Annotated in this window: 55 protein-coding genes and 4 pseudogenes (2 of these 59 cut by a window edge); 31 read left to right on the top strand and 28 right to left on the bottom strand. The window is 67.8% G+C overall.

Features of this window, described 5'->3' with window-relative positions; translation table 11 throughout:
• The 4 genes in view from OG225_RS27435 to OG225_RS27420 are tightly spaced (at most 25 nt apart) and all read left to right on the top strand, a layout consistent with a single transcriptional unit that may run on beyond the window.
• Positions 1-279 carry the 3' portion of a hypothetical protein gene (locus OG225_RS27435; RefSeq protein ID WP_405177900.1) on the top strand. 84 nt of this gene lie to the left of the window's left edge, so only the last 279 of its 363 coding nucleotides appear in the window; its start codon lies beyond the left edge, outside the window; the stop codon is at positions 277-279.
• Entirely contained in the window at positions 276-722 is a 447-nt protein-coding gene (locus OG225_RS27430) for a MerR family transcriptional regulator (protein ID WP_405177899.1), read from the top strand. Before OG225_RS27435 ends, OG225_RS27430 begins: the two co-directional genes overlap by 4 nt.
• Positions 712-1,023: a hypothetical protein gene (locus tag OG225_RS27425; protein ID WP_405177898.1), complete on the top strand. Its 312-nt coding sequence runs from the start codon at positions 712-714 to the stop codon at positions 1,021-1,023. The genes OG225_RS27430 and OG225_RS27425 overlap by 11 nt, the downstream gene beginning before the upstream one ends.
• A gap of 25 nt (positions 1,024-1,048) precedes the next feature.
• Positions 1,049-1,390 carry a YnfA family protein gene (locus OG225_RS27420; RefSeq protein WP_405177897.1) on the top strand — a complete coding sequence of 114 codons (342 nt, stop codon included), beginning with the start codon at positions 1,049-1,051 and terminating at the stop codon, positions 1,388-1,390.
• 147 nt (positions 1,391-1,537) lie between these two features.
• Here the strand turns inward: OG225_RS27420 and OG225_RS27415 are convergent, their stop codons facing one another.
• The gene (locus OG225_RS27415) at positions 1,538-2,404 is read right to left on the bottom strand and encodes a helix-turn-helix domain-containing GNAT family N-acetyltransferase (RefSeq protein WP_405177896.1); all 867 of its coding nucleotides are present in this window, start codon (positions 2,402-2,404) and stop codon (positions 1,538-1,540) included.
• Between the two features lie 103 nt (positions 2,405-2,507).
• Between OG225_RS27415 and OG225_RS27410 the strand changes: the two genes are divergently transcribed.
• The 6 genes from OG225_RS27410 (at position 2,508) to OG225_RS27385 (ending at position 9,236) form a co-directional block, all read left to right on the top strand.
• Complete coding sequence (locus tag OG225_RS27410; RefSeq protein ID WP_405177895.1) at positions 2,508-3,866, top strand: FAD-dependent oxidoreductase; 1,359 nt, start codon at positions 2,508-2,510, stop codon at positions 3,864-3,866.
• Positions 3,867-3,870: 4 nt separating this feature from the next.
• Positions 3,871-5,088, top strand: coding sequence for an MFS transporter (locus OG225_RS27405; protein ID WP_405177894.1), 1,218 nt, complete (start codon positions 3,871-3,873; stop codon positions 5,086-5,088).
• Positions 5,089-5,106: 18 nt separating this feature from the next.
• Entirely contained in the window at positions 5,107-6,153 is a 1,047-nt protein-coding gene (locus tag OG225_RS27400; protein WP_405177893.1) for a flavin-containing monooxygenase, read from the top strand.
• 237 nt (positions 6,154-6,390) lie between these two features.
• On the top strand, positions 6,391-7,320 hold the full coding sequence (locus tag OG225_RS27395) for an ATP-binding cassette domain-containing protein (RefSeq protein WP_405177892.1): 930 nt from the start codon (positions 6,391-6,393) through the stop codon (positions 7,318-7,320).
• On the top strand, positions 7,317-8,126 hold the full coding sequence (locus OG225_RS27390) for an ABC transporter permease (protein WP_405177891.1): 810 nt from the start codon (positions 7,317-7,319) through the stop codon (positions 8,124-8,126). Before OG225_RS27395 ends, OG225_RS27390 begins: the two co-directional genes overlap by 4 nt.
• A 471-nt stretch (positions 8,127-8,597) precedes the next feature.
• Positions 8,598-9,236 (top strand): sigma-70 family RNA polymerase sigma factor, encoded by a 639-nt coding sequence (locus OG225_RS27385; protein WP_405177890.1) that lies wholly within the window; start codon positions 8,598-8,600, stop codon positions 9,234-9,236.
• Between the two features lie 399 nt (positions 9,237-9,635).
• Here the strand turns inward: OG225_RS27385 and OG225_RS27380 are convergent, their stop codons facing one another.
• Positions 9,636-9,824, bottom strand: a complete 189-nt coding sequence (locus OG225_RS27380) for a hypothetical protein (RefSeq protein ID WP_405177889.1) — start codon at positions 9,822-9,824, stop codon at positions 9,636-9,638.
• A gap of 161 nt (positions 9,825-9,985) precedes the next feature.
• Between OG225_RS27380 and OG225_RS27375 the strand changes: the two genes are divergently transcribed.
• Entirely contained in the window at positions 9,986-10,843 is an 858-nt protein-coding gene (locus OG225_RS27375; protein WP_405177888.1) for a hypothetical protein, read from the top strand.
• Positions 10,844-11,122: 279 nt separating this feature from the next.
• On the opposite strand, the gene OG225_RS27370 is transcribed toward OG225_RS27375, so the two are convergent.
• Together OG225_RS27370 and OG225_RS27365 are read right to left on the bottom strand one after the other, a co-directional pair.
• On the bottom strand, positions 11,123-11,782 hold the full coding sequence (locus OG225_RS27370; protein WP_405177887.1) for a response regulator: 660 nt from the start codon (positions 11,780-11,782) through the stop codon (positions 11,123-11,125).
• A complete protein-coding gene (locus OG225_RS27365; protein ID WP_405177886.1) occupies positions 11,779-12,939 on the bottom strand; it encodes a sensor histidine kinase in 1,161 nt (386 codons plus the stop codon). Before OG225_RS27365 ends, OG225_RS27370 begins: the two co-directional genes overlap by 4 nt.
• Before the next feature lie 198 nt (positions 12,940-13,137).
• Between OG225_RS27365 and OG225_RS27360 the strand changes: the two are divergent.
• Positions 13,138-14,022, top strand: a pseudogene (locus OG225_RS27360) (sterol desaturase family protein); the annotation flags it as partial.
• Between the two features lie 315 nt (positions 14,023-14,337).
• Here the strand turns inward: OG225_RS27360 and OG225_RS27355 are convergent.
• Complete coding sequence (locus OG225_RS27355) at positions 14,338-15,312, bottom strand: SDR family NAD(P)-dependent oxidoreductase (protein WP_405177885.1); 975 nt, start codon at positions 15,310-15,312, stop codon at positions 14,338-14,340.
• Between the two features lie 87 nt (positions 15,313-15,399).
• Between OG225_RS27355 and OG225_RS27350 the strand changes: the two genes are divergently transcribed.
• On the top strand, positions 15,400-16,749 hold the full coding sequence (locus tag OG225_RS27350; protein ID WP_405177884.1) for a TIGR01777 family oxidoreductase: 1,350 nt from the start codon (positions 15,400-15,402) through the stop codon (positions 16,747-16,749).
• Here the strand turns inward: OG225_RS27350 and OG225_RS27345 are convergent.
• The 5 genes from OG225_RS27345 to OG225_RS27325 all read right to left on the bottom strand — a co-directional run bounded on the left by OG225_RS27345 (position 16,725) and on the right by OG225_RS27325 (position 21,779).
• Positions 16,725-18,023: a class I SAM-dependent methyltransferase gene (locus OG225_RS27345; RefSeq protein ID WP_405177883.1), complete on the bottom strand. Its 1,299-nt coding sequence runs from the start codon at positions 18,021-18,023 to the stop codon at positions 16,725-16,727. The genes OG225_RS27350 and OG225_RS27345 overlap by 25 nt on opposite strands.
• Positions 18,020-18,742, bottom strand: coding sequence for a DUF1365 domain-containing protein (locus tag OG225_RS27340; RefSeq protein ID WP_405177882.1), 723 nt, complete (start codon positions 18,740-18,742; stop codon positions 18,020-18,022). The genes OG225_RS27345 and OG225_RS27340 overlap by 4 nt, the downstream gene beginning before the upstream one ends.
• On the bottom strand, positions 18,739-20,055 hold the full coding sequence (locus tag OG225_RS27335) for an NAD(P)/FAD-dependent oxidoreductase (RefSeq protein WP_405177881.1): 1,317 nt from the start codon (positions 20,053-20,055) through the stop codon (positions 18,739-18,741). The genes OG225_RS27340 and OG225_RS27335 overlap by 4 nt, the downstream gene beginning before the upstream one ends.
• A 388-nt stretch (positions 20,056-20,443) precedes the next feature.
• The gene (locus OG225_RS27330; protein ID WP_405177880.1) at positions 20,444-21,319 is read right to left on the bottom strand and encodes a MerR family transcriptional regulator; all 876 of its coding nucleotides are present in this window, start codon (positions 21,317-21,319) and stop codon (positions 20,444-20,446) included.
• Between the two features lie 97 nt (positions 21,320-21,416).
• Entirely contained in the window at positions 21,417-21,779 is a 363-nt protein-coding gene (locus tag OG225_RS27325) for a hypothetical protein (protein ID WP_405177879.1), read from the bottom strand.
• A 117-nt stretch (positions 21,780-21,896) separates the two neighbouring features.
• Here OG225_RS27325 and OG225_RS27320 point away from each other — a divergent pair, with 117 nt between their 5' ends.
• Positions 21,897-22,496 carry a lipocalin family protein gene (locus tag OG225_RS27320; RefSeq protein WP_405183382.1) on the top strand — a complete coding sequence of 200 codons (600 nt, stop codon included), beginning with the start codon at positions 21,897-21,899 and terminating at the stop codon, positions 22,494-22,496.
• Positions 22,497-22,554: 58 nt separating this feature from the next.
• Complete coding sequence (locus OG225_RS27315) at positions 22,555-22,866, top strand: pyrimidine/purine nucleoside phosphorylase (RefSeq protein WP_405177878.1); 312 nt, start codon at positions 22,555-22,557, stop codon at positions 22,864-22,866.
• 144 nt (positions 22,867-23,010) lie between these two features.
• On the opposite strand, the pseudogene OG225_RS27310 reads toward OG225_RS27315, so the two are convergent.
• Positions 23,011-23,211 (bottom strand): annotated as a pseudogene (locus OG225_RS27310) (lipase); the annotation flags it as partial.
• A gap of 140 nt (positions 23,212-23,351) precedes the next feature.
• A pseudogene (locus OG225_RS27305) lies at positions 23,352-23,642 on the bottom strand (hypothetical protein); the annotation flags it as partial.
• 622 nt (positions 23,643-24,264) lie between these two features.
• Here OG225_RS27305 and OG225_RS27300 point away from each other — a divergent pair.
• Positions 24,265-25,782 carry a long-chain-fatty-acid--CoA ligase gene (locus OG225_RS27300; RefSeq protein ID WP_405177877.1) on the top strand — a complete coding sequence of 506 codons (1,518 nt, stop codon included), beginning with the start codon at positions 24,265-24,267 and terminating at the stop codon, positions 25,780-25,782.
• Between the two features lie 152 nt (positions 25,783-25,934).
• Complete coding sequence (locus OG225_RS27295; protein ID WP_405183381.1) at positions 25,935-26,393, top strand: DUF2231 domain-containing protein; 459 nt, start codon at positions 25,935-25,937, stop codon at positions 26,391-26,393.
• A 17-nt stretch (positions 26,394-26,410) separates the two neighbouring features.
• On the opposite strand, the gene OG225_RS27290 is transcribed toward OG225_RS27295, so the two are convergent.
• Positions 26,411-27,211, bottom strand: a complete 801-nt coding sequence (locus OG225_RS27290) for a 3-oxo-5-alpha-steroid 4-dehydrogenase (RefSeq protein WP_405177876.1) — start codon at positions 27,209-27,211, stop codon at positions 26,411-26,413.
• A 108-nt stretch (positions 27,212-27,319) separates the two neighbouring features.
• On the opposite strand from OG225_RS27290, the gene OG225_RS27285 reads away from it, so the two are divergent.
• Positions 27,320-28,129, top strand: a complete 810-nt coding sequence (locus tag OG225_RS27285) for a nuclear transport factor 2 family protein (RefSeq protein ID WP_405177875.1) — start codon at positions 27,320-27,322, stop codon at positions 28,127-28,129.
• A gap of 101 nt (positions 28,130-28,230) precedes the next feature.
• Positions 28,231-29,400: an alpha-hydroxy-acid oxidizing protein gene (locus OG225_RS27280; RefSeq protein WP_405177874.1), complete on the top strand. Its 1,170-nt coding sequence runs from the start codon at positions 28,231-28,233 to the stop codon at positions 29,398-29,400.
• Here the strand turns inward: OG225_RS27280 and OG225_RS27275 are convergent.
• From OG225_RS27275 to OG225_RS27260, 4 genes and pseudogenes are all read right to left on the bottom strand, one after another.
• Positions 29,397-29,597: a hypothetical protein gene (locus OG225_RS27275; protein ID WP_157978785.1), complete on the bottom strand. Its 201-nt coding sequence runs from the start codon at positions 29,595-29,597 to the stop codon at positions 29,397-29,399. The two genes, OG225_RS27280 and OG225_RS27275, sit on opposite strands and share 4 nt — an antisense overlap.
• Positions 29,598-29,993: 396 nt before the next feature.
• The gene (locus OG225_RS27270) at positions 29,994-31,172 is read right to left on the bottom strand and encodes a DoxX family membrane protein (RefSeq protein ID WP_405177873.1); all 1,179 of its coding nucleotides are present in this window, start codon (positions 31,170-31,172) and stop codon (positions 29,994-29,996) included.
• Positions 31,173-31,316: 144 nt separating this feature from the next.
• Positions 31,317-32,999, bottom strand: a complete 1,683-nt coding sequence (locus OG225_RS27265) for a class I adenylate-forming enzyme family protein (RefSeq protein ID WP_405177872.1) — start codon at positions 32,997-32,999, stop codon at positions 31,317-31,319.
• Positions 33,000-33,046: 47 nt separating this feature from the next.
• A pseudogene (locus OG225_RS27260) lies at positions 33,047-33,586 on the bottom strand (alcohol dehydrogenase catalytic domain-containing protein).
• 161 nt (positions 33,587-33,747) lie between these two features.
• Between OG225_RS27260 and OG225_RS27255 the strand changes: the two are divergent.
• The 3 genes from OG225_RS27255 to OG225_RS27245 all read left to right on the top strand — a co-directional run bounded on the left by OG225_RS27255 (position 33,748) and on the right by OG225_RS27245 (position 36,011).
• Positions 33,748-34,392 carry a TetR/AcrR family transcriptional regulator gene (locus OG225_RS27255; protein ID WP_405177871.1) on the top strand — a complete coding sequence of 215 codons (645 nt, stop codon included), beginning with the start codon at positions 33,748-33,750 and terminating at the stop codon, positions 34,390-34,392.
• Between the two features lie 145 nt (positions 34,393-34,537).
• Positions 34,538-35,314, top strand: coding sequence for a DUF6319 family protein (locus OG225_RS27250; RefSeq protein WP_405177870.1), 777 nt, complete (start codon positions 34,538-34,540; stop codon positions 35,312-35,314).
• A 16-nt stretch (positions 35,315-35,330) separates the two neighbouring features.
• Positions 35,331-36,011 (top strand): TetR/AcrR family transcriptional regulator, encoded by a 681-nt coding sequence (locus tag OG225_RS27245; protein ID WP_405177869.1) that lies wholly within the window; start codon positions 35,331-35,333, stop codon positions 36,009-36,011.
• A gap of 21 nt (positions 36,012-36,032) precedes the next feature.
• Here OG225_RS27245 and OG225_RS27240 read toward each other — a convergent pair whose 3' ends face one another.
• The 3 genes from OG225_RS27240 to OG225_RS27230 are packed head-to-tail and all read right to left on the bottom strand — an operon-like array spanning position 36,033 to position 38,793.
• A complete protein-coding gene (locus OG225_RS27240; RefSeq protein ID WP_405177868.1) occupies positions 36,033-37,586 on the bottom strand; it encodes a diguanylate cyclase domain-containing protein in 1,554 nt (517 codons plus the stop codon).
• Positions 37,586-38,164, bottom strand: a complete 579-nt coding sequence (locus OG225_RS27235) for a hypothetical protein (protein WP_216909675.1) — start codon at positions 38,162-38,164, stop codon at positions 37,586-37,588. Before OG225_RS27235 ends, OG225_RS27240 begins: the two co-directional genes overlap by 1 nt.
• 32 nt (positions 38,165-38,196) lie before the next feature.
• Entirely contained in the window at positions 38,197-38,793 is a 597-nt protein-coding gene (locus OG225_RS27230) for a pyruvoyl-dependent arginine decarboxylase (protein ID WP_405177867.1), read from the bottom strand.
• Between the two features lie 951 nt (positions 38,794-39,744).
• Between OG225_RS27230 and OG225_RS27225 the strand changes: the two genes are divergently transcribed.
• Together OG225_RS27225 and OG225_RS27220 are read left to right on the top strand one after the other, a co-directional pair.
• Positions 39,745-41,457, top strand: a complete 1,713-nt coding sequence (locus OG225_RS27225; protein ID WP_405183380.1) for a sodium:solute symporter family protein — start codon at positions 39,745-39,747, stop codon at positions 41,455-41,457.
• 12 nt (positions 41,458-41,469) lie between these two features.
• Positions 41,470-41,718, top strand: coding sequence for a hypothetical protein (locus OG225_RS27220; RefSeq protein WP_405177866.1), 249 nt, complete (start codon positions 41,470-41,472; stop codon positions 41,716-41,718).
• A 112-nt stretch (positions 41,719-41,830) separates the two neighbouring features.
• Here OG225_RS27220 and OG225_RS27215 read toward each other — a convergent pair whose 3' ends face one another.
• The 6 genes from OG225_RS27215 to OG225_RS27190 form a co-directional block, all read right to left on the bottom strand.
• A complete protein-coding gene (locus tag OG225_RS27215) occupies positions 41,831-42,535 on the bottom strand; it encodes a hypothetical protein (RefSeq protein WP_405177865.1) in 705 nt (234 codons plus the stop codon).
• A gap of 631 nt (positions 42,536-43,166) precedes the next feature.
• Positions 43,167-44,642 (bottom strand): PepSY-associated TM helix domain-containing protein, encoded by a 1,476-nt coding sequence (locus OG225_RS27210; RefSeq protein ID WP_405177864.1) that lies wholly within the window; start codon positions 44,640-44,642, stop codon positions 43,167-43,169.
• 219 nt (positions 44,643-44,861) lie between these two features.
• Complete coding sequence (locus OG225_RS27205; RefSeq protein ID WP_405177863.1) at positions 44,862-45,425, bottom strand: hypothetical protein; 564 nt, start codon at positions 45,423-45,425, stop codon at positions 44,862-44,864.
• Positions 45,426-45,570: 145 nt separating this feature from the next.
• A complete protein-coding gene (locus OG225_RS27200) occupies positions 45,571-47,229 on the bottom strand; it encodes an acyl-CoA synthetase (protein ID WP_405177862.1) in 1,659 nt (552 codons plus the stop codon).
• Between the two features lie 136 nt (positions 47,230-47,365).
• A complete protein-coding gene (locus OG225_RS27195) occupies positions 47,366-48,991 on the bottom strand; it encodes an acyl-CoA synthetase (protein WP_405177861.1) in 1,626 nt (541 codons plus the stop codon).
• Between the two features lie 258 nt (positions 48,992-49,249).
• Complete coding sequence (locus OG225_RS27190; RefSeq protein WP_405177860.1) at positions 49,250-49,762, bottom strand: ArsR/SmtB family transcription factor; 513 nt, start codon at positions 49,760-49,762, stop codon at positions 49,250-49,252.
• A 188-nt stretch (positions 49,763-49,950) separates the two neighbouring features.
• On the opposite strand from OG225_RS27190, the gene OG225_RS27185 reads away from it, so the two are divergent.
• Positions 49,951-50,628: a hypothetical protein gene (locus OG225_RS27185; RefSeq protein WP_405177859.1), complete on the top strand. Its 678-nt coding sequence runs from the start codon at positions 49,951-49,953 to the stop codon at positions 50,626-50,628.
• Here OG225_RS27185 and OG225_RS27180 read toward each other — a convergent pair.
• A complete protein-coding gene (locus tag OG225_RS27180) occupies positions 50,618-51,142 on the bottom strand; it encodes a hypothetical protein (protein ID WP_405177858.1) in 525 nt (174 codons plus the stop codon). The genes OG225_RS27185 and OG225_RS27180 overlap by 11 nt on opposite strands.
• A gap of 387 nt (positions 51,143-51,529) precedes the next feature.
• Here OG225_RS27180 and OG225_RS27175 point away from each other — a divergent pair, with 387 nt between their 5' ends.
• From OG225_RS27175 to OG225_RS27150, 6 genes are all read left to right on the top strand, one after another.
• Positions 51,530-51,985 carry a T6SS immunity protein Tdi1 domain-containing protein gene (locus OG225_RS27175; protein WP_405177857.1) on the top strand — a complete coding sequence of 152 codons (456 nt, stop codon included), beginning with the start codon at positions 51,530-51,532 and terminating at the stop codon, positions 51,983-51,985.
• Between the two features lie 57 nt (positions 51,986-52,042).
• The gene (locus tag OG225_RS27170) at positions 52,043-52,798 is read left to right on the top strand and encodes an ATP-grasp domain-containing protein (protein ID WP_405177856.1); all 756 of its coding nucleotides are present in this window, start codon (positions 52,043-52,045) and stop codon (positions 52,796-52,798) included.
• 48 nt (positions 52,799-52,846) lie between these two features.
• Entirely contained in the window at positions 52,847-53,176 is a 330-nt protein-coding gene (locus tag OG225_RS27165; RefSeq protein ID WP_405177855.1) for a nucleotide pyrophosphohydrolase, read from the top strand.
• A 273-nt stretch (positions 53,177-53,449) separates the two neighbouring features.
• Entirely contained in the window at positions 53,450-53,989 is a 540-nt protein-coding gene (locus tag OG225_RS27160) for a hypothetical protein (protein WP_405177854.1), read from the top strand.
• Positions 53,990-54,038: 49 nt separating this feature from the next.
• Complete coding sequence (locus OG225_RS27155; RefSeq protein ID WP_405177853.1) at positions 54,039-54,503, top strand: helix-turn-helix domain-containing protein; 465 nt, start codon at positions 54,039-54,041, stop codon at positions 54,501-54,503.
• Entirely contained in the window at positions 54,500-54,940 is a 441-nt protein-coding gene (locus OG225_RS27150) for a hypothetical protein (protein ID WP_405177852.1), read from the top strand. Before OG225_RS27155 ends, OG225_RS27150 begins: the two co-directional genes overlap by 4 nt.
• An 82-nt stretch (positions 54,941-55,022) precedes the next feature.
• Here the strand turns inward: OG225_RS27150 and OG225_RS27145 are convergent, their stop codons facing one another.
• Positions 55,023-55,857, bottom strand: partial view of an acyl-CoA dehydrogenase family protein gene (locus OG225_RS27145; RefSeq protein WP_405177851.1) — the 3' portion only. 395 nt of this gene lie beyond the right edge of the window; 835 of the gene's 1,230 nt are visible here — the last part of the coding sequence; its start codon lies off the right edge, out of view — the gene reads right to left on this strand; its stop codon occupies positions 55,023-55,025.

Raw genomic sequence — 55,857 nt, 5'->3', positions numbered from 1 at the left:
GAATTCGACGCGTTCTTCGCCGACTCCGTGCGCACCGCCCGCCGCGCTGATTCCACACGCCTGGAGTTGACACTCACCGACGCCTTCGACGCCGAGTCGGTCGGGCGCGATCTCGCCGCGCGGGAGTCGACCTGCTGCTCGTTCTTCACCTTCACCTTCACCTTCGAGGACACCCCGGCCGGGACGGTGATGCGGATCGAGGCACCCGTCGCCTACGTCGAGGTTCTCGACGCACTCACCGAACGCGCCCGTGCCGCGGTCGCCGGGGCCGGTCGATGACCGGGATGCGCAGCGGTGAACTGGCCGCGGCGGCCGGGGTGAACGCCCAGACATTGCGCTACTACGAACGGCGTGGGCTGCTCGCCGAACCGGACCGATCCCTGGGCGGGCATCGGATGTATCCGGAGCAGGCACTGTCGGTCTTGCGGGTGATCAAAGCCGCCCAGCGACTCGGGTTCACCCTCGAGGAGGTCGCGGAGTTGCTCGAAGCGACCAGGTTCGGGCATCGCCGGGCCGATGCCGGGTTGCAGGCCCGCGCCACCGCCAAACTCGCCGAGGTCGATGCCAAACTCGTCGAACTGACCGCAGTACGCGATACCTTGCGCGCCGCGCTGGCCGCTGGATGCGACGACCTGCTCGCATGCAGCGAAAGCCCTTGCTGCCCAGTGCCCTTCGACACACACCCCGCCGCGATCACCGAAGGAGGCCGTTGTGGCTGCTGAACAGAGCAAGACCGCGCGCCGCTGGTGGGCGCCGATCGGGCTCGGCGCGACCCTGTGTGTGGCGTGCTGCCTGGTACCGATCCTGATCGCCGCCGGGTTGCTCGGCAGCGGGACACTGCTGGTGAGCCTGTCGTGGCTCGAACCCCTCGGATTCGGCCTGCTCGCGATCGGTGTGGCCGGACTGATCTGGTCACGGACCCGCGGCCGTCGCACCGGCTGTGCCACCGAGTCCGGCACCACCGATCCCGGCGGGCGCGCCAACGCTGGATGTGGCTGCGCCACCACCGCCGCGACGCGGTGAGCCCGCTTTCGTAGGCTCACCGGTCATGACCGGTGCGCGTTCGATCCTGTTGTTCGTCCTGGCCGCCGTCGCCGAGATCGGCGGTGCCTGGCTGGTCTGGCAAGGCGTGCGCGAACACCGTGGCTGGGCATGGATCGGCGCCGGTGTCATCGCGCTAGGACTGTACGGATTCGTCGCCACCCTGCAACCCGATGCCCACTTCGGGCGCATCCTCGCCGCCTACGGCGGCGTCTTCGTCGCCGGATCACTGCTGTGGGGACTGGCCTTGGACGGATTCCGTCCCGACCGCTACGACCTCGCCGGTGCCGCCCTGTGCCTGATCGGCGTCGCCGTCATCATGTACGCACCCCGGCCTGACCTGACCTGACCGAGCGAACAGTCCCCTCGGTGCCGAGCCGACCCGACGGACCATCACGGCACCTCCATGTCGGCCTGATCCGAAGAAGAGTCGATCTCGGCGTCGAGCGAACGACCGGCACCGCGAACGGCGAACCGCGTCGAGGTGCACCGGGTGTCAGTTGACCGGGCTCCGGCGTTCGAGAACGACCGTGTCGCGCCACACGCCCTCGCGCTGGCCGATGCGTTCGCGCACACCGATGGTGCGGTATCCGGCAGAGTGGTGCAGGGCGATGCCGGCGCGGTTCTCCGGGAAGATCGAGGTCTGCAAGGTCCACAGCCCTGCTTCGTCGGCGGCGATGACCTGCTTGTGCAGCAACGCCTTTCCGACTCCACGCCCGCGCTTGTCCTCGGCGACATAGACCGAGTTCTCGGCCACCCCCTTGAACGTGTCGGGACCGGACACCGAACTCAATGCCGCCCAGCCGACGACGTCGCCGTCGATCTCGGCGATCCACCGGTGTCCGGGTAGCCATCGGGCGTCCAAGGTTTCTCGGGCGGGGGCCTCGGTGGCGAAGGTGGCGTTGCCGGTGGCGATGCCTTCACCGTAGATGCGCAGCACCGCGTCCCAATCGGCGTCGGTCATCGCACGCACTGACACGTCGTCGGGGAGATCGGTCGGGCAGCACGGACGCTGGGCCAGCACTCCCATGACCGCGTCGGCGGCATGGGGCAGGCCGGTGCAGCAGGCGGGGTTGACCTTCACGACCGTGGAGGTGCGGTCCTTGTGGACGTTGACGAATCCGACGTCGGCGAGTTTGCGCACGTGATGGGAGATGGTGGGCTGCCCGATACCGAGGGCTTCGGCGAGTTCGCCGACGGTGATCCCGGACGGGCGGGTGGCGACCTGGTGCAGCAACCGCACGCGGGTCGGGTCGGCAAGGCAGGTGAACCACGCCGCGTAGGTCGTCGCGTCGCCGATGGTGAGCGTGTCCTCCCACGTGGCTTCACCGCTGCGCACGATCGGCATATCCAGGGACGTCATACCCACCACTATATCGACCAGCATCGATGGTTGCATTGATCGACGTACGTCGATACAGTTCGAATCGAATGATCGATGACCGTCGATGAAAGGAATCGGGATCATGAACCAACTGCCCGTCGTCGTCGTAGGAGCCGGACCGATCGGCCTGGCCGCCGCCGCCCAACTCCGCGAACGCGACCTCCCTGTCCTGGTGTTCGAGCGCGGCGACACCGCAGGAGCCGCGGTGTCGCAGTGGAACCACGTCCGCGTGTTCTCCCGCTGGGCCGAACTCATCGACCCCGCCGCCCGCCACCTCCTCGACACCACCGGCTGGAGCGCCCCCAACGTCAACGCCTACCCGACCGGGCAGGACTGGGCCCGCGACTACCTGATCCCGCTAGCTGATGCGCTCGGCGACACCGTGCACCTGAACACCGAAGTGGTCGGCGTCGCCCGCCGCGGCCGTGACCGTGTGGTGGATGCCGGTCGCGACACCGAACCGCTGTCGGTGCACGTCCGTCGCGCCGACGGCACCGAAGACCGCGTGCTCGCACGGGCGGTGATCGACGCCTCCGGCACCTGGACCACGCCCAATCCCCTCGGCGGCGAGGGACTTCCCGCACTCGGCGAAACCGCCGCCACAGCGGTGATCGACTACCGGGTGCCCGACCTGGATGACCCGCGGGTGCGTGCCCGCTACGCCGGACGCCACATCGTGATCGCCGGAAGCGGGCACTCCGCGCTCACCGCCATCATCGCCCTGGCCGGGCTCGCCGAGACCGAACCGGGCACCCTGATCAGCTGGGTCCTGCGCCGAGGCGACACCGCGAACACCTTCGGCGGCGGGGACTCCGACCAGCTGCCCGCGCGCGGCGCGCTCGGACAACGCGCCAAGGCCGCCGTCGAGGCGGGGCATCTGCGGGTGGTGACCGGATTCCGCACCGCCGCGATCGAGCCCGACACCAGCGGCCGACACACCCTCATCTCCGACAACGGGCAACGCCTCGACGACGTCGACCGCGTGGTCGTGTTGACCGGGTTCCGGCCCGACCTGTCATGGCTGTCGGAGATCCGCCTCGGCCTGGACCCGGTCCTGCAAGCCCCGACCCAGCTCGCGCCGTTGATCGACCCGAACGTCCACTCCTGCGGCACCGTCTACCCCCACGGCGTCACCGAACTCTCGCATCCAGAACCAAACGTGTTCCTGGCCGGGATGAAAAGCTACGGCCGCGCCCCGACCTTCCTTGCGATGACCGGCTACGAACAGGTCCGCTCCATCGCCGCCGCGATCGCCGGGGATCACGAAGCCGCGACCCGCGTCGAACTCGCCCTGCCCGACACCGGAGTCTGCGGCGGCGCCGGAGTCTTCGACGACCCCAACGCCACCAAAACCGCCGCCGACAACGGTGATGGTGGCTGCTGCGGAGCACCGCAACCGGAACTGATCACCCTCGGCAGCGCCGTGCCTGCGCGAGGGTGAGCTGTTGAGCGACATCACTGTTGCCCCGCAGACCGGTGGCCTCACCGCTACCGGTCTGCGTCGGGTGCTGGCGACCTTGTGCCTGACCGAGATCACCAGCTGGGGAATCCTCTACTACGCCTTCCCTGTCCTGTCGGTTTCGATCACCCACGACACCGGCTGGTCGGCACCGACGATCACCGCCGCCTTCTCGTTGAGTCAGCTCGCCGCCGCGCTCACCGGAATCCCGGTCGGACGACTCATCGACCGCACCGGCCCGCGCGCCATCATGACCCTCGGTTCCGTCCTGGCCATTCCCTCGCTGATCGTGGTGGCGACCGCACCGAACCTAGCGCTGTTCTTCACCGGCTGGATCGCCGCCGGGATCGCGATGGGCGCGGTGCTCTACCCACCCGCCTTCGCCGCCCTGACCCGCTGGTACGGCACCGGGCACGTGAAAGCGTTGATGATCCTCACCCTCGCCGCCGGACTCGCCAGCACCGTCTTCGCGCCCTTGACAGCCACGCTGGTCCAGCACACCGATTGGCGCGCAACCTATCTCATCCTCACCGCGATCCTGGCGATCGTGACCATCCCCGCCCACTGGCTCGGGCTACACGGACCCTGGCCACACCCACCACCGCCAGCGAACAGCTTCCACGCCGACCACAACGCCGTCGCCCGCAGCCCCGCCTTCCTGGCCCTGGTGGTCGCGTTGAGCCTGGGTGCGTTCACCGCCTTCGCCGGAGTGTTCAACCTGGTACCGCTGCTGATCGAACGCGGATTCTCCCCGTCGCTGGCTGCGCTCACCTTGGGTCTGGGCGGAGCGGGGCAAGTCCTGGGCCGCATCGGCTACCTCCCACTCGCTGCTGCCACCGGCCCGCGTGTTCGGATTGTGACGGCCTTCGCCGCGACGGCCGCCGCGACCGCGTTACTCGGACTGGGCACCACGGTCGTGGTCCTGATCGGCGTCTCGATCGGCGCTGGACTGGTGCGCGGGATCATGACCCTGATCCAGGCCACCGCGATCACCGAACGATGGGGCGCAACACATTACGGACGTCTCAGCGGACTCATGTCCGCACCGGTCGTCATCGTCATGGCGTTGGCCCCTTGGGCGGGCACCGCACTGAGCGCATGGACGGGCAGCTACGCCAACACCTACCTGCTCCTGGCCGCGCTCGCCGTCGTGGCCGCGGCCGTCGCGTTCGCCTCGGTACCCAGACACGACCCCACACTCTGATCTTCGAGGACGCCACCAGTGACCACCCGCTACGACGCCCTCGTCATCGGTGGCGGCCAATCAGGACTGGCCGCCACCCACCACCTCCGCAAACACGGCCTGTCCGTCGCCCTGCTCGAAGCCGGACCCGAACCCGTCGGGTCCTGGCCGCACTACTACGACAGCCTCACCCTGTTCTCACCCGCGAAGTACAGTGCCCTGCCCGGACTCCCATTCCCCGGCGACCCCGACCGGTATCCACACCGCGACGAAGTCATCGACTACCTGCGCCAGTACGCGAAAACACTCGACGCCGACATCCACACCCATCACCGCGTCGACACCGTCACCCACGACGGACACCATTTCACCGCCCACACCGACACCGGAGCGGGCTTCACCGCACCCCGGCTGGTCGCCGCGACCGGCGGATTCGGTACACCGCGCATCCCCGAGCTAACTGGACAAGACCTATTCACCGGAAACATCGTCCACGCCGGTCGATACCGGTCACCCACCGAATTCACTGACCGACATGTCATCGTGGTCGGGGCGGGAAACTCCGCGGTCCAGATCGCCACCGAACTCGCCGAACACGCCACCGTCACCCTCGCCAGCCGGACACCGGTCAAGTTCGTGCCCCAACGCCCCCTCGGCCGCGACATGCACTTCTGGTTCACCCTCACCGGAATCGACACCGCACCCATCGGATATCTGCTGCGACGACCCCCGACCGCACCGGTCTTCGACACCGGGCACTACAAATCGGCCATCGCCGCGAACAAACCCGAACACCGACCGATGTTCACCACCCTGCGCATTGATTCCGCACTCTGGCCCGACACCACCACCCCCGTCGATACCGTCATCCTGGCGACCGGATACACACCGAACCCCGCCTATCTCAACAACATCGGCGCGCTGACCGCCGCCGGGGCACCGCGCCACGGCAAAGGACTGTCCACCACCCACGCCGGACTCGGCTACGTCGGCCTCGAATGGCAACGCAGCCTGTCCTCGGCCTCGCTGCGGGGCGTGGGCCGCGACGCCGCCCGGCTCGCGACTCAGCTGCGTGATGTGGCGTGATCGCCGCCGTGCGCCACTGTGTCCTGCTCGCCGCATGGGCGCCCGGGACTACGCGCTCGCGATCTCAACAGCGGCCCCCGGATCCGCGGTGCTGCGTCCAATTCGCGCCTGGTTCGTCTGAAGAAGCGGACTCCCATCCACCCGGATGCGAGCACACCGCCTTCCGAGAGGAATCCCCGCGATGACCATTCACCGGCTCCGCCACCACCTCGCCGATCGGCATCTGGTTGGTGCGCGATGAGCGCCCCGACGGTCGTGGTCGAGGATCTGCATGTCGCCTACGGCAGCACGTGGGCGCTCGACGGTGTCGATCTGTACGCCGCCACAGGGACGACGCTGGGGGTGCTCGGCCACAACGGCGCCGGGAAAACCACCCTGATCCGCGCCCTGACCACCCTGGTCCGGCCGACGGTCGGCCGCGTGGAGATCACGGGCCTGGACGTGGTGGCCGACGCCACCGAGGTTCGCCGCCGGATCGGGGTGACCGGCCAGTACGCCGGACTCGATGAATTCCTCACCGCACGAGAGAATTTGGAGCTGATCGGCCGCCTGGCCGGGCTGCGCCGCCGCGCCCGCCCGCGTGCCGACACTCTGATCGATCGGCTCGGGCTGCACGAGTACGCCGGCCGTCGCGTCGGAGAACTCTCCGGTGGTTCCCGCCGCCGCGTCGACCTTGCCGCGAGCCTGGTCGCCGATCCGGCGGTGCTGTTCCTCGACGAGCCGACCACCGGTCTGGACCCGCTGGCCCGCGCCGGACTGTGGGACGTCGTCGACGAACTCACCACCGCGGGCACCACCGTGGTGCTCACCACCCAGTACCTCGAGGAAGCCGACCGCCTCGCCGACGACATCGTGATCCTCAACCGCGGCCGGATCGCCGCGCGCGGCACCCCCGCCGAGCTGAAACAGATCATCGGCGGCAAGGTCGTGCACCTCACCGTCCCCGCCGAACAGCTCGCCGATCTTCCCTTCACCCCCGACAGCGAGCGGGCCGAGGGCAGCCGGGTCGGGGTTTCGGTCACCGTCGCCGACGCCCCCACCGCGACCGCGCTGGTCGCCGACCTGCACCGCGACGGACTCGAGATCACCGACCTGGATGTGACGTCCCCGAGCCTCGACGACGTCTTCACCCACCTCACCCACGTCACGACCGGAGCGGCCCGATGACCACCACGACCATGACCGCGGTCGGGCGTTCCCCGATCGGGAACCAGCTCGCCGCCCTGACCGTGCGCAACCTGCGCACCAGCGCCCGCGTCCCGCAGTTGCTGATGTTCTCGCTCACCATGCCGATGGCGATGCTCGTCCTGTTCAGCCAGGTATTCCGCAGCGTCGCCGCCGGACCCGGCTTCCCCGCCGGGATCAGCTACATCGACTTCCTCACCCCGGCCATGCTCGCGGTCTCCACGGTGATGGCGGGCACCAACGCCGGAGTCTCGGCCGCGATCGACCACACCAACGGCCTGCACGACCGATTCGCCGCCCTACCGATGCGCACGGCACTGCCCGGCCTGGCACGCACCATCAACGAAGCCCTGTTCACCCTCGCCAGAGCCGCGCTACTCGGCATCGCCGCGCTGGCGCTGGGTTTCGACTTCCACGGCACCCCGATCGACGCACTGGCCGCGGTCGTGGTCCTGGTGGTGCTGGCGGGGGCGATGAGTGCCCTGTTCGGACTGATCGGTGACCGGCTGCGCCGTCCCGACGTCGTCCAGTTCGCCGGGATGATGGCGATGATGCCGCTGATGTTCGTCTCCAGCGCGTTCGCGCCGATCCACAGCATGCCCGGCTGGATGCAAGCCATGGCCACGGTGAACCCGGTCGCCCACGCCACCGACGCCCTACGCGGACACGTCCTCGGCACCGCAACCCTCACCGATACCGCCACCGCTCTGGTCGCGGCGATCGGACTGTGGGCCGCGGTCACCGTGATCCCCGCCCTCATGCGCCGGATTCGGCCACGTGCGCACTGACCGAATCGCCCGACCGCTCCCTCCTTTCCTCCGCCGAGGGAAGGACGGAGCTGCTGTCGGCGTCCACATCGCTCATCCACAGCCGGACACGCCGATGGCCTCTACCGGTGAGGTAGAGGCTCGGCGGGACTGTGGTCTCAGCGGATACGCCCGCTGCGGGGGTCGGCGGCGCTCATGCGGCGGCGTCGAGCAGATGCAGTTCCTGCTCCACGATCAGTTCGACCTCTTCATCGGTCAGCCCCGACAACAGATGTGTGGTCAGCATCGCTCTCTCACCTCCTCAACGCTCCTACAGATACGTCGAACCGGAGAACCCGAAATCGACATCGACACCCGTACAGACGAGACATCCCACAGATGGACGCACGACAGCACCCGGTCGCTGTCGCCCTCATCGGACCAGGTCAGGACGAATCGAGGGTCGCGATCACAGCGGCAGGCGAGGATGCTGGACACAGAGCAGGAGGAGAGATGACGAACCACACAGCGGCCACCACAACGACCACACCACCGGACCGGCACAGTGATCTCGAACAACTGTGGCGCGGCTTCTCCAGCGACCTGCGGACCTTCATCGCCCGCCGCGTCTCACGCCCCGAAGACGCCGACGACATCCTCTCTATCGTGTTCCTGCGGATGGCCAAAAGCCTCGACGACCTCCGCGATCAGGACCGCCTCCTCGGCTGGATGTATGCCATCACCCGCAACGTGATTACCGACTACTACCGCTCCGCACCCCACCGCCGCGAACTGCCCGTCGACGTTGTACCGGAACACCCGAGCACCAACGACGGCGGACCCGACACCGACACCGCGGCACAGAAAGAACTCGCCAAGTGCCTGGTGCCGATGCTCGCGGCCCTTCCCGCCGACCAAGCCGCCGCCGTGAAGATGGTCGACCTCGACGCCCACACCCACGCCGCCGCCGCGAAGCAAGCGGACATCTCGATATCCGGGATGAAATCCCGCGTCCAACGCGGACGCGCCGCCCTACACGCCCAACTCCACGCCTGCTGCCAGATCAGCCAGGACCGCACCGGCCACGTCCACGACTACCAACCCCGCAGTGAGACCTGCGCCTGCACCGACGCACCACCCACAGACCAATAGTTCCCACCCCGGCGTCCGAACGGCCACGGGTCCTCGGCATTCCCACGACCCGACGAAGATGCGGTGCGAGCCACGTGGCTCGCACCGCATCCTGGTTCCGAGAGGGCTACTGGCAGCCGCACCCGCCCCCGGCCGTCGCCGCCGGAGCGCAGCACGACGACTTCTCGCTCTCATCGCAGCAGGTCGACTGCCGTTCGCTGCCACAACACGTCGGCGCCGCAGACTGGGCCGGTGCGTCGGTGGGATCGGCCGCCTCGAACTCACTTGGGCTGGTACTCATGGTGACTCCTTGATCCGTGAGGGATGGGCACCAAGACAGACGGAACAGAGCGAGAAAGGACGCACCAGCTACACACCCAGCTGGTACCTCATCTCAACGGCTGGCGGGCGGGCCGGCCGCTACCGGTCGAGGATCGTATGCAGCAGGCCCACGACCCCGAGGGCGACCCCGACTCCGACGGCCACCTCGGTGATCGCACCGATGGCGGTGCCGCTCGCGCCCGCGGTCGCGAGGATCACGAACCAGCGCAACGGCAACCGGTCGGGATCGGGCTGCGAACCGGACCGGTTCGCGGAGCTAGATGTCACTTGATGACGCCTTTCGTTCTCGTTGTCCATCAGACCGGGACCGCCACCTGGGGGCCGTCCGCTGGTATCCAGCCTCGCCCCGAGCAGGGGCGTCGTCTACGCTCGGAGATACATCACTATGTCAGGGGGTTATCATTTCCGACGACGGCGAGGGCGCGGCGATGCTCAGCGTTCCGCCCTTCGGTGGCCCCGGCACAGGCGGCCAGGTACTCGCCGACGCCGACGGGACCGAACGGGTGGTGGTCACATACGACGACCTGCCGGGACCGTGGAAGTACACGGTCGAAGGTCGCCTAGTGAACGGATCGCCGATGATCACGGAGTTGGTGGTGCGCCAGCGTGATCCGTCCGCGCCCGTGGCGATCACCCAGACCGCGCTGCGTCGAATACAGCTGCGTGTGATCCTCGACCGCGTCAAACGGGCACTGAAAACCGAATGGGAGCAACGGGTCTCGCGGCTGCTCGGCGACGCCCGCACTCAGATGCCCAAGTCCGGGCGGTCGTGGCCCGCGGAACACTACATGCAGGTCGCCTGGTGGTACGTCGAGGCAGAAGCCGACGGCGGTTCGGCCCGCAAAGCGATATCGGAGCACTGGGGAGTTTCGCTCGTCACGGCGAGCCGATGGTTGAGCGAGGCGCGCGAACGTGGCTACCTCGGTGCCTACGTCGCGGGAAAGAAGCAGCGTGACGAGAACCTGTGGTCGAGGCAGCGGTCCGCCACCTCTACCGTCGAGAGATCGGTGGTCAGCGCATTCCTCGTCCAGACGGTGGCCGAGGCAGTGAACGACTCGCCGCAGACGGCGATGTCCACCGTCGTGGATATGTTGCTCACCCTGGGGGGAGAGGCGGTCTCACGAGCCACGCGAACCGATAACGCCAAGGACGAACTCGGTCTCCGGGCGTTTCTCGACTACCTCTTCGTACTGGTGGAGCACGCCGAGAGCGACACGATTCGTACGAGCGCCGAAGCCTTGGTGGACGCGCTAGCCGCCGATGGCCCATCCGACGAATCGTCGTAGCGGCGCGTGACCGTCCGGACGTGCGACGCACACCTGGTAGAGGCATAGATCCGAAGCTGGTCGAAGCTGCCTGTATCGCGGTCTGTCATAACCCAGAGGTCGCAGGTTCAAATCCTGTCCCCGCTACAAAGGCTCAGGCCCGAGAGATTACGATCTCCCGGGCCTGAGCCATTTCTTCGTCTACGCAACGTGCGGATCGACGGCCTCGCATATTCCGGGATCGGCGCAGAGGTCACGCGCGGATCGCTGGGTGCATCTTCCCGGGCGCATGACCGGCGGTCACCCTCCCGGCGTCACCAGTCCGTGTGTATGCGCGTACACGACGGCGTGAATCCGGTCGCGCACACCGAGTTTCGCCAGCACGCGGGAGACGTGCGTTTTGACCGTTTCCTCACCGACGCATAATTCGGCCGCGATTTCGGCGTTGCTGCGCGCGTCGGCGAGCAGCAGGAGGACCTGGCGTTCGCGGGCGGTCAGTTGATCGACTTCGGGCGGGATCCGCGGGGGTGTGAGGGTGCCCGCGAAATTCGCGATGAGACGGCGGGTCATCGACGGGTCGATGAGGGCGTCGCCGCGGGCGGCGATACGGATGGCGGCGACCAGTTCCTCCGGTGGCAGGCTCTTCAACAGGAATCCGCTGGCACCGGCGCGCAGCGCGCGGTAGAGGTTGGCGTCGCTGTCGTAGGTGGTGAGAACCAGAACGCGGGTGCCGCCCGCGGCCACGATCGACTCGGTGGCGGCGAGGCCGTCCAGTTTGGGCATCCGCACATCCAGGATCGCGACATCCGGGCGCAGGCGGGCCGTTTCGGCGATGGCGCTGCGCCCGTCGCCGACCTCGGCCACGCATTCCAGATCCGCTTGGCTGTCGACCACGGCCCGCAGTCCGGACCGGAACATGCTGTGGTCGTCCGCGATCAGGACGCGCAGGGGGCCGGTCACGATTCTCCGATCGGTATCTCGACGTCGACGTGCCATTCGCGTCCGGTGGAATCGAGACCGTATCGCACCGTCCCGCCGAACAATTCGGCGCGGCGGCGAATCCCGCCGAGACCTCGGGGCACCTCCGGCGACGAGACAGTGACGGCGGGAACGGGATTCGACGCCGCGATGGTGACCCGGTCCCGCCGGTAGCCGATCACCAGGCGCGCGCGACCGGGATCGCCGTGCCGCAGGGCGTTGGTGAGGATCTCCTGCACGATGCGGTACAGGGTCAGGTCGAGGGAATCGGGCAGCGTCACGGGAGTGCCGTCGACGACGACTTCGACCTCGAGCCCGGCCGCCCCGACGTGATCGATCAGTCCGTCGATATCGGACAGGCCCGGCTGACGTTGGCTGTCGTCCTCGCGGCCGTGCAGCATGTCCAACTGCCTGCGCAGATCGACCATCGCCGCGCGACTGCTCGATTCGACCGCGCTCAGCGAACGGGTCGCGGCGGTGTCGCCCGCGTCGGCCAGCGCGAGCCGCGCCGCGCCCGCGTGGATCCCGATGGCGCTGACGTGGTGGGAGATGACGTCGTGCAGATCGCGGGCGATGGCGGCGCGTTCATCGGCGACCGCGCGCACCAGCGCGGTGCGCTGTTCCTGCTCACGCAGGCTCGCCTGCTGTTCCAGATCGGCGATATAGGCGCCACGAGCCGCCGTGTAGCGCCCGACCAGCCACGGAACCACGCCGACGCTGACCGTGGTGGCGAGCAGCAGCCGCCAATCGCCCGCGGTGGCACTTCCGACCAGCAGATGCCCGGTGACGAAACCCGCGCACAGGATCGCGACGGTGAGAAACGAGCGAAGGCCGGTCAGCCACGCACCCGCGCGGTACCCGGCCACCAGATAGCCGACGTCGGCGAAACGCACGGTGAGTCCGTGCCGCATCATCAGCACCGATTCCGCCAGTCGGACCACGACCTGCGCGACGGCGACCACCGCGGCGGTGCGCGGAGGAGCGGCCAGGGCCAGATCGGCCGCCACGATGCCCGCCATCACCGCCAGGGTCTGCCACGGAGCAGTCGAGAACACCCCGCACAGCGCCAGAATCGTGGTGTCGACCACCGCAGCGGTGATCGCGACCACGAGGGATTGCCTGGCCAGCGACCTGGTCACGTCGAACAGTTCGCCACCACCTTTCGCGCAGTCGGGCCGCCGCCGAGCCTACCCAGCGCGGCGCGCGCCACCGCGGACCCGCCGATGCCACCGTGTCCGCTGGGCGGCGCGGGCGCATCCCCCGCGTGGGGGATCGCGAATCCCCCGGCGGCGCGATGTATAGCCAGGTCAGCGGCCATAGTGTGAGAGGCGAACCCAATGGAGGGAGACCCCGTGAATAGTTCCCAGCTGTTCATCTACGCCGTACCCGCGTTCGCCGTGCTCATGCTCGTGGAGTGGATCGCCTACCGCCGCGATCCCGACCGCGCCGCCAACGGACAGTCCGGGCGTGACACGGCGTCCAATATCGCCACGTACACGATCGGCCGCGTACTGCGGCCGCTGGCGCAGAATCTGGTGCCGTTCTCGGCGGTGATCGTCGTCGCCGCACTGACGCCGCTGCACCTGTCGCCGCAGCACTGGTGGGTGTGGGTGCTCGGATTCGTCGTCACCGACTTCTGCTACTACTGGGCCCATCGCGCCGACCATCGGATCCGGCTGATGTGGACCGCGCACAGCGTCCACCACTCCAGCCAGTACTTCAACCTCTCCACCGCGATCAGGTTGTCGTGGGTGCATCCGGTCGCCTCGACCATGCGCGGATTCGCGTGGGTGCCCGCCGCGCTGATCGGCCTGCCTCCGTGGATGATCTTCCTGCTCCAGGCCATCGGCCTGCTGTACCAGTTCCCGATCCATACCCAGCGCGTCGACACCCTGCCGCGCCCGATCGAATTCCTGTTCAACACCCCCGCCCACCACCGGATCCACCACGCCTCGAACCAGCCGTACATCGACAAGAACTACGGCGGCATCTTCATCGTCTGGGATCGCCTGTTCGGCAGCTTCGCCGAGAAGTCCGAGCCGATCCGCTACGGACTCACCAAGAACATCGAGACCGACAATCCGCTGAAGGTGAACTACCACGAACTCGCCGCGATGATTCGCGATGTGCGCCATGCGAATTCGTGGCGGGGCAGGTTCGGGTACGTCTTCGGTCCGCCCGGATGGAGCGAGCGGACACCGGTTTCCTCCGAAACCGTCTCCGATGCCACGGCCACACTGTCGGCGGATGCGGTCGCCACGCGCCAGTTGGTCGACGCGGTCAGCGCGCACCGGTCGGCGGACGCCATGAATACGTACCGGTCGATGGAGGCCACGGCAGAGCGCCAGTTGGTGGACGCCACGACCGCACCCCGGTCGGCGGACGCTGCGACGGCATCACGGTCCGTCCCGATGGCGAAGCGGGGTGGCGCCGCGTCGGAACGACAGTCGGCGGAGGGCTCCACGCCCCGACAGTCGGCCGCACCGCAACCGGTGCGCTGACAACCACGAACCACCGTGCGGCCGTGTGTGATCCGATCAGTACAGGGTCACCCCGGCCGCACGGTTGCAGTCCAGCCACAACCGCCAGACCTCCCCGGAGGAGTAGCGGGTGCGGCGCAGTCGGTGTTCGGGACGTTGCCGCCGGTCGTGCCAGAAATGTCCGGACGGCGGCGGAGGTTGCGTCGCGGCCAGCCAGACGGCGGTATCGGCGCCCTCGGCGGGGGTTCGCAGCAGCGGTCCGACGAGACGATGGAAACCGGGCAGCGCGTCGGTGATGCCGGGGGTGTCGACCCAGCCGGGATGCATGGAGTGCGCCGAAATTCCCTGCGGCGCATATCGTTCGGCGATGATCGGGGTGAAGGCCACCTGCATGCGTTTGGTCCGCGCGTACGCCGTCGCGCCGCGATACCCGCCGCGCAGGTATTCGGGATCGTCGACGGCCAGCGGCTGGGTGTACATCCCGCCCGACGACACGAAGATCACCCGGCCCGCCCCGGTGGCGGCGAGTAGCGGCGCGAGCCGGTCGGTCAGGCGCAGCGGCCCGAGTATGTGGGTGGCCAGACTCAGTTCGTGTCCGTCGGGCGATTCGGTGCGTTTCGGTGGCAGCACGCCCGCGTTGTGGATCAGCACGTTCAGCCCGGTCAGCTGGTCGGTGAGCCGGTCGGCGCAGGCGGTGACCGAATCCGGATCGGCGATATCGCATTCGGTGACGAGGACGTCGGCGCCTGGACGCGCGGCCAGTATCCGGTCGCGTGCCCGTTCGCCGCGTTCCCGGTTGCGTACGGCCAGCACCACCGATGCGTCGAGTGCGGCCAGCGCGTCCGCGATCGCGAGGCCTATACCGGAATTGGACCCCGTCACCAGTGCCGTCGCGCCGCGTAGCGCGTGCGGCGCCGGATCGGCGGGCCAGTGTTCGCGGCGTAGCGCGATGCCGAGGCGGGTGAAGCCGGGAACGATGGTCCGGTCGAGGAGGGTGTCCAGTCGAGGCGTGGCACCGGGTGCATCGGTCATCGGCCCATTCTTCTAGAGATTCCGGCGAATCGCGACAGAACGATGCATGAACGTTGCGCGAGAGTGAATCATGGTTAGAGTCGGGGGATGGGCATCGAGTGTTCGAGTGTCGTCGCCGCATCCCGATCCGAGGTGTTCGCGTGGTATTCCCGCCCCGGTGCGTTCGCCCGGCTCGCGCCGCCCTGGCAGCCGGTGACCCCGGTCGCCGAGGCGGACTCGTTGCGTGACGGCCGCGCGGTCCTCGGTCTGCCCGGTGGACTGCGGTGGGTGGCCCGCCACGATCCGGCCGAATACGACCCGCCGCACCGGTTCGTCGACGATCTGGTCGTCGACGGACTCGCCTCGATGCCCGCCGGATTGCTGTTGCGCTGGCGGCACACCCACGAATTCGAGGCCGTCGACGAGGCGGGTACCCGCGTGGTTGATCGGGTGGACTCCCCGGTTCCAGCCTTCGCGTTGCGTCCGATGTTCGACTACCGCTATCGGCAGTTGGCCGACGATCTGGCCGCGCACGGTCGGGCGGCCGCGCACGGCTACGCGCCGTCGACGATCGCCGTCACCGGGAGTTCGGGTCTGATCGGGTCGGCGTTGACCGCGTTCCTGACCACCGGCGGCCACCGGGTGTTGCGCCTGGTCAGGCATCAGCCGGTCGGTACGGACGAAAGGCAATGGCACCCCGACGATCCCGCGCCGGATCTGCTCGACGGCGTCGACGCCGTCGTCCATCTGGCGGGCGCGTCGATCGCCGGACGTTTCACCGCGGGCCACAAGCGCGCGATGACCGAGAGCAGGATCGGTCCGACCCGCAGGCTCGCCGAACGCGCGGCCGCCACCGGGGTCGGCGCGTTCGTCTGCGCCTCGGCCATCGGCTACTACGGATACGACCGCGGCGACGAGGTGCTGGACGAGAACGCGACGCACGGTGACGGTTTCCTCGCCGATCTCGTCTCCGACTGGGAGGCGGCCACACTCGTCGCGGCCGAAGCCGGAGTGCGGGTGGCCCGGATTCGCACCGGTATCGTGCAATCGCCGCGCGGTGGCACGCTGAAACTGTTGCGCCCGCTGTTCACGACCGGGCTCGGCGGCCGGATCGGTGACGGCAGCCAATGGCTGTCCTGGATCGGGATCGACGATCTCGTCGATGTGTACCATCGCGCGCTGTGGGACAGCGATCTCGTCGGCCCGGTGAACGCCGTCGCCCCGCAACCGGTTCGGAATACCGATTACACCAAGACATTGGCCGGGGTGCTGAATCGGCCCGCGTTGCTGCCCGTTCCGGAATTCGGTCCGGGGCTGCTGCTCGGTGCGCAGGGGTCCAAGGAATTGGCCGCGGCGAGTCAGCGCGTCGCGCCGGCGCGACTGTTACGCGCCGGGCACACGTTCCGCCGACCCGAACTGGAATCGACGCTGCGTCATCTGCTCGGCCGGACCGGCTGATCCGCTCTGGTCAGCAGGAACTGACGCACATCGAGGTAACCGCACCGGAATCCGGCCTCGGAATAGGCCAGATACAGCCGCCACATCTCGATGAAGACCGGATCGAACCCGAGCGCGGCCACTTCCTCGAGCCGCGCCTCGAAGCGCTGACGCCACAGCCGCAGGGTATGGGCGTAGTGCGGCCCCATCGAGAAGTCGTCGCGGACGAGGAGTGAGCTGTCGCGGCGCACGGTTCGCTCGATCAAGCGGGTCGATGGCAGGAAACCCCCGGGAAAGATGTATTTGTGCACCCAGGTGTAGGTGTCGCGGGTGGCGAGCATGCGCTCGTGCGGCATGGTGATGGATTGCACGACCACGCGCCCGTCGTCCGCCAGGACGCCGTCGATGGTCGCGAAGAACGTCCCGAGATATTCGTAGCCGACGGCCTCGATCATCTCGACCGACACCACGGCGTCGTAGGTGCCATCCACCTTGCGGTAGTCGAGCAGATCGACGCGCACCCGGTCGCCCAGCCCGGCCGCGGCGATCCGTTCCACGGCGAGCGCGCGCTGTTCGGTGGACAGCGTCACCGACCGCACCACCGCGCCCCTCGCGGCCGCGCGCAGGGCCAATTCGCCCCAGCCGGTGCCGATTTCGAGAACGCGGGTACCCGGCCCGACCCGCGCGGCGTCCAACATCCGGTCGATCTTGGCGTGCTGGGCCGCGGCGAGATCCTCCCAGCGTGGCGGCGGCGAGAGCTGTCCGAACAACGCGCTGGAATAGGTGAGCGTGTCGTCGAGGAAGAGCGCGAAGAACTCGTTGGACAGGTCGTAGTGCCTGGCGATGTTATCCCTGGTGTTGTCCGGGCTGTTGTGTTCGTCCGCCGGATGGGTGGCGACATACAGTCGCCGCAACCGTTGCAGGGACGCGGGGATCAGCGTGTCGATGCGGGCGGCGAAGACCTCGAGGGTCGCCGCGAGGTCGGGCGCGGACCAGTCACCGGCCATATACGACTCGCCGAACCCGATCAGCCCGCCCGCCCCGATGCGGGCGAAGAAGTCACGCGGGCGGCGCAGGATCATTCGCGGATCGTCGCGATCACCGTCGCCGTACCTCGTGCCGTCGGGCAGTTCGACCAGTACCGGCAGGTCGCGGACCGCGCGCCGGAACAGGTATTCGGCCACCGGCGCCGCGACGGCGGTTCGGATGCCCGTGGGGACGGTGTCGACGTCGGGCCACGCCGCTCTGCTCGGGGTGGGACGGGTGCCGGGTTCGGCGTGGAATTCGATACTCACCGCAGCGGCTCCTGGGGCGAAACGGAGGGTCGGGCGACGACGGGCAGGCGGCGGGCCCACAGGCGCACGCCCTGCCAGCGGATACGCGCCGAGACCAGTAGTGGAGCGAGGGGTACGGCAATGATCGCGCGCAGAACCGTCGGGAGGGTGGCCGTTCGGCAACGACCTGTCATCGAAGCGGCGAAGATCGGTGTGCCGTATTCGAGCACGATGGATACCCGAAGTTCGTCATCCGGTTCGGGGACTCGCATCCGGTATTCGCCGCTGACCTCGTTGAACGGTGACACGTAGAACTGCTTCTCGGTGCGCGCCCGGCCGTTCTCGTCGGGTCGGAGCAGATAGCGGTGCCTGCCGCCGTAGGTGTTGTGCACCTCGGCGATCACGCAGACCGGAGTGTCGGTCTCGTCGCGGCACCAGTACAGCGTGAGCGGATTGAAGACATGCCCGAGGACACGGGCATTGGCGAGCATCAGCACCCGGCCGCCACGCAGGCCGATGCCGTGTTCGGCCAGGTAGTCGTCGACATTGCGGCGCAGCGACAGGCCGGGATCGCCGAGATGGTCGGCGGCGCGGAAATCGGCGAACGGACGCAGCCACCCGGGCAGCCTCGGCATATCGTCGAGATCGACCAGCCAGCTGTAGCTGCGATATCGGAACTCGTGGCGCAGCGGGGCCATTCGCGCGTGATGGATACGGGTACGGACGATGCGCGCGTTCATGACGCGTGCACGACCCGTGGCTCGTCCGCCCATCGAGAACCGAGCCGTCGCGCCGCGCGCAGACCCGACGCCGCCCCGTCCTCGTGGAAACCCCAGCCGTGATAGGCGCCCGCGAATGCCACGCGATCGTCGCCGATCTCGCCGAGCCTGCGCTGCGCGGCGACCGAATCCGGTGTGTAGATCGGATGCTCGTAGACCATTCGATCCAGAATCCGGTCCGCCGCGACCCGGTCGCCGTCGCCGAGGGTGACGAGGAAGCGGCGGTCGTCCGCACGGTCGAGGCGCTGCAATCGGGTCAGGTCGTAGCTGACGAGCACCCGGTCGGCGCGGGTATCGCACGCGGGCAGCCGATAGTTCCACGAGGCGCGGGCCCGCGTGGCCTTCGGGAGCACGGATTCGTCGGTGTGCAGGACGGTGTGGTTCACCGAATACGGCATCGCCGACAGGATCGAGCGTTCGGCGTCGGTGGGTTCGGCCAGCAGGGCAAGGGCTTGGTCGGGGTGGGTCGCGACCACGACGGCGTCGAAACGCGCGACCGCGTCGGCGTCGTCCCGCACGGCGACGCCGTCGGCGGTCCGGTGCACCGCGCGCACGGGGGTGGCCACGCGCACGGCGTCCAATCGCTCGGCGACCGCGCCGACGTAATTCGTCGACCCGCCGACCACGGTGCGCCAGGTCGGCGAGCCGAATACCGTCAGCATGCCGTGATGGTGCAGGAAGGCGAACAGGTACCTGGCCGGGTAGCGCAGCGCGGTGGTTGGATCACACGACCACACCGCCGATACCAGCGGCGTCAGGAAATGCGTGACGAAGTAGTCGGAAAACGCCGCCGCCCTGACGAATTCGCCCAGCGTCCGGCCCTCGGACCCGGCATGGTCGAGTTCCGCGCGGGCGAGGCGGTGGAAACGCGGTACTTCGGTGAGCAGCCGCAGGTAGCGTCCGCGGGTCACCGATCGCGGTGTGGCGAACAGTCCGGCGAGACCGCGGGCTCCCGCGTATTCGAGTCCGCAGCCGTCACATCGCACCGACATGCTCATATCGGATTCCTGTGTCGCGACGCCGAGTTCGTAGAACAGGCGCAGCAGCGTCGGGTACGTGCGGTCGTTGTGGACGATGAAACCGGTGTCGACGCCGATCGACGCGCCCGTCGTCGCGGTGATCCGGTGGGTGTCGGCGTGTCCGCCGAGCCTGGCCTGCGCCTCGTACAGGGTGACCTCCGACGAATGGGCCAGGGCCAACGCCGCGGTCAGTCCGGACACTCCGCCGCCGATGACGGCGACGTGCCGGGTGCGGTCCTGCTTGCGGTCGACCATAACTCTCCTTCGGACTCGCTGTGCATCAATTATGCATCGTTTCGCGTGAGTGAGCCACTCATGCCGGGAGGTGTTCGCCGTGCGCGCCGTGTCGGATCGGTCGATTCGGGTTCCGACCAGGCTGAATCCGAACACCGAGAGTTTCGGGGTATGCGATCCGAGGGCCGTTTCGGCCGGGAGCGACGGGTCGGGATGGACCGCACTATCGTCGGCGCCGACATCCCCTGTCCGCGGCCCATGTCGATGAGCGCGGGATCGACCTGCCGACAGCCGAGGATCGTATTCCACGGGAGACGTCGCACGGTCTCGGCAACACGTTCGGGACATGCGTGCCGGACGTATTCGCGTGAGTGCCGACCGCTCCGTCCGCATGGGACGCGAGGCCGGTTCAGGCCAGCAGGTCGACGGCGTCGGTCAGGCTGCGCACCCGGTGCACCGTGTCGGGCAGGATGACCTCTTCCCAGCCCGGGCCGCCGACGAAGATCCGCGCGCCCGCGTTGGCGCAGGCGCGGACCGCCGAGGTCAGCGCCGTGGATTCCTGCTGCGACCACAGCACTGCCGACGCCGGAACGTCGTGCCGGGCGATCGCGTCGGTCAGCGCGGTCGTCGGCACGTCGGCGCCGAGCATCCTGGCGCCGACGGCGCGTTCGGCGAGTGCGGCCCGCAGCACCTCGAGGGGGAGCGCGTGTGTCTCACCGCTGGTGCAGGCCAACAGGATCGATCGCGCCGCCGTGTTCGACGCCGCTGTATTCGGCGCCGCCATCTTCTCCGGTGGGGGATTGGTGCGGTGCATGATCGAGGTGATGCACCAGGAGAGCAGGTGTTCGACGTCGATGCAGCCTTCGCCGTCGTCCTGGCGGGTGATGATGTCGGCGAAGGCGGGGCGGCACAATTCGTCCCAGGTCGCGATCACCCCGTAGTCGCGCACGTGGACGCCGAGCAGGCCGGACACGGCCGTGGCGTCGAGTGCGAAGGCCGCGTCGAGCAGGGTGATCCGGTCGCCGCGCACCGGGAGCGGCCCGCGTACCGAGGCGGCCGCGCCCGCGGGCGTCGCGCCGTCGCGGATGAGCGCGACCATCTGGCCGAGCAGTGCGATATCCCGCTCCGAGTACAGGCGGTGCCTGCCCGGGCGATCCTGCGGGGGCCCGATGTCGTACCGGCGATTCCAGCTTCGCAGCGTCGCGGTCGGAATGCCGAGACGCTCGGCGACCGCGCGCACCGTGTATCCGGCCGCGTCGGAGACTGGAGCTGAACCGGCGGGCATCGCCTCATTCTGCCCCGTCCGGTCTCGGCGTGTCGTCACGGCCCGGCGCCCCGGTGTCCGGGGCGGTGCGCGATGCCCGGCTGTAGCCGCACGGACTTCATGTTCGCGTCGTCGCGATCGCGGTGGCGGCGCACAGCAGGCCCCAGCCCGCCGTGACCGCGACGGCCTTGGCGCGCTGTGGTCTGCCGCGCAGCGCGAGCCCGAGTACCGCCGTGTCACCGAGGTCCGAGCACACTCTGACGGCGATGGCGACACGCAGGGATCGGGCATCGGGCGCCGCGATCATGGCGAGTCCGGAGGCGGTGTCGCGCAATCCGACCATCCTGGTCAGCGCGCGCACGGCCGGGGGCTCGTCGGACCAGCCGCACGGCCCGAGCAGGATCGCGGGGCGCGCGGCGACCGCGATGCCGTAGGCGGCGGTCGCGATTCCGGCCGCTCGGGGGAGCCAGTCGTAACGCATTCGACCTCCTGCGTGATCCGTGCCGGTCGCGAACCGCACCGACGCGTCAATTATGCATCGTTCTGGGTTAAGGTGGAAGAGTCGTCGATCCGAGGAGTTCCCGTGTTCCCCCATCGAATGATCCATCGTTGCGCGGCCGTTCTCGCCGCCGCTCTCATCGTCGCCCCGCTGAGCGCGGGTATCGCGTCCGCCGCGCCGCGACCGGTCGCCGCACCCGCCCCGGTGCCGTCGCTCGAACTCGACCGATACCTCGGCACCTGGTACCAGCTCGCCGCGGTGCCGCAGTTCTTCAATCTGGTCTGCGCGCGCGACACCACCGCCACCTACGCTCTCGACCCGCAGGGCAATGTCTCGGTCCGCAACCGCTGCACCACCTGGTCGAACACCCCCAACGAGATCAGTGGCACCGCGACCGTGAACGACCGGGCGACCGGCGCCCAACTGCACGTCAGTTTCCCCGGCGTCCCCACCCAGGAAAGCCTGGAAGGGCCGACCAACTACATCGTCACCGCCCTCGGCGCGGATTACTCCTGGGCGCTGGTCACCGACCCGACCCGGGTGTCCGGATTCGTCCTGTCGCGCACACCCGCCCTTGACGCCGCGCAGTGGCAGCAGGTCGGGACGGCGATCGACGCGGTCGGGCAGAGTCGGTGCGTGTACCTGACCTCGCCCACGACCGGCGGTCTGTCTCAGATCGCACCGCTGTGCACGGTGTGAGGACGGCGGTAGTGGGCCCAGTAAGCTGACGGCTCCACATCGGCTCGGGAAAGAGATCATGTCGCAGTTCGAGAACGTCAGCGTGACGAAGAAGGCCAACGTCTACTTCGGCGGCAAATGCGTCAGCCACAACATCGTGCTGGCCGACGGCACGGCCAAATCGGTCGGCGTCATCCTGCCCTCGGCGCTCACCTTCAGCACCGGCGCGCCGGAGATCATGGAATTGATCGAGGGCGAATGCAAGGTCACCCTCCCCGGCGCGTCCGAGGCCGTCACCTTCCGCGGCGGCGAGTCGTTCAGCGTGCCCGGCGACAGTTCGTTCGATATCGAGGTCGTCGAAACCCTGCACTACGTCTGCCATTTCGGCTGAGACCGGGTTCGCGCCATCCCGGGCCCGCCGCGTCGCGCGGTGATCGGGCATCCGGTCAGTACGCGGGCGATCATAGCGCCGCACGTGCCCGTCGACGTCGGCGACGGCGATCAGTTCGTCGTGCACGCCCTGGATGACGAGCAGGGGCATCGCGGGCGCGCGCTGTCCCGGCCGGATGTCGTCGAGTACGCGCCGCACCGCCGGCCGAGCCAGGATGTCGGCGAATCCGGTGGTGCTGTAGCGGTCCATGTTCTTGCCCGCGAAACGGGCCAGCAGCGCCAGCGTGGTGCGTGATTCCGCGTCGGCGAGCAGTGTGTGGAATTCCGGGGTCCCGAATTCGCGCAATGCCCGGTCCAGTGCCGGATAGGCCCGCCGCAACGCCGCGACGCAGACCGTCGAAAACCCGACATCAGCGATCCGTTCAGCCGGATGAAGGCCGCCGCGCGATATCCGGGTTCGCGTGCCACTCCGAAATGACCGCCCATGCCGCCGTGATCCGGTACCGTCACCGCCCAGCCGCGGGCGAGCGCCTCGGCGATCACCGGCAGTTCCAGTTCCAGTTGCGGTATCGCGCCGAGCGCGCGAGCGCCCTGCGCAGCGCGTAGTAGGGGAAACAGCGCGAGTTCGACGCTGCGGGCACGCGGGATCGTTCCGGCCGAGAGCAGTGCGAAATCATCGGGTGGACAATAGAATTCGTCGTCCTCGGGAAGTCGCGCGGCGGTGGAACCCGCGACGGGGCCAGCGGTCGGTGCGACCGGCGCCGATTCGGCGGGCATGCTCACTGCTGTCCATCCTCTCGATCGCGCCGCGGGCGCGTCACGCCGTGGCGGGCGCGGGAAGCCGGTCGTCGGATTCGGAGAATGTCGAACTGGTCCGTCGAATCTAACAATTCCGGACCCCCGAACTAATTGTCGGCGAGCACAAGTGATGTCCGGGATTTTCTCCGTGGGTGCAGTGACCGATGACCGTGTCGGAGCGTGGTGATCCGGTCGGACGATCCGGCCAAATTTGATACTTGCGTTGCCCTGTGTATCAGGCATAGCCTTGTCGAAACTTGCACTGCTAGTTTCGGAGGTTCCCATGGGCTGCGAGTCGCGGACGGCGCATATCGCACGCTCCAGGAGGGAATCGGCCGGTCGTTCGCGCGATCCGCGATGTCACGGATCCGGTGGCCAGCACCATTCGGCCACCTCGTCGATGACGTCCCCCGTGTCGCCGTCGCGTGCGGTGGCGAACCCCCGCGGCGTCCGGTGCGCCGGACCCCTCCGACGAACCCGGTAGCCCGTCAGCGGGCGCATCGCGTCCGCGGACCCGATCGAGCCGACCGGAGATCGCGGCCGGGCGACGGCACGTGTCGCTCGTGACAGCGCGGTCATCGATAGAACAGGAGTACTCCCCATGAATGCGACACTGTCGCTCGCCAGCGTCCTCGCCGAGCAGGCCAAGCGTCGGCCGGATCGGGTCGCGCTGATCGAGGGCGAGCACCGGATCACCTTCGGCGAACTGTGGGAACAGGCGCGAGGTCAGGCCGCGGCGCTGATCGCGCTCGGAATCCGCCCCGGCGATCGGGTCGCGCTCATGTGCCCCAACACGGCCGAATTCCCGCGCGCCTACTACGCGATCCTCGCGGCAGGCGCGGTGGTCGTGCCGGTGCACCTGCTGCTGACCGCGCGCGAGGCCGCGCACGTCCTGCGTGACAGCGGGGTCACCCTGATGGTGTGCCACCCGATGTTCGCGCCGGTCGGCGAGGCGGCGGCCTCGATCGCCGAGATTCCTTGCGTCGCACCGAATTCGCTTTCGGGAGAACCGATTCCGGCGTTCGTGTCGCGGGCTCCGGAGGATCCGGCGGTGATCTTCTACACCAGCGGCACCACGGGAACGCCGAAGGGGGCCGAGCTGAGCCACCTGAATCTGGTCATGAACGCGACGGTCAACGCCTTCGACGCGAACGACGTCCGTCCCGAACACGTGACCCTCGGCGCGTTGCCGCTGTTCCACGTCTTCGGCCAGACGGTGTCGATGAATTCGACCTGGCGTGCGGGCGCGGCGCTGGTATTGCAGTCCAGATTCGATGCGGCCGAAGCGATTCGGTTGATGGTCGCCGAGAACGTCGACACCTTCCACGGCGTGCCGACCATGTACATCGGCCTGATCGAGGCCGCTGCGCGGGCCGAGCGGCTACCCGCGCTGCGCCTGTGCGTCTCCGGTGGCGCGGCGCTGCCCGGCGCGGTGCTCGAAGCCTTCGAGGCGACCTTCGGCGCCCGGATCCTCGAGGGGTACGGCCTGTCGGAGACCTCGCCGTCGGCCGCGGTCAACCAACCCGATTTCGGTTCGCGCGCGGGCACCGTCGGCCATCCGGTCTGGGGTGTCGACGTGGAGATCGCCGATCCGGACCTGGGCCGCGCGATCTCGCTGCTGCCGACCGGGGAACTGGGCGAGGTCGTGGTCCGCGGACACAATGTGTTCAACGGGTATATCGGCAATCCGGCGGCGACCGCGGAAACCGTCGTCGACGGCTGGTTCCGCACCGGTGATCTCGGCGTCAAGGACGAGGACGGTTTCATCCGGATCGTCGACCGCACCAAGGATCTGATCATCCGCGGCGGTTTCAACGTGTATCCGACCGAGGTCGAAGCCGCGCTGTTGCGTCATCCCGGTATCGCGCAGGTGGCGGTGATCGGGGTTCCCGACCCGACCTACGGCGAGGAGATCTGCGCGGTGGTCGTGCCGACGGAATCCACACTCCCCGACGCCGATACCGCCGCGGGCGTCATCGAATACGCCCGCGAACAACTGGCCAAGCACAAGTACCCGCGGCGGGTGGAATTCCTGAACGAACTGCCACTGGGTCCGAGTCACAAGGTGCTCAAGCGGGAGTTGCGGCTGCGATACGCGGTCGCACACAGCGATTCCTGATCTTTCCCGCGCGCGACCGGCGTGCGAGGGTGCCCCTCCCGCGCACGCCGGTCGATGTCTTCGTCTGCGTGGTCGCCGTGCGGAAAATATGATCGGGGACGACACTGTCGGTGGACCGCCGACGCGGTCGATGCCGAGGAGGCGCCGTGCAGATGATCAATGGTTTACCCGCCCACGTCCTGTTGGTCCACGCCGTGGTGGTGCTCGTTCCGCTGACCGCGTCGTTGGCGGTGCTCGCCGCCGTATGGCCGACGGCGCGGCGCGCGCTGATCTGGCTGGCCACCGTGCTCGCCGCGGTCACGATGGTGCTGACCCCGATCACGGTGGACGCGGGCGAGACCTTCGCCCGGAACTTCGGCCCCTCCGAGACATTGCGAACCCACGCCGATCTCGGCTCGACGATGACGTGGTTCGTCGTTCCGCTCGTCGTGCTGACGGTGGCTCTGCTCGTCGTCCACCTGCGCGAACGGCGCGGCAAGCCACTCGCACGGGTCTTCGTCGTGGCCTTGGCCGTACTCGTGATCGTCGCCGGGGTCGCGGCCACCGTTCAGGTCTTCCGGGTCGGCGAATCCGGTGCGCGCGCCGTGTGGGGCGCGTCGTCCGCGCAGTAGCGCGCTCCCGCGCTTGCTCAGATCACATAGGGAATCAAGGCCTTTCGCTCGGCCGGGTATTCAGCGAACCGTTCGCGATACCACCGGTGGGTCGCGAGCGCGCGCGGCACCAGATTGCCCGCGGTGATCAGCAAGATCGCCACTCCGGCCAGTGACCAGCCGAGCAGTGCGAAACCCGCCCACGCGATCAGTTCGCCGAGATAGGCGGGGCTGGTGACGTACCGGAACCCGAAGCCGTACGGAATCCGGTATTCCGTCGACTGCGCGGAACTCGGATCGGCCTTGCCGCGCAGGTTGCGCACGATGGACTCCGAGCGGACGAGCAGGGTGAACCCACACAGGTAGATCACCACGCCGACGAGGAAGCGCGGATCGGTGAACCAGTCGGTGTCGTACTGATTCCGGTAGTCGTGACTGAAGAACGCCCCGTTCAGGTAGCCGTGCACGGCGGTCACGAACATGCCCATCGCCAGGACCGAGATATTGAAGCTGCCGCGTTTACCGGGCACCTGCCGGATGGACAGTGGGAAGAACCAGCCGCGGTTTCCGTAGTGCAGCAGCCAGATCGCCGCGAGTACCAGCGGAACGGGCTCGAATCGCCGCGGGCCGCCGAGGTAGAACACCGCGAACACCACCGTCGCCGGAATCTCCATCAGCCACCAGCCGAGTTTCGGCGGGAGGTTGAATCCGAGTTTCGCCGTCGCGAACCGTCCGTAGGGACTCTGCGTGAAGAGGCCTGCTACCAGCACGAACGCGGCGAATGCGAAGGCGACAGCGAGTACGGTGTCATAGGCGGAATCGCCGGTGTACCAATCCATCGAGGTCCTTTGTCGAGCGGGTGCGCGGCCGACGGCCTGCGCCAAAATTAGAACATGTTCTAACATAGGCGCACCCGTCGTTCGACCGTGACCATGGAGGAACCCGTCATGCCGCTGGATTCGACCGCGGACGATCTGCTCGCCGCTGTACTCGCGTCGCCACGTGCCGTCGCGGCGCACGACAAGGCGGCGTGGGTCGATCTGTTCGGCGAGGACGCCGCGGTAAACGATCCTGTCGGCTCCCGTCCGCACGTCGGCAAGGTCGCGATCGGGCGCTTCTACGACACCTTCATCGGGCCCAACGCCATCGCCTTCGACGTGCGGCGCGATCTCGTCGCGGGTCCGACGGTGGTGCGCGATCTGTCGATCACCATCATCATGTCGACCGGGGCGACGGTCACCGTGCCGATGCACCTGCGCTACGACCTGGCCGAGGTCGGCGCGACGTGGAAGATCGCCCGGCTGGCGGCGCACTGGGAACTGGCCCCGATGATCGGGCAACTGCTGCGCGCCGGCCCGCGCGGTATCGGCGCGGCCACGCGGCTGGGGCCGCGGTTGGTCCGCAACCAGGGCGTCGGCGGCGCCATCGGCATGATGCGGGCGCTGTCGAGCGTCGGACGCGCGGGTAAGCGCCGGGTCGACGCGCTGTTCACCGCCGCCGCTGTCGGCGACGTCACCGGGGTGGGCGATCTGCTCGGCGGACACGCCGAACTCGAACTGCGGCCGGGCACGTCGGTCTCGGTGGCCGATTTCGTCGATCGCACCCGAAATATGCGCTGGGACAAGATGATCGTGGCCGGACGCGTGGTCACCGTTTCGGTCGATCTCGGCGACGCGCGTGGCGTGGCGATCATCGACTTCGATCGGCACGAACTTGCTATCCGGCGGATCGTCCTATTCCTCGATACCGACGCGTAGCGGCATCGGGTTCCGGGTCCGCGGCCACGCCGCGCTGTCTAGGATCCGGAGGGGAGGGCCCGGGCGCCCCCGTGACCTGCCGCCGACGAAAGGGCCGGACGATGGCGTTCGCCGACTACCAGAACGAGATCTACTTCGCCGCGCTCGGCGGCAACCTGCCCGAGTTCCCGATGGACTACGCCACGCTGGAGGCCAAGGCCGCGGCGGCGCTGCCCACCTCGCTGCATTCCTATATCGCGGGCGGCGCGGGCGACGAACTGACCCAGCGGCGCAATGCCGAGGCATTCGAGGACTGGGGGCTGATACCGCGCATGCTCGTCGGCGCGACCGAGCGCGATCTGTCGGTGACCGCGTGGGGCCAGACCTTCGCGAGTCCGGTGTTCATGGCACCGGTCGGCGTCATCGGATTGGTCACCGGCGACAAACACGGTGATATCGCGGTCGCGCAGGCCTCGGCGGCCACCGGCGTCCCCGCGATCTTCTCCACGCTGATGGAGGATCCGCTCGAGGACGTCATCCCGCACGCCGGGAGTACGCCGGGCTTCTTCCAGCTCTACACGCCCAAGAACCGCGATCTCGCCGCGAGCCTGGTGAGCCGGGCCGAACGCGCGGGCTATCGGGGTATCGCGGTCACGCTCGACACCTGGATTCCGGGCTGGCGTCCGCGCGACCTGTCGACCGGCAACTTCCCGCAGCTGCGCGGACATGTGCTGAAGAACTACACCAGCGATCCGGTCTTCCAGCAGATGGCGGGCACCGACGACCCCAAGATGATCGTGCTGCACTGGATCGGCACCTTCGGCAACGCCCTGACCTGGGACGACCTGGAATGGCTTCGTTCGCTGACCGATCTGCCGATCATGCTCAAGGGGATCTCCCATCCCGAGGATGCCCGCCGCGCGCTCGACCACGGCGTGGACGGCGTCTACTGCTCCAATCACGGTGGACGACAGGCCAACGGCGGACTCAGCGCCCTGGAGACGCTGCCGGATATCGTCGCCGCGGTCGACGACCGGGTTCCGGTGCTCTTCGACTCGGGGGTGCGCTCGGGTTCGGATGTGATCAAGGCCATCGGTCTCGGCGCGACCATGGTCGGTCTCGGCCGACCCTATGTCTACGGGCTGGCACTCGGTGGGGTGCCCGGCCTGGTGCACGTGCTGCGCATGATCCTGGCCGAGGCCGACCTGCTCATGGCGGTCAACGGCTACCGGGATATCGCGGCGATCCGCGAGAACATCCGCCCGACGACGAAAGGCCGTGCGGCACACTAGATCATGGCGGGGTCCGGCAGCGCGCCCTCGGCCGTTCGCAGCCGTTCGCTGAGCTGGGTGAGTAACTCGATCGACTCGTCCGACAGTCCGACGGTGGTCCGCACCAATCGGCGCAACTGTTTACCGGAGATCTGGCACGCCAGCACATCGTCGGTGGCGCGGTATCGGACGAGATCGAGATCCACTGCGGTACTCACAATCTGACAACTCGGGGCCCTGGACATACAGGCAAGAGGCAGACCTTCGCGGGTCCACCGTCGCACACAGGTTCCTTCGCTGCGATGTCGCTGAATATCTCACACGGCCCGCCTGGGCGGGTCGCGCGGCGATTCGATCACGGGTCGGACTCCGGCGCTACGTGTCTGTTGTACCGGAAGACAGCGTCGAATTGTCGCAAGACCCCGTATTCGCGGTCCCGTGGTGTCGAGCCGCTATGGAAATCCGCGAGGATAGCGGGGAGGCCGCTGGTACGGAAACCTGTGGGGGCGCGTCCATCCAGAAGCGAACGGGCCGACCGGTATGTGTCGGAATCCACTTCCGCCACATACCGGCCGACCCGGTCCGTCAGTGCTCGCCGCGCGCGGCGGAGACGATCAGCGCCGCCACGCCTCGCCGCGCTCGCGTGCCGCCTCGGCCAGCAGGGCCCGGCGCTCACGCGCGGTCGCCGCGATCTCCGGCGCGCGATGTTTGGCGGTCTCGGTGAACTCGGTGCCGCGCTCGCGCGCCGTCTCCGCCAGCTCAGCGCCGCGGTCGCGGGCAACCTCCGCGCCCCGCTCGCGCGCGACCTCGGCCAGTTCGGCCGCGCGGACCCGTGCCGCACCGGCCAGTTCGGCGCCACGTCCGCGGGCCACCTCGGCGAAATCGGTGCCGCGTTCACGGGCCACCTCGGCGAAATCGGTGCCGCGTTCCCGAGCGACGCCTGCCAGTTCGGCGCCGCGCTCGCGGGCGACCTCGGCGGCGTCGGCCCCGCGATGACGGGCGATCTCGGCGGCGTCCGACCCGCGCTCCCGCGCCGCCTCGGCCAGTTCCGCGCCCCGAATCCTGGCGACTTCCGCGATCTCGGCCCCGTGCTCCTTGGCGGCCTTGGTGAACCGGGATTTGCGAACCTTGGTCGCCACCTCGGGGGCCTTCTCCTTGGCGAGATCGACCAACTCCGCGCCGTGCGTCTGCGCCGATCCGGCCAGTTCGGCGCCCTTGCTCGCGGCGACCCCGCCCAGTTCACGGGCACGCAGCGCCGCATCGTGGGCCTGTCCGCGCAGTGCGGACGCGGTGGAGGAATCCGAGGAGCCGATCGGCAGGGCGGCCGAGACCGCCGCTGCCGCGCCCTGCGCCGCGCGCCGACCACGCCAGCCCAGCGACGGCTTGCCCGCGGTGTCGGCGCTGGCGATCATCAGGCCGCCGAGCAGGCTGATGTCCTTGAGGAAGGCATTGCGCTTGGCGATCTTGCGGTCCGGATCCGATTCGGCCCAGAAATCCTGTTCGGTGACCGTCGCGGGGATGACGGTGGCGGCCAGCACCAGCGAGGCGAGACGGGGTGCGCGGCCGAGCGCCAGCAGCGCTCCGGCCGAGACCTGGGCGATCGCGTTGACCCGGACGATCGTGCCGGGATCGGCGGGCAGTTTGGCGGCGACATTGTTCGGCAGAGATCGTTCACCCTGCTGGACCAGCGCGGCGGCCGCCTTGGCGCGAGGCTGTGGATGAATCAGCGTATCGACACCGTCGGCGATGAACGCGGTCGCGAGCAGTGGTCGGGCAAGCCGGCGCAGCAACATGGTGACAACCCTTTCTCGGTGGCTTATGGGTCGGATTCCCGGGAACCTCATGGTCAAACACCAAGATCAGCTGAGCACCGCCGAAGCGATGACCTGGGCAATCGTATCGGTCGAGCCGGGAAGGCGGGTTGTCGGCGCGGCGGGCTATCCGGTCGGCGCGTCGGTGGCCAGCGCGTCGACGATCCCGGCGCGCACCACCTTGCCGGTGGCATTGCGGGTCAACGCGGTGGTGGTGATCCGCCACCGGACGGGCACCTTGTAGTACGCCAGCCGCGCGCGGGTGAACTCGGTGAGATCCTCGGCGCTGACCGCCGTCGCGTCATCGACGACGACGAGCGCGGCCACCCGCTGACCGAGATCGGCGTCCGGGATACCGACCACGGCGCATTCGCGGACGGCGGGATGTTCTTCGAGGCACTGCTCGACCTCGGTGGGGTAGACGTTCTCGCCGCCGCGCAGGATGAGATCCGAACGCCTGCCCGACAGTCGCAATCTGCCTTGGTCCAGGACACCGATATCACCGGTGCGCAGCCAGCGGTCCGGGGTGATGGCCGCGGCGGTGGCGGCCTCGTCCCGCCAGTAGCCGAGCATGACGTACGGGCTGCGCACCCAGATCTCGCCTTCGGCCCCGTCGCCGACCGGTTCGCCCGCGTCGTCGCGGATCTCCAGCGCGACCCCGATGACCGGCCTGCCGACGGTGTCGGGGAACGCGGCGAGTTCGGCCGGTGCGGCCAGTGTGGCCGCGGTACTGCATTCGGTCATGCCGTAGCTGGTCGCCAGCGCCGTGCGGGTGACCGGAAGGCGTTGTCGCAGTTGCTCTTGCAGCGCGTGGGAGGAAGGCGCGGAATTGAGGGAGAACGCGGCGAGGGAGGACAGATCGTAGCGCGAGAGGTCGGCCGCGAGCAGGCGCGAGGCCATCGTCGGCATCGCGCCCCAGTTGGTGACGCGCTCGCGCTCCATGAGCGAGAGGACGCGGTCGGCGTCGAAACCGCCCTGGTGGATGATCGCGGTGTCGCCGGTGACCATGCGTGGAATCACCAGGTTGTGCAGGCTCGCGATGTGGAACAGCGGGGAGGTCAACAGGAATCGCCTGCCCTTGGGCGCGCCGTCTTCGTCCTCGCCACGGAAGGCGGCGGCGAGCGCGTCGTTGAATCGGTGATAGTCGATGACGGCCAGCAGGTTTCGCTGGGTGTGCACCGCGCCCTTCGGCCGACCGCTGGTCCCGCTGGTGTAGAGGATGATCGCCGGATCATCCTCGTCGACGGGGGTGCGGGGGAGTTCACCGCCGCCGAATTCCGCGATCAGGGCGGGCAGGTCGGTTTCCATCGTCAGCACCGGGACGTCGAGGTCGAGTTCGGCCAGTCGCGCCGCCCGTTCGGCATCGGCGATCAGCACCGACGGCGTGGTGTGTCCGATGCCGAAGGCGATTTCCCTCGGCACCCACCAGGCGTTGTAGCCGACGGCGATCGCTCCCAGGCATTGCGCCGCCCAGAACGTCATCACCCACTCCGGCGTATTCGCCGCCAGAATGCCGACCCGATCGCCCTGGCCGATGCCGTAGCGGTCCCGCAGCGCGCGAGCCAGCGCGCCGACCGCCGCGGCGTGCTCGGCGTAGGTGATCCGCCGGTCGGCGGTGACCAGGTACTCGCGTTCGCCGAGCGCGACCGAGCCCGCGAGGATCTCGCTCAGCGCGCGGGCGCGATGGCGGACGACCGGAATCGGCGTGCCGAGCACGTCTTCGACGGCCATCTCGAACGGGCCGCCCGGCCCGATCAGGCGCCCCGCCACTTGCGCGGCGCGTGCGCGAGGGTCGACGGATTGCGTCATATGTGGTGTCCTCGGTGCCGGATCCGACGGGATGGAACGGTTGTCGTTCAGGGCACCAGTACCGCGCGGCCCCGGATCAGACCGCGGTCGAGGCGATCCAATGCCTCGCGCCCGTCGGCGAGATCGAAGCGTTCCACTTCGACGCGCAATTTACCCGATTTAGCCAATTTCACCGAGTTGATCAGATCGGATCTGGTGCCCCGCCGTACGACTTTCGCGCCGAGGCGCCCCACGGCCAGCCCGGGCCGCCCGAGGGCGCCGCCGTGATCTCCGGTGCGCCGCCGCCGAGTCCGATCATCCGGTAGGCCCCGTTGGGAGCCACCGATTCGACCGCGAGGCGGGCCGTGCTGTCGATGCCGACGAAATCGAAGACGGCGTCCGCGCCGCGCCTCGATGGTGCCGGAGATCTCGTGCCCGATGGTGAGCGGATCGTCGCGCATCTTGAACGGTATGTGCAGCACGTGCAGGTCGGAGTGGCAGATGCCTGCCGCCGCGACCTTCAGCAGCAGGTCGGTCGGCCCGATCTCGGGGACGGGGACCTCGCGCGGTTCGAGGGTTTCCGGCCCGGTCGGTTGCAGTGCTCGCATCGTTGGGCCTCCTGTGTGACGTGGACAACAAACTAACACTGGCTGGACTGGGTGTCCAGTGAATGACATGATGTCCAGCGAGGCTGCGTCCGCTACGGCGGACCGCCGGGTCCGTTCGCGGGAAGTCGCGCGTGAGAACAGTTTTCGAGGAGGTGGCCCGAATGTCGACCGAGTCGTCCCGCGTGCCACCAGGGCCGAACGTCGCGGCGCGGAGCCTGCGCGACGAGCAGAAGCGCCGCACGCGGGCCGCGCTGGTCGACGGCGCGAGGCGGTTGTTCGGCGACCGGGGTTACGCCTCGGTGCGGGTGGACGATATCGCCGCCGCCGTCGGGTGCAGCCGCGCGACGTTCTACCTGCATTTCGCCTCCAAATCGGAGGTGCTGCGCGCGGTCGCCGAGGCGGCGGGCACCGAGCTCACCGCGGTGCGGTTCTACGAGGATCTGGATCGCGTGCTCGACACCGGTTCGCGCGCCGAGTTCGTCGGCTGGGTGGCCCGCGCGATCGAGTGGTTCGACGAGTATCGGGACCTGCTGTCGGCGTGGGACGAGGCCACCGCGCTGGAGCCGGAGTTCCGCGAGGTCGCCAGGCAGGGCATACTCGCGCTCCCCAACGCCATGCCGTCGTATCTGTCGCGCTGGCCGCGGGATCGGCGCGACGAGGCGGTGCTGCGCGTGGAACTGCTTGTCGCCCAGTTGGAACGCTTCTTCACCCGGTGGGCGATGCAGCGCGCCATCGACGTCTCGGCGGAGCGGGCCGCGGAGGTTCTCGCCGAGATCTGGTACCCCGCGCTGCGAGCCCCGCGATGACGGTGGGCTGTGCGTTGCTGGCTATTCGCTGAAATCTCGGAACCGGGCGAGGGCGCCCCGATTCGGTGACGCGGTGTGAATCTGTCGGTGCGGTGCGGCATCATCTGTGCACGCAGCCATCCACGAAGACCGCTCGGAGTGCACCATGCCGTCGCCAAGAAGCAGACCCAAACCATTGTCGGACACAGAGATCGAGCAGATAGCTACCGAGATCGCGGGTGGCCGCCCGCCGATGGTGTGGTTCACCGCCGCCGCCGTCGGCGTCGCGGAGGGCAGGTCCGGGAAGGTGGTCGCGCTCGGCGACCCGACCGACGGTGATTTCCTGCAGGTCCGGCCCACCGGGTCCAAAGATGTACTGTCCTTCTCTCCGACCGAAGTGACATTGACCAAGCCGCCGCGCCCGTCGCCCCCTGCTCAGAAGAGCGCCGCGCCGAAGACGACTACCAGGAAGGATCCACCCGTGACCCAGCCGTCGACCGTGACGAGCGTTGCGACACCGTCCACCCCGCCGAGCGTCGTCACCGCGAACGCCGCGGCCGACAGCGCCGATTCGGCCGCCAAGGCCGCCGCGGCGAAACCGGGCCCGGCCGGGACGGCGGGGACGACGGGGACGGCGGCGCCCAAACCGGCCAAGGCGCCCGCCGCGCGCAAGCGGACCGCGCCGGAGGTCACCGTGACGCTCACGGGCACCCCCGACGGCGAATGGGCGGTCGACGTCGTCAACGGCAAGAAGCGCACGATCCGCGGCCTGCCGGTCACCAGCGCGGCCGTCGCGCAGGCGGCCAAGGTGCTGCATCCGGAGGTGGCCGAGGTGGTCGCGGGCATACTCGAAGCCGCTCGCGGGGTGCAGCAGGCCAAGGTTGCCCAGTTGCAGGCCGAACTCGAGGAGGCACGCAAACTGCTCGAGGAGCTGTCCGAATAGTGGGAGGCTCTGCGTAGTGGTCGACGATTCGGCGGTGCCCGCCGAGGGACGTGTCCTGGTGCGCTGGAACGATTTCGCCGAAAGACACAGGTTGACGCGCGATGCCGTCCTCGGCTCGTCGCGGGGCAGGCTGCTCGAGGCGATCGTGGCCTCGGTCGAGGACAAGGGTTACGCGGCGACGACGCTGGCCGATATCGTCGGCCGGGCGCGGGTGTCGCGCAGCACGTTCTACGAGCATTTCGACACCAAACAGCAGTGCTTCCTCGAAGCGCTGCGGGTGGCGCAGGCTATGCTGGCGCGCCGGGTCGTGGATGAGCTGGCGGCGCTCGGCGAGGCGAACGCGCGGGCGAGAATCGCGACGATGGTCACCACCTTCTGCGAGGTGGTGGCCGCCGAGCCCGGTTTCGCGCGGGTGATGATCGTGGAATCGCTGTGCGTCGACCGGGCGGCCGTGATGATCCGCGACTACGCGGTCGATCTCTCGGGGGAGATGTATCGCGAGTTCTACGAACAGGCCGGACGCGAGAACCCGGGGTTACCGCGGCGGTCGGAGGCGTTGATCGCCTGGATTCCCGACGCGATCGTCGAGCGCGCCAGGCGGGTGATCGTCGAGGAAGGCGCCACGGCGCTGCCCGCGCACGCGCCGCGGATCATCGAGTTCGTGCACGCGGTACTCGGGCTGCCCGGCCCCGAATGAGGTGAGCGCGCCCGATCCCGCTCAGACGGCGGTCTCGCGACGGCGGCCCAACCGTGACGCGGGGTATTCGGGCGCGCTCGGCGCCGGACGGATTCCGCTCAGCGGACCGTGGCGCAACTCGTCGTGGAACGCGTAGCCGAGCGCGTACTCCTTGGCGTTGTACATGGCCGAATCGGCATCGCGGATCAGGTCGTAGATGCTGGCCTCACAGTCGCGCGGACCGACGCAGGCGATGCCGACGCTGGCCGTGATGGGCACCTCGCCCGCGCTCAGTTCGAACGGGCGCACGAACGCGTTCAGTAGTCGTTCGGCCAGCGTCGCCGCCTCCTGCCTGCCCAGCGGCGCGAGGACGACGAATTCGTCGCCGCCGTACCGGGCGACCGCGTCGTCGCGGCGCACCATCCGCCGGATGCGGGCGGCGGCGTTGGCGATGAGTTCGTCGCCGACGGCGTGGCCGTAGCTGTCGTTGACCATCTTGAAGCCGTCGAGATCGATGAAGAGCAGCGTCAGCGGTTTTCCGGTCCAGTGGTCGCTGTCGCGGTTGGGTGCGCGCAGCAGGGCCGAGCGGTTCAGCAGGCCGGTGAGCATGTCGTGATCGGCCTGGTACTGGGCCCGTCGCTCACTGCGCGCCGAGCGCTGGATCGCGCGTTCGCTGCGCACGAGTACTCCGATCAGCAACAGCGCGAACAGCGACGAGACCACCACGCGGTCGACGGTGTCCAGACTCGATCCGACCACCGGCACCAGGGACGCGACGATCAGGGCCACCGCGATGAAACTCGCGCGCTGGCGGGATCGGTGCGGGTGGATGCGCCGCGGTGTGCCCAGCGCCGTCATCGTCGGATGCATCGCGGCGATGCCGACGGTCGCGTAGGCGACGAGTAGCGGGGTGAGGAGCAGTTCGTGCTCGATCGTGGTGGTGCCCGCGCTCTCCAGGCTGTAGCCGAGATCGCCGAGCAGTACCGCGATCAGTCCGAGATGCACCAGCCGCAGCGAGGTCTCCGAACGCGCCGAGGTCGCCACCGAATGCGCGAGCAGGGTCAGCAGGAGGGCGTCGAGCACCGGGTAGGTCGCGGCGAGCACCGTCCTCGGTGTGGTGGCGCTGGTCTGGAGGATCGGGGAGATGAGGAAGGTCCACGAGGCGAGCAGCGCCCCGAGTCCGATGAGCCCGGAATCGAGCAACAGGTCGTAGTCGCCCCCGACGCGGCGCGGGCGCAGCCACAGCGTCGCGGCCAGTCCGAGCGCCAAATATCCTGCGACAGTGAAGATGTCGTCCCACGGACAGGTGTGTGCCGGGGTGAAATCGCGGAGCACCGTCCCGGTGGCGAACGAGACCGCCGAGGCCGAGAGCAGATACCAGGGCAGCGGTTGGGCGGGCCGGTGCCTGCGCAGTCCGGTGCCGATCATGACGAGCGCGCCACTGACCACCGTGAGCATGACCACGAGGGCGAGCGAGTGGGACCGGATGAGCAGCGGTAGGGAGATCAGTACCGCCCACCCGGTGAGAAGCAGTACGCACCAGATATTTCCGGTGCAGGACCACCGCCGCGTCGACTGCTCTTCGCTGACTGCCATCAGCCCCCCTTGGTCGCTCCGTCCTCGGTGAACTGTGCGGTGTAGTACGTCTGTGAATCCTCCACCGCTACTTCGACATTCGCCTGCTCATCGAGCACCGCGCGGATACTGTCGGCGAACGAGAGCTGAGTGTTGTTGTACGAGCAGATGTCCCAACCGACCGCAGCGCGTTCGGCTACCAAAACCTGGACAACTGATTTGATCATGGCATGGAAGGCCGCCCCCTGTCGCGCACTTGGGGCAACAAGGGTGAATCCCGCATAGTAGATGGCGTTGCGGGCCGCGTGCTCGGGATATCGCGCGGCGAAGTAGTGCGGACTTATCCACGGCACCGTTTCCAGATGCCTGGTAAGCGTGGTCACGCCGATCGGTTCGCCGTCCGAGGTCCGCGCGACGTACTTCAGTACGCGCGGATCGATCATCTCCTCGCGGAATTCCGCACGGTGCAGAACCTGTCGGGCGATCGCCTTCGTGCGAAGCGGACCGAAGGCCTCCTCGTAGAGCCGATGGAAGACCTCGATCCCGGCGTCGGGGATCGACGTCTCGACGGTCACGCTGACCTCGGGTTCGCCGCTCACGGCGGATGTCGTCCGCGCACGCGATGTCTCGGTCACGGGCACCGCCCCCACGGGGTGGTGTGGAACGCGGCGAGCACGAGGGCGCAGGTCGGGTCGCCCTCGCATTCGGTCGCGGTGACCATCGAATGCACGGGGCCGAACGCCGCGGGACGATTCCGGGTCATATCGGTCAGGCTGGATCGGATGAGGTGTTCGACGTGGTCCGCGTCCTCGCCGTCGTGCTCGACGAAAAGCCCTGCGCCGGAACCGTCGTCGCGCAGGACCCAGCCGACACCGGCCGCGGCCGTGTCGCCCGGATCGGTCGCGCAGCCCTTCGCGTAGACGCAGTAGAGCCGATCGCCCCAGGGAATCTGCTTGCGCACCCGTTCGCCGCGCTCCAGAACGGCGCGCGGCGGGATCACCGAAGAAAGGCGAATCAAGTTGGCATCACCCACTCCCAGTTCGCGCAGCGCCGCGTCGAAAGCCGAAACGGCGGTCGGGCCCACCCCGGTAGCGGCGCCGATCTCGATCGTCAATGGTGCGTCGGCGTCATGTCTCGAACTCGCGACGCGCGGTCGGCCCAGCGGCGGGCGAAGTCGATCGATCCACTGCAGCCCGAGTAGGCCGCTGTATGGGGTGCTGTGAATCATAATGCCCTCCCGAAACCACCGACCCGATTTGTAGGCCGTATTTGCCTCAAATTCGACTGTGCGTCAGGATCTTCGATCGCGCACGCCCAGCACGCGTATGCCGAGTTCGGTCGGCGTGTCTCGGACGGCTGTCCGATGCGGTGCCGACGAGGGTGCGCGGTGCGTGCTCTCGCGCGGTGATCGGACTCGCGGTGCATGCCGGGCGGAAGAACCGATCCCGGCGTTCGTGTCGCGGCTCGGGAGGATCCGGCGGTGATTTCTACACCGCGCGACGCCGTCGGTGACAGAATTCGACCGCGTAGGTCGGATGTCGGTGTGCCGGGCATCGAATGATCCGCCGCCATCCGGAAAGAATTGCTGAAAAGTTGCGGCAGGCGGGGAATCGAGCGTGGCGAGCCTATCCGCGTACCGACCCGTAGGGCCGATCCGGGTGCGGCAGGGGTGCCGTCGACCTGGGCCACGTTGGACCTCGGCGAACGGTCCTTGCGCGCTCAGCGACCCGCGTAGCTCGGCGTCAGCGGGTCGGACCCGTCGACGTTCACGGGCGAGTCCGCCACGTACCCGCGGTCGGCCGGGTCGTGGGTAGGAGTCCGACAACCGCCGCCACGCCGCGCGCGTGGCCGCGAGCGGATTCGGCGGCAGCGCGGCCCCGCCGATCTGCGGGGGTCGTTCCCGGCGGAGCATCCGATCCGCGCGAGATCGTCGCGCACGCTCGGTATTCGCGCCGACACGCGCGGTCCTCGCCGCGCCGTGGCCCGTCGCGCACGAGTCGGACTGAGCAACTGTCCAGGTTTTATGCGTGATTGTGCCGCGAGGTTGGGGCACAATCACGCACAGTAGAGGTGGGCGATGGTTGGTCGCCGCCACGCACGACCAAGCTCGACGCCCGGTTTCACCGCCTGGAGGGACGACGCTGTGCCGCTTGCCGATTCACTCGTTCTGACCTCGACGCTGCCGCTCGCGCAAGCGCGCGTCGAGGCGGCGTCGACCCTGCGCCTGGACGCCGAGCCGGTCGACTTCGCGCTGGTCGCGCTGTATTTCGTGTTCGTGATGGGCATCGGGATCATGGCGCGCCAGCGGGTTTCGTCGAGTATCGACTTCTTCCTGTCCGGGCGATCGCTACCCGCCTGGGTGACGGGTCTGGCGTTCATCTCGGCCAACCTCGGCGCGGTCGAGATCATGGGGATGTCGGCCAACGGCGCCGAATACGGATTCCCGACCTTCCACTACTTCTGGATCGGCGCCGTACCGGCCATGCTGTTCCTCGGCGTGGTGATGATGCCGTTCTACTACGGCTCCAAGGTGCGCAGCGTGCCGGAATTCATGCGCAGGCGTTTCGGCACCGGCGCGCATCTGGTCAACGCGTTGAGTTTCGCGGTGGCGCAGGTGCTGATCGCCGGGGTGAACCTCTATCTGCTCGGCTCCATCCTCAATGTGCTGCTCGGCTGGCCGCTGTGGGTGTCGGTGATCGTGGCCGCGGTGATCGTGCTGTCCTACATCACCCTCGGCGGACTCTCGGCCGCGATCTACAACGAGGTGCTCCAGTTCTTCGTCATCGTCGCCGCGCTGCTGCCGCTCACCCTGGTCGGCCTGCACAAGGCCGGCGGCTGGGACGGGTTCCGCGACAAGGTGACCGCGTCACCCGGCGGCGCGGAACAACTGGAATCCTGGCCCGGTAACGCGCTCAGCGGTTTCACCAACAACTTCGCCTCGGTCCTCGGCATCGTGTTCGGCCTCGGATTCGTACTGTCCTTCGGCTACTGGACCACCAATTTCGTGGAAGTCCAGCGCGCGTTGGCGACCCATTCGATCTCCGCGGCCAGGCGCACCCCGATCATCGGCGCGTACCCGAAGATGTTCATTCCGCTGATCGTCGTGATCCCCGGCATGATCAGCGCGGTACTCGTACCGGAGATGATCGAATACAAACAGGCGGTGACCGCCGATCCCGACTACTCCGGCGACACCACCTACAACCAGGCCCTGCTGTATCTGATGAAGGACGTGCTGCCCAACGGGCTGCTCGGTGTCGGCCTCGCCGGTCTGCTCGCCGCGTTCATGGCCGGTATGGCGGCCAATATCTCGGCGTTCAACACCGTTTTCAGTTACGACCTGTGGCAGCAGTACGCGGTCAAGGATCGCGGCGACGGCTATTACCTCAAGATCGGGCGTCTCGCCACCGTCGGCGCGACCGTCGGGGCGATATTCACCGCGTTCATCGCGGGCAATTTCAGCAACATCATGGACTACCTGCAAACCCTGTTCAGCTTCTTCAACGCGCCGCTGTTCGCGACATTCATTCTCGGCATGTTCTGGAAGCGGATGACCCCGACCGCGGGTTGGATGGGCCTGGTCTGCGGAACCGCCTCGGCCATATTCGTTTTCATCCTGCACGAGACCGAGGTCTTCCAACTCTCCGGTCAGGGCGCCAGCTTCGTCGCCGCCGGTGCGGCATTCGTGGTCGATATCGTCGTCAGCGTCGCCGTGACCCAGGTGACCCAGCCCAAACCCGCCGCCGAGCTCGTCGGCCTCGTCTACTCCGAGACCCCGAAGGAAATGCGCACGGACCCCGAGGAGGCGACGCTGCCCTGGTACCAGCGTCCGGTCCTGCTCGCCGGTATCGCCCTGGTCATGGTCATCGCCCTCAATATCGTCTTCGGATAAGGAAGCCGCGCCATGCTTTTCGACATCCGCACCATTGTCGGCACCCTGCTCGGCTGCTACGGCGTCGTCCTCGTCATCACCGGCCTGGTCAACGACACCGCCGCCGAACAAGCCAAGACCGGCGGTATCGACGTCAACATCTGGGCCGGAATCGGCATGGTCGCCGTGAGCGTCGCCTTCCTCGCCTGGGCTCGCGTGCGCCCGGTGGTGCCGCCCGCCGCGGACACACCGGTCATCGACGGCGACGCGCCTACCGAATAATCGTTCGCACGAATCGGAATCCTCATCCACCGACAGCGCCGCCGCCTGCGCGGGCCGGTCGGCGACAGCTCCGCTCACCGAGTGAGTGGAGCTGTCGCGTCCTCGGTGTGAACTACTTGGCCGGGGCCACGAAGGGCTGGTTGGTGGTGACGGCGTACTGGATGACCGCGCCGATGGCGACGGGGGCGGTCACGAGGATCTGGCCGAGCAGGGTGCCCAGTGCGCCCACGGCGACGATGCCGCCGACACATCCGACGAGCGCGGCGGGGATGAAGGGGCCGAACAGGCCGACGATGGTGGCCGAGGCGACCGTCGCGCCCGCGATGCCGCCGAGGACGCAACCCAGCGCGCCGCCGCCCAGGCCACCGATGAGGGTGCCGAGGGTCGCGCCCATGCCGATGGTGCTGGTCATCCGGCTCCACGCCGCCTGTTCGCGGTCGTACTCGGATTTCCAGGGTGCCTTGTCCTCGTAGGGCAGGGCGACGGGTTTGTACACGGCCCGGTCCATGGACAGCTGCGGGGTGAGTGTCGCCTCGCGGCCGGAGATCTCGGCGGCGATGGGGAATTCGAAATCCTCGATGCGCAGGGTCAGTGGCGTGCCCGCGACCACGACACCGTCGGCGGATTCGATCTTCAGCGCGCCGTCCTGCACGACGAGCGATCCGGAGTCGATCGAGATGATCGATCGGGTGTCGGTGGCGTGCGCGGAGAACCCGATGGTCTCGGGTGCAGGCTCCGCCGCGTGACTCGCACCCGCCGCGACGGCAACGGCCGTGGTCATGAACGCGGCGGTCAGGGCGAATTTGGTGATCTTCATGATGGAGGAATCCGTTCGAATCGATGAGGTTGACGGAAGTCGCGCGACCGATCTCGGGCGCGACTGTGAGACAGCCGTGCCGTCGGTGTATGTCGTTGCGGCACAGCGTTATCGGCTGGTACTCGGGCTGTAGTGGACGGTCGGTCGGATGTCGTGGGCGCATGGGTCGGCAGCGCTCGAGGTAGAGCCGGAACCGACGTGAGGAGAACCCGGGGCGAACCGAAGCGAATGGACCGGGCGGAACGCCCGGTGCCCGGACCTGTGCCGTTCGGCCGAACGCTCCGACTGCGACGGTGCCGATTCAGCTCGCCGGTCTGCCGCACGATGCCGGTTGCCCAACGCATCCGGATGCAGGCAACCGACCCGGCAGTGTCGGGTTGCCTGACAACGGTTGCCGACCGGCTTGCGGGCCGGTTCCGCGCCGCCGGACTGCCCGGGTGCACCGGTTGCCCGACAACGCCTGTCGTGAAGGCTATGCAGGTCGCCCAGCATCGCCTGCCGCCAGGCTCGGCCGGTTGCCCGACCGCGCGACCGCGCGACTTGCCGAATGTTCCGCGTCGCCGAAGCCCGCCCGAGCGAGCACACCGAATACCGAGGTCAGGTGACCGGCGGTCCACACGGTGCCGAGGGGTCAGGTGACCGGCGCATCCTCCACTTCGACCGTCTTTCGGAACAATCCGACGACCACGTCGATCACGAGGAAGGCGAGCAGACTGAGCCCGACCAGCGGCGCGAACCATCCGGCCACCAGTGCGGCGGCCAGCAACGGCACCGCCACGAGCCAGGAGCTCTTGCGCAGCGCGCCGCGACGCGGTGCCCGGCCGGGAACGAACCGCGAGCCCCCGCGAACCGGTCGCCGCTGCCACCACGTGCGATAGCCGAGCACGATCACCACGATCAGACCGATCATGGCCGCGAGCAGCAGCAACTGGTTGAGCAGACCGAACATCAGACCCATGTGGAACTGGATGCCCCAGTTCGTCATTTTGGCCATGAGCGGCCAGTCGGCGTAGTCCAGCTGCGCGGTGACCGAACCGGACGCGCCGTCGACGGCGACCGCGTCCACGGTGTAGGTGCCGGGCATCCGCCGTTCCTTCACCAGGAAGGCCTGATCGGCGTCGGCCGGAACCGTGATCTCCACCGCCTGGGTGACACCTGCCTCGCGGGCCGCGTCGTAGACGCGATCGAGCGACGCGATCTGCGTCGTCGGATCCGCGGGCCTGGTCTCGGCCGCGTGGCCGCCGTGGTGATCACCGGTGGGCGCGGGCGCCGGTGACTCGGCACCGGGCAGGGCGGTGCTCACCGACGGCGTGGTCCAGCTGAGTTGGGTGCGCAGGTCGGCGATATTCGCGCCCGCGTAGGCGGACCAGGTCATCCCCGTCACCGAGAGCAGCAACAGCAGCGGAAGTACCCAGATGCCGATGGCGCCGTGCCAGTTCATGTTCCGTAGACGACCCGGGCGGGACCGGTCTGGCGCGAGCAGCCAGCCCGCCGAATTCCTGGTGCGACGGCTACGGACCCGGCGCACCCACAGCACCAGCCCGGCGAGTCCGATGATCCACAGCCAGGACGCGGCGAGTTCGCTGTAGAGACGACCGGTGTCACCGAGGTGCAGATCGCGGTGCAAGCGGTCGATCCAGGTACGCGTCGGCAGTGCGCCGGAGCTGCCGTAGATGACGGATTCACCGACCGGCCGCGCGGTGTACGGGTCGACGAAGACCGCGCGTCGCTCGTCGGAGAGCGAGGGATCGTCGAAGATCACCCGGGTGGTGTCGTCGGGTTCCTGCGCCGGTGCGACGGCGACCAGTGCCAGTTCGGGCCGGGTGGCCACGGCGGCGTCGACCTGTTCGGACAGCGGTCGCCGCGCGTCGCCCGCTTCGACCGTCAGCAGATCGTGGGAGACGATCTGCTCCAGCGTCGGTGAGATCGCGTACAGCGCGCCGGTGACGGCCGCGATCAGGATGAACGGGGCGACGAAGACGCCCGCGTAGAAGTGCAGGCGCATGGCGAGCGCCTGTAGGCCGCTGTCGGATCTACGCCGCGGCGGCGGTTGCGGTGACGGCGTGGCGTCCACGACGTCGGGGGTGATGGATTCTGTTGTGCTCACGATCGTTTCGATTCTGAGGTTCGGAACCCGGGCACGCCGTCGGCCGACGTGTCGACGCCACACGGGCGCGCGCGTGACTGTCGAGCGCGGACGGCGAACGTGACGCGACGCGTTCACGAAAGCGGCTGCCGCGCGTGGATCCCGCGCTCCGACAGAGCGCGGCGGCAGATCACGACGACACGCGAACCGTGCGGTTCGAGCACCGGGTAGGGGATGAGATCAGAAGGAAACGGCGAGCGGTGGCCCGCGCGTGCGCAGAGCCGCGGCCGCGAGGATCCGCAGGATGACCCGGTCACGATGCGCGGTACGCAGCGGCGCGGGCTCGGCGATGACGGGCGTGCGATGACGAATCGGAAGAACCCGGGCCAGGACGGTGGTCCCGATCCGGTACGCGGCCTCCGCGCCGCGAATGAGCGCGGCGGCCACGAACGCGGCGACGATATGCGCGGCGATCATCCGAGGTGTCGGCGCGAGGTCACCGTGATGCGTCCGCGCGGAATCGAGCCCCATGGTGAGGTGGCCGAGCAGTTGGCCGCCGATCAGCGCGGCGACCAGTCCGTGGGAGGTGTCGCGCAGTGGCGCGAGCCCGGCGACCAGCGCGCCGATCACGGCCGACGCGGCGACGAGCAGTACGAGTGTTGCGCTCTCCGGCGCCATGCCGTCGGAGACCCAGCCGTGCGCGGCCAGGGAGAGAGCTCCCGAGATCGCCCCGGCCGAGCCACCGCGCAACAGCGCGACGGCACCGCGGAACCCCGCGGCGGGCCGGGCGAACTCGATACTCACCCGCTGATGATAGCCGAGCCGTATGCGATGCTCTCCCGGCCTTACCGGGCCGCCGCGGCGATCGTCCTGGTCGGTGGCCGAGGCGTATTCGAATCGGGCCGACCCGAAGGGGCGGGCCCGAATTCGTCGAACGCGGTGCGGCGGTTCAGCCGTCGATATCCATCTCGATCAGCGGTTTGCGCAGCAGTTTGCCGGTCGCGTTGCGCGGCAGTTCGTCGAGGAAGATCACCTCGCGTGGCACCTTGTACCTGGCGAGATTCGCCTTGACGTAGTCCTTGATCTCCTGCGGATCACGCGCGGACTCCGGTCCCGGGACGACGAAGGCACGCAGGCGTTTGCCGAATTCACGGTCGTCGACGCCGACGACCGCGGCCTCGAACACGTCGTCGCGGCCCGCGATCAGGTTCTCCACCTCGAGGGGGAAGACGTTCTCGCCGCCGGAGACGATCATGTCGTCGTCGCGCCCGTCGATGTAGAGCAGGCCGTCGGCGTCGAAATGCCCGACGTCACCGCTGGACATCATGCCGTCGACCATTTCCTTGGTGCGCCCGTCGGTGTAACCGGTGAAGGCGAAACCGTTGTCGACGAAGATGGTGCCGGTGACGTTCGGCTCGGTGATCCGCTTGCGGTCCTCGTCCAGCAGCACGATCCTGATGCCGACCGGGGCCTTACCCGCCGTGGTCGGCGCCTTGCGCAGATCCTCGGGTGTCGCGACGGTCATGACCGCGCATTCGGTGGAGCCGTAGAGGTTGTAGAGGCTGTCGTTGAAGTAGTCCAGGGTCCGGGTGACGACGTCGGGTGCGATGGCCGATCCCGCGGCGAAGATCACCTTGATACCGCTGGGGTCGTATTTCGCGAGCACGTCCTGGCCCAGGTCGAGAATGCGTTGCAGCATCGTCGGCACCACGACGAGCGAATCCGCCTTGTACCGTTCGATATTCACCAGCGTCAACTCCGGGTCGAAGCGGCGCTGCTGGAAGACCACGCGATTGCCGAGGGCGAGACCGAGGGTGAACTGCGACAGCCCGGTGCCGTGGAAGATCGGTGCGGCCATGATCATGGTCCCGTTGTTCGGCAGCGGCACCCGGTCGACGAACTGCGCGGAGGCGAACGGGCTCACCCGGTCACGCGGGGCGCCTTTGGGGGTGCCGGTGGTGCCGCTGGTCAGAATGACGAGCCCGCCCGGTTTGTCGGGGGCGTGCAGCGGCGAGGTCGAATGACCCCCAGATACCGATTCCAGGGTCGGAATCGCCGGGTCCGCGCCGTCCTTCTCGTCGACCCAGGTGAGAATTCGGGGGATGTCGGTGGGGATGGCGCTCATCAGGTCGAGGAATTCGCTGTCGTGCAGCACCGCCTTGACCTTTTCGCGCGTGGCGACGTCGGCGAATTGCGGTTTCGCGAACCCGGTGTTCATCAGGACCGCGCGCACCCCGAGTTTGCCTGCCGCGAGCAGACTCAGCACCATGCCCCGGTGATCGCGAGCGAGTAGCGCGATCACGTCGCCCGGCTCGATTCCGCGTGCTTGAAGTCCGCGGGCGAGCGCGCTGGATTGTTCGTTGAGTTCGCCGAAGGTCAGCTCACCGCGTTCGTCCACGATGGCCGCCGCGTGCGGCCTGGTCTGCGCGGCGTGCATGACCACGCCGGCGAAGGGGCCGAATTTCAGCACGTTGAACGCCGACCGGGCGGCGTGGTCGGGGCGCAAAGGATTGAACAGCCGCCGTTTCACCATGACATTCACACCTAGGGCGGCATCGGCGGCTTTGCGCGCGGTGCCACCCAGGGCAGGGAAGGAAAGAGACGCCATCGACAACAACCTTCCGCGATCCACCCACGAAAGACTGGGGGTGAAGTGAACCGCAACCTCGGGATCCAGTGTGGTGCCGACAATAGCAAGCGACTCTGGAGCCCGACGGTTGTCGTCTCAGACACCGGGTTGTTTTCTACGCCTTCACCTCGTATTCGACGAGTACGCGCCGCAGCAGTTTCCCGGTCGTGTTGCGGGGCAGGTCATCGAGGAAGACGACCTCGCGGGGAACCTTGTAGCGGGCCAGATTCTCCTTGACGTAGGCCTTGATCTCGTCGGCGTCGGGCGAGTGGCCCGGTTCCGCGACGACGAACGCGCGTAGACGTTTTCCGAATTCGGCGTCATCGACCCCGACGACGGCCGCGTCGAAGACATCGGGCCGTTCCAGCAGCAGGTTCTCGACCTCCTGGGGGAAGACGTTCTCGCCGCCGGAGACGATCATGTCGTCGTCACGGCCGTCGACCATGAGCAGGCCGTGCTCCTCGAAGTGGCCGACATCGCCGCTGGACATGTAGCCGTCGATGATCTGCTTGTGGCGGCCGTCGGTGTAGCCCTCGAAGGGCGCACCGCTGCGAATGAAGATCCGCGCCGTCACGCCCACGTCGGTGACGCGCTTGCCGTTGTCGTCGTAGAGCCGCACCTCGCAGGTGATGGGCGCGCGTCCGACCGTTCCGGGCGCCAGCGCCAGATCCTGCGGCGAGGCGACGGTGGCGACCGCGCATTCGGTCGACCCGTACAGGTTGTAGACGACCGGCCCGAACACCTCCGCGGCCTTGGTACTGAGTTCGGGGGACAGCGCAGAACCGGCGAGCACGATCGATGTCAGCGAAGACAGGTCGTAGGCGGCGCGGACCTCGGCGGGCAGTTCGGTCATCCGGTGCAGCATCGTCGGCACCGCGACCAGCATCTCGGCCTTGTTGTCGGCGATCATCTTCAGCGTCGCCTCGGCGTCGAAGCGGCGGCGCAGCACCACCTTGTTGCCGAGCGTCGCGCCGACGAGCCAGGTCGCCAGCCCGGTGCTGTGGAAGATCGGCGACACGATGACCTGGGTTCCGCCCTTCGGGAAAGGGAGCAGGTCGACCAGTTGCGCGGTCGCCAGCGGGGAGGTCTTGCTGCGCGGCGCGCCCTTGGGCAGCCCGGTGGTGCCGCTGGTCAGAATGATGAAACCGCCCGGCTTGGACGGGTTGGGCAGCGGTTCGGTGGAATTGGCCGCGATCAGATCGTCGAGGGACTGCTCGCCCTCGGGGATCTCGGCGCCCTCGTCCACCCAGGTCAGATAGCGCGGTAGCTCCGGGGGTAGCGCGTCGAGCAGGCCGAGGAATTCGCTGTCGTGCAGCATCGCCTCGACATGTTCGCGCTCGCACACCGCGGCGAACTGCGGTTTGGCGAAGCCGGTGTTCATCAGGGCGACCCGCACGCCGAGCTTTCCCGCGGCGACCATCGTCAGGATCAGGCCGCGATGGTCGCGGCACAATACGCCGATCACGGTGCCCTGGGTGATGCCCGCCGCGCGCAACCCGCGGGCGATCGCGGTGGACTGTTCGTCCAGCTGGCGATAGGTCAGCTCGCCGCGTTCGTCGACGAGTGCGGGAGCGTCCGGGGTGACCCTGGCCGAATGCCGGACCGAGGTCGCCTGCGGGCCGAAGACCTGGGACTCCTTGATGGTGCGCAATGTCTCCAGTGGTTTACGAGGATCGGTGATCCCCCGGGTGCGAAGTAGCCCTATGGCCTTGACGGCCTCGACCGCGTGCGCAACCTTCATTGGCGGAAACCTCCACAGCGAACTCGCCGAGCCTTCGGCCGAGCGAGACCGAACGGCATGTTCGCTCACGGTAGCAAGGTGTGTCCCGGGTCACAGTAGAAGCGACAATATGGGATATCGAAGCGTTGTGAATTGTCCGGAATCGTGAGTCCGGAAGGTGGATCGGCGGGTTCTCCGGGCAGGATTACAGTCGGCGACAAGAATGTTCGGCCGGGTATTGGACCTGGTCGGGGCCGAATCGGGTCGGCGGGGTCGCGGTCAGCGTCTGGCGCTGGCCAACGCCACCATCAGCGGAACGACGCGGCCCTTCGGCACCTCGAATCGTCCACGGCCCGCCGTCTGCAACCAGCCGACAGCGGCCAGTTGCCGCAAGTGGTGGTAGATCTGCGCCGAGGTACCGACGCCGTCGAGTTCCGCGAGATCGGAGGCGGTGCGACGTCCGGCGAGGATCGCTCGCAGCAACCGCAGTCGCACCGGACTGCTCAGTGCGGCAAGACATTCCGCCGCGCCGTCGGCGTCGTCGAGCAGCAGGTCGTCGGTGGTGAACGCCATCTGCCACCCGTACTCGTCCCCGGCGGGCAACCGCCCCGAGCCGGTCACCAGCACGCCGCCGTTGGTCACGCCGGAACCGGAGAATTCGGCGCGCAACCGGTTCACCGCCCAGAGTTCGTCCCCGGGTGCGGTGGTATCGGCCTGCGCGGGTGTCGCGCGGCCGCCTTCGAGCGCCGCGATTCTGCGCTCCAGTTCCGCGACGCGTCCTTCCAGATCCACGCGACCGAGACTAGGGAGTGTCGCCTCCGCCTGCAACGGCTGGCGGCCGTCGACCGCGCCGACCGCGCCGACCGCGCGTGATCGTCCCCGATGTCGTCAATTCCGCGCGCTCCCTTGCCTATTCGTGACCGAATCGGGATGTGCCGCCACCTGTCGTGACGTCGCACCGGGGAAGCTAGGGTGCACGCATGCGTATCGCGGCCTTGGCGGCTCTGGTTCTTCTCGCGGCGGCCTGCTCGTCGTCGACCGATCATTCCTCGCACGAAACACCCACCTCGACGCCCGCGGCGACCGTCGCGCCGTCCACCTCGGCGGCGGCGAAAGCCGCTCCCGGCAGCGGCGCTCCGATCAAGGAAGTGGTGTCGTGGGTGAACGAGGGTTCCGAGGTCAGCGGGACGAAATACGCGGCAGCGACCACCGATGACGGTGTGAGCACCGAACTCGACAGCGGCGACCGGGCATTCACCAGCCCGACCGGCAAGATCAAATGCATGAGCGACGGTCACGAGGGCCGACACAGCCTGGTCTGCCTGGTCGACCTGAAGAATCCGCCCGCGCAACCGTCGGATCGTCAGGGCAACTGGGTCGGCGGCTGGGTGGAATTCTCCGGACAGACCTTGACGGTGGGCGGATTGCACGGCGACCCCGGACCGTTCCTGCGCGGATACGGCAGCCAACTGCCCTACGGCTCCCGGATCAGCCTGCACGGCAACCGGTGCCGGATGGATTCGAGCGGCCTGCTGTGCGTGAACGCGGACGCCGGAACAGGTTTCCGCGCCAGTGACGCGGGCGTGATTCCCTTCGGTTGCCTCTCGGAGGAATCGGTGCCGCGTGAGGTGAACGCGGGCGAATACTTCACCTGCTGAACCCGATTGACCACGGCCGAGGTGTCCCGGCATGCACGCCGGGTCGACGCTCAGTTGACGACGGCGCCCAGCGACGGGAACGAGATCGCGCCGAGTTGGTACGGAAGCCGTCCGGATCGGCAGCCGACACCGGAACCGGCCAGCGATGCCACAGACTCCCGTACTCCGCGGCGACCACCATTCCGGTCCCGGTGTCCAACGCCCTGCTGCGAACGGTGGTGTCGACGAGTACGTCGCCGCGCTCGGACAGCAACTCCGTCTGGCTGCGTCCGTTGGCCAGGTTGAACCAGACGGTCTCGAGTTCGGCGCCACCCTGATTCGGTGCGATGGTGCCCGGTCCGCCGAAGAATCCGAAGCGGAATCCGTCCACCCCGGGCGCCACCCCCGAACCGTAGACACTCGCCCCCTGACCACGGCCGATGTCGGATTGCGCGGGCACCTGGAACGGCTGCGCGGGCGATGCCACCGGCCCCGCCGCCGCGATCCGCTCCTGATCCGCCAGCAGGCGCGCCACCGCCGCTCGGCCTCCGGATTCCCCGCCGCGGTGATCCGCAATTTCTCTACCGCGGCGATCCAGTCGATCCGCATCGGTTCCGACGTCGCGGAACCGGCGAACGCCGTCGCGAATACCGCGGCGACCGCAAGTACAGCCGAGAAATGACGCGGAAAACCGGTCGACGTATAACGGGTCCCCTCGAAGATTGCCGGGTGCGGCTCGGTGAATCCATCCGCCGAAATCCCCCGAACACCGCCAACGCCCGCGTGTTCGAATGCCGGGCATCGTCGTTAGGTAGCGCCACCGGTGCGTGAGGGTATCGGTGCAGACGCGAACCGCGGTCAATCCGGGCACGCCGCGCGTGTATCGGGCGGAATCGGCGGTGAACGTGAGTAGGGTCGCGGTGTGCAACTAGTCAAGCCGTTTACGGCGCAGCAGTTCGAAGAAGGCCTCCGTTCGTGGAAATGGATAGGCCTCGACGACAAGACACCCCTGTGCGCATCGCTTTTCGGCGATGTCTTCTTCGAAGCCGAAGACGGACTGTGGTGGCTGGACACACTCAACGGTGAACTCACCCGCCCGTGGGAAACCCCCGACGAACTCGAAGCCGAACTCGACACCCCCGACGGCATGGAGCAATATCTACTGGCCGGCCTCGCCGTCGCCGCGGCCGAAAGTGGTCTCGTCCCGGACGAAGACGCCGTCTACGACTTCGATCACCCCCCGATCCTCGGCGGCGAACTCTCCATCGAGAACCTCCGCGTCCTCGATTTCGCGGTCAGCCTCAACATCTCCGGCCAGATCCACCAGCAGGTGGCGACGCTGCCGCCCGGCGCCGAGGTCGACATCGATATCCGATAGCCGAAACCGGTCCGGCCGGGGTTGTATCGCGGGGAAGTTCCACGATTCAGGGGATTCATGATCACCACCGCGTTCCTCCAGGGCCAAGGCCCGCGCTGGCTTCGACACGAGGAGAGGTTGCTGGCCGAGGGGTTGGGCCGCCTCGGCATACCGATCCGGTTCTACGTCCTGAGACGAATTCAACGCAGGCAACTGCCACTCGGCCCTGAAACGATGGTGGCGGGCGACATGGACGCGATGCACGGCGCCATGAGCCAACTGCGAATTCCGATACCGCACGCCGACGACTACCCGGCGAGCCTGCGGGAATATCTCCGGCGAACCGTGTGGATGTCGACGCTGGGAGAGGTCGAACGCGCGCTGGACGCGGGCACAATCGTACCCACCTTCGTCAAACCCGCACGGCGGAGAAAGAACTTCACCGGCACCGTCTGCTATTCGGAGCGCGATATCGCCGCGCTGGGAAATATCAGCAGGCATCAGGAAGTGTGGTGCTCCGAAATCGTCGCCTGGATCGCCGAATTCCGCGTCTACGTCATCGATCGGCGCATCGTCACGGTCTCCCGCTACAGCGGCGACCGGTCGATATCACCCGACATGAACGTCATCGAATCCGCGATCGCGACCTATCGCGATTCCGGAACCGCCCCGATCGCGTACGGTATGGATTTCGGCGTCCTGAACACCGGCGAGACCGCATTGGTCGAAGTCAACGACGGTTATGCGCTCGGTGCGTACGAGATCGACGCGGACCTCTATACGGAACTGGTCACCCGCCGCTGGAGTGAATTACTCACCACCGCGGAGTCGTAGGTGTCGAGGTGACCCGCCGTACCCCGAAGATGTTGATAGACATGGTGGATGGACTTCGAAGAACTTCGCTCACGGGCGATCCGGATCCACGACATGTACGACGAATCGAACCTCGCTGAGCGTGGTCGAACCTGGTCGCGTCAGGATTTCATGCTCGGCTTCATCGGCGACGTCGGAGATCTCGCCAAACTGGTCATGGCAGCCGAGGGCACCCGCACCGTGCCCGGCGGCCGCGACGCGCTCGAACATGAACTCGCCGACTGTCTGTGGTCGGTGCTGATCCTCGCGCACCGCTACGACGTGGACCTACCGGCGATCTTCACACGCACGATGGACGAACTCGAAGAGATCATCGGTGGTCGTCTCGGCGCCGAGTGAAGTCCGAGCCCGAAGGTCCGATCCGGCTCGCCGGATCGGGCTTCTGTTGTGCAACTGTTCATTTCAGCTCGCTCCCGAACTCGACGTCCTATGCTCTCTGCGTCGGGGGTGGTCTCACAAGCTGCGCGGATCAGGTGGCCGCTCTCGTGGTGTGCCTGTGGCTTCGCCGATGGGTAGATGACGGGGCTGACGTTCGGGGCCGAATCTCGCGTGCCCATCAAGTGGATCTGCTGGTTGTCTTCGGTCCGAATCGGTTCAGAGAGAGGGTGTTCCATGCCGTTCGACCCCGATGCTCGGAAGGTTCGGATCCCGCCGGGTGAGCTGCACGGCCGATTGAACTCCGCGGGCTGGACGTGGTATGTGGAACTCTGTGCCGCTGAGCTGTCATCGTTGCGGGTCAGCGATCCGGGTGCGTTCCGGGTGCTCGTCGGCTTGATGGAGACCGCCGCCGAAAGTGGACTACCGGCCTCGTGGAACGGTGACGGCTATCGGGTGCCCGTCGGTGATCGAGTCGGGCGTCGTGATTTCGGTAGACGGGACATGCCCTGGCTCGGAGAACTCCGCGTCGACGAGCGCACCCCGAAGAAGCCGTCGAGGCCGGGAAACGCTCGCGAACACCGCCTGTACTTCGGAGAGCCGGACGTGCCGACCGACCTGGTCCTGGGCTCGGGCGTGGGCACCAAGCGTGGGCAGGAGAGTCATGTGGGTAGTAAGCAGACAGCACAGATGAAGCAGGCGATGTGGGCGATCATCCGTTGGTGCGAGGAGGCGATTCCTCCGACGACCTGGCGTGTCTGGAACTGGAACTGCTAGCGTTGACTTTTAAGTCAGCATTCTCGGGGAATGCGAAGGAGGGTTCTGTATGAACATCCCTGGTCTGGAGCCGTTGAGTGCTGCGGAGCGGCTGGGTGTCGACCTCGCGAAGTCCGAATACGAGCTGATCCGGCAGTTGGTTGCTCGGCGGTCGGCAGCGGGCATCAAGCCAGCAGAGTTGGCCCGTCGGATGGGCGTCGATCGGAGCACGATCAGCCGCTTCGAGGCCGGGGGAACGAATCCCACCATGGCGACTCTCAATCGCTATGCCGAGGCTATCGGCGCCATGATCACCTACGACGTCCAGCCATATCATGTCTGGCAGAGCAAGTCGCAGGCCGGAAACGCCGTGCTGCGGTCGCTGACCGTTGTCGCCGACAACAAGCAGTCGGGCACCGGCACGACCGATCTACCCGATGATGTACACGTTCGGCGGGGGCGCAGCGCGCGTCGGCCATCGCGTACATATGTGCTGAGGGAGTCGTCGGTCGATCGATCAGCGTCCGCGCAATGACCAAGCTGGCAGATTGGACGTTGCATCACGTCGATCCGGACCGTTTGCTGTACCAGCTCATCGATCCGGATGATCCCGAGGACGTCCCCTCTTGGTTCGCCGAGGTGACGGCCGGGGGGATGAAGTTGGAAAGCGGCGATAAGGGTGCCGTTCTGGTGACGATGGAAACCAGAACTCGGGCGAAATTCTATGTCGCCGCGGTGTCGGTGGTCGGCGTCTTCAAGGCCGATGGCCGGTCGGCGACCAGCGACACCGAGTATTCGATCCTCGATGCCGGCACGACGGAAGAGGTCGATGAATTCGCGCGGACTGTCGTGAACGTCCTGCACCCGTTTCTGCGCGCCGAGTTGTTCATGCTGACAAGTCGTTTCAGCGGAAAGCCGGGCATCATGCTTCAGCCGACCGCAATTCTGGGACAACAGGCGAAGCCCGACTGAACAGCCTTGCGGATTCCGGACGGTACGAAAATCGGTGCCGGTCGACACTGCGACCGGCACCGATTTTCTGTTGTCCGATAACCTATTTCAGCTCGGCACTCGTCTTCCCGAGTACCCGGCGCGCCACGATCAACTGCTGGATCTGCTGGGTGCCCTCGAAGATGTCGAGGATCTTGGAATCGCGACCCCACTTTTCCAACAGTGTGCGCTGGGAGTAGCCGATGGCTCCGGCGAGTTCGACGGCCTTGAGGGTGACGTCGGTGCCGGTGCGGCCGGCTTTGGCCTTGGACATCGAGGCTTCGAGGGAGTTCGGCTTCTTGTTGTCGGCCATCCACGCGGCGCGCAGTGAAAGCAGGTATGCCGCTTCGTAATCGGCTTCCATGCGCAGGAATTCGGCGGCGGCGGCGTGCTGGTTGTTCGCGGGGATGTCGTAGGAGATCTCGACGCCCGCGTCGGTGAGGATGGTCCGCAGTTCTTCGAGGGCGGCGCGGGCGACGCCGACGGCCATCGCGGCGACGAGGGGGCGGGTGTTGTCGAAGGTCTGCATGACCCCGGCGAAACCCTTCTCCACGTTGACTTCCGGGCTGCCGAGGATGTTGTCGGCGGGGATGCGGCAGTCCTGCAACAGCAGTACGGCGGTGTCGGAGGCCTTGATGCCGAGTTTGTGCTCGAGGCGGGCCACCGAGAGGCCGGGGGCGTCGCGCGGGACGACGAAGGATTTGATGGCCGCGCGCCCGAGGCTCTTGTCGACGGTCGCCCACACCACGATGTGGGTGGAGCGCTGACCGGCGGTGACGAAGATCTTCTCGCCGTTGAGGACCCATTCGTCACCGTCGCGCACGGCGGTGGTGGTGACGGCGGCGGAGTCCGAGCCGAAGGACGGTTCGGTGATGGCCATGGCGGCCCACACCTTGCCG

The sequence above is a fragment of the Nocardia sp. NBC_01377 genome (assembly GCF_045040005.1).
Taxonomy (GTDB): domain Bacteria; phylum Actinomycetota; class Actinomycetes; order Mycobacteriales; family Mycobacteriaceae; genus Nocardia; species Nocardia noduli.
The sequence above is the reverse complement of the archived record's forward strand: the minus strand, read 5'-3'. Positions and strand labels throughout refer to the sequence as shown.

What these genes read in the sequence shown, in the direction of transcription:
- OG225_RS27430 (WP_405177899.1), top strand. Translation starts at nt 276, where the DNA reads ATGACCGGGATGCGCAGCGGTGAACTGGCCGCGGCGGCCGGGGTGAAC.
- OG225_RS27420 (WP_405177897.1), top strand. Translation starts at nt 1,049, where the DNA reads ATGACCGGTGCGCGTTCGATCCTGTTGTTCGTCCTGGCCGCCGTCGCC.
- OG225_RS27415 (WP_405177896.1), bottom strand. Translation starts at nt 2,404, where the DNA reads ATGACGTCCCTGGATATGCCGATCGTGCGCAGCGGTGAAGCCACGTGG.
- OG225_RS27410 (WP_405177895.1), top strand. Translation starts at nt 2,508, where the DNA reads ATGAACCAACTGCCCGTCGTCGTCGTAGGAGCCGGACCGATCGGCCTG.
- OG225_RS27395 (WP_405177892.1), top strand. Translation starts at nt 6,391, where the DNA reads ATGAGCGCCCCGACGGTCGTGGTCGAGGATCTGCATGTCGCCTACGGC.
- OG225_RS27390 (WP_405177891.1), top strand. Translation starts at nt 7,317, where the DNA reads ATGACCACCACGACCATGACCGCGGTCGGGCGTTCCCCGATCGGGAAC.
- OG225_RS27385 (WP_405177890.1), top strand. Translation starts at nt 8,598, where the DNA reads ATGACGAACCACACAGCGGCCACCACAACGACCACACCACCGGACCGG.
- OG225_RS27375 (WP_405177888.1), top strand. Translation starts at nt 9,986, where the DNA reads ATGCTCAGCGTTCCGCCCTTCGGTGGCCCCGGCACAGGCGGCCAGGTA.
- OG225_RS27355 (WP_405177885.1), bottom strand. Translation starts at nt 15,312, where the DNA reads ATGACCGATGCACCCGGTGCCACGCCTCGACTGGACACCCTCCTCGAC.
- OG225_RS27350 (WP_405177884.1), top strand. Translation starts at nt 15,400, where the DNA reads ATGGGCATCGAGTGTTCGAGTGTCGTCGCCGCATCCCGATCCGAGGTG.
- OG225_RS27340 (WP_405177882.1), bottom strand. Translation starts at nt 18,742, where the DNA reads ATGAACGCGCGCATCGTCCGTACCCGTATCCATCACGCGCGAATGGCC.
- OG225_RS27335 (WP_405177881.1), bottom strand. Translation starts at nt 20,055, where the DNA reads ATGGTCGACCGCAAGCAGGACCGCACCCGGCACGTCGCCGTCATCGGC.
- OG225_RS27330 (WP_405177880.1), bottom strand. Translation starts at nt 21,319, where the DNA reads ATGCCCGCCGGTTCAGCTCCAGTCTCCGACGCGGCCGGATACACGGTG.
- OG225_RS27325 (WP_405177879.1), bottom strand. Translation starts at nt 21,779, where the DNA reads ATGCGTTACGACTGGCTCCCCCGAGCGGCCGGAATCGCGACCGCCGCC.
- OG225_RS27320 (WP_405183382.1), top strand. Translation starts at nt 21,897, where the DNA reads ATGATCCATCGTTGCGCGGCCGTTCTCGCCGCCGCTCTCATCGTCGCC.
- OG225_RS27315 (WP_405177878.1), top strand. Translation starts at nt 22,555, where the DNA reads ATGTCGCAGTTCGAGAACGTCAGCGTGACGAAGAAGGCCAACGTCTAC.
- OG225_RS27300 (WP_405177877.1), top strand. Translation starts at nt 24,265, where the DNA reads ATGAATGCGACACTGTCGCTCGCCAGCGTCCTCGCCGAGCAGGCCAAG.
- OG225_RS27295 (WP_405183381.1), top strand. Translation starts at nt 25,935, where the DNA reads ATGATCAATGGTTTACCCGCCCACGTCCTGTTGGTCCACGCCGTGGTG.
- OG225_RS27290 (WP_405177876.1), bottom strand. Translation starts at nt 27,211, where the DNA reads ATGGATTGGTACACCGGCGATTCCGCCTATGACACCGTACTCGCTGTC.
- OG225_RS27285 (WP_405177875.1), top strand. Translation starts at nt 27,320, where the DNA reads ATGCCGCTGGATTCGACCGCGGACGATCTGCTCGCCGCTGTACTCGCG.
- OG225_RS27280 (WP_405177874.1), top strand. Translation starts at nt 28,231, where the DNA reads ATGGCGTTCGCCGACTACCAGAACGAGATCTACTTCGCCGCGCTCGGC.
- OG225_RS27270 (WP_405177873.1), bottom strand. Translation starts at nt 31,172, where the DNA reads ATGTTGCTGCGCCGGCTTGCCCGACCACTGCTCGCGACCGCGTTCATC.
- OG225_RS27265 (WP_405177872.1), bottom strand. Translation starts at nt 32,999, where the DNA reads ATGACGCAATCCGTCGACCCTCGCGCACGCGCCGCGCAAGTGGCGGGG.
- OG225_RS27255 (WP_405177871.1), top strand. Translation starts at nt 33,748, where the DNA reads ATGTCGACCGAGTCGTCCCGCGTGCCACCAGGGCCGAACGTCGCGGCG.
- OG225_RS27250 (WP_405177870.1), top strand. Translation starts at nt 34,538, where the DNA reads ATGCCGTCGCCAAGAAGCAGACCCAAACCATTGTCGGACACAGAGATC.
- OG225_RS27240 (WP_405177868.1), bottom strand. Translation starts at nt 37,586, where the DNA reads ATGGCAGTCAGCGAAGAGCAGTCGACGCGGCGGTGGTCCTGCACCGGA.
- OG225_RS27230 (WP_405177867.1), bottom strand. Translation starts at nt 38,793, where the DNA reads ATGATTCACAGCACCCCATACAGCGGCCTACTCGGGCTGCAGTGGATC.
- OG225_RS27220 (WP_405177866.1), top strand. Translation starts at nt 41,470, where the DNA reads ATGCTTTTCGACATCCGCACCATTGTCGGCACCCTGCTCGGCTGCTAC.
- OG225_RS27215 (WP_405177865.1), bottom strand. Translation starts at nt 42,535, where the DNA reads ATGAAGATCACCAAATTCGCCCTGACCGCCGCGTTCATGACCACGGCC.
- OG225_RS27200 (WP_405177862.1), bottom strand. Translation starts at nt 47,229, where the DNA reads ATGGCGTCTCTTTCCTTCCCTGCCCTGGGTGGCACCGCGCGCAAAGCC.
- OG225_RS27195 (WP_405177861.1), bottom strand. Translation starts at nt 48,991, where the DNA reads ATGAAGGTTGCGCACGCGGTCGAGGCCGTCAAGGCCATAGGGCTACTT.
- OG225_RS27185 (WP_405177859.1), top strand. Translation starts at nt 49,951, where the DNA reads ATGCGTATCGCGGCCTTGGCGGCTCTGGTTCTTCTCGCGGCGGCCTGC.
- OG225_RS27170 (WP_405177856.1), top strand. Translation starts at nt 52,043, where the DNA reads ATGATCACCACCGCGTTCCTCCAGGGCCAAGGCCCGCGCTGGCTTCGA.
- OG225_RS27165 (WP_405177855.1), top strand. Translation starts at nt 52,847, where the DNA reads ATGGACTTCGAAGAACTTCGCTCACGGGCGATCCGGATCCACGACATG.
- OG225_RS27160 (WP_405177854.1), top strand. Translation starts at nt 53,450, where the DNA reads ATGCCGTTCGACCCCGATGCTCGGAAGGTTCGGATCCCGCCGGGTGAG.
- OG225_RS27155 (WP_405177853.1), top strand. Translation starts at nt 54,039, where the DNA reads ATGAACATCCCTGGTCTGGAGCCGTTGAGTGCTGCGGAGCGGCTGGGT.
- OG225_RS27150 (WP_405177852.1), top strand. Translation starts at nt 54,500, where the DNA reads ATGACCAAGCTGGCAGATTGGACGTTGCATCACGTCGATCCGGACCGT.